This window comes from Caballeronia sp. GAWG1-1, assembly GCF_023631465.1.
GTDB lineage: Bacteria > Pseudomonadota > Gammaproteobacteria > Burkholderiales > Burkholderiaceae > Caballeronia.
In genome coordinates this window covers 1-47,200 of sequence record NZ_JALQDB010000055.1, presented here as the reverse complement: position 1 = coordinate 47,200, position 47,200 = coordinate 1, and the positions used below count along the sequence as shown (strand labels likewise).

38 protein-coding genes, 1 pseudogene and 1 riboswitch are annotated in these 47,200 nt (G+C 62.6%); of the genes and pseudogenes, 25 read left to right on the top strand and 14 right to left on the bottom strand.

Annotated features, from left to right (window positions below; genetic code table 11):
* The 7 genes from NCT03_RS31765 to NCT03_RS31730 all read right to left on the bottom strand — a co-directional run.
* The coding region (locus NCT03_RS31765) for a DUF3304 domain-containing protein (RefSeq protein WP_502800450.1) at positions 1–418 on the bottom strand (418 nt) is incomplete at its 3' end.
* 106 nt (positions 419–524) lie between these two features.
* Positions 525–1,433 (bottom strand): DUF4123 domain-containing protein, encoded by a 909-nt coding sequence (locus NCT03_RS31760; protein WP_250495331.1) that lies wholly within the window; start codon positions 1,431–1,433, stop codon positions 525–527.
* A gap of 41 nt (positions 1,434–1,474) precedes the next feature.
* A complete protein-coding gene (locus NCT03_RS31755) occupies positions 1,475–3,829 on the bottom strand; it encodes a type VI secretion system Vgr family protein (protein WP_250495329.1) in 2,355 nt (784 codons plus the stop codon).
* Between the two features lie 439 nt (positions 3,830–4,268).
* Complete coding sequence (locus NCT03_RS31750) at positions 4,269–5,300, bottom strand: alpha/beta fold hydrolase (protein WP_250468052.1); 1,032 nt, start codon at positions 5,298–5,300, stop codon at positions 4,269–4,271.
* 151 nt (positions 5,301–5,451) lie between these two features.
* Positions 5,452–6,702, bottom strand: coding sequence for an acetamidase/formamidase family protein (locus tag NCT03_RS31745; RefSeq protein ID WP_244831831.1), 1,251 nt, complete (start codon positions 6,700–6,702; stop codon positions 5,452–5,454).
* Between the two features lie 24 nt (positions 6,703–6,726).
* Positions 6,727–8,301 (bottom strand): amino acid ABC transporter permease/ATP-binding protein, encoded by a 1,575-nt coding sequence (locus NCT03_RS33945; RefSeq protein ID WP_284503553.1) that lies wholly within the window; start codon positions 8,299–8,301, stop codon positions 6,727–6,729.
* A 19-nt stretch (positions 8,302–8,320) separates the two neighbouring features.
* Entirely contained in the window at positions 8,321–9,202 is an 882-nt protein-coding gene (locus NCT03_RS31730; protein WP_244831832.1) for an ABC transporter substrate-binding protein, read from the bottom strand.
* Positions 9,203–9,503: 301 nt separating this feature from the next.
* Here NCT03_RS31730 and NCT03_RS31725 point away from each other — a divergent pair, with 301 nt between their 5' ends.
* Positions 9,504–11,864, top strand: coding sequence for an acetamidase/formamidase family protein (locus tag NCT03_RS31725; RefSeq protein ID WP_250495328.1), 2,361 nt, complete (start codon positions 9,504–9,506; stop codon positions 11,862–11,864).
* Positions 11,865–11,887: 23 nt separating this feature from the next.
* On the opposite strand, the gene NCT03_RS31720 is transcribed toward NCT03_RS31725, so the two are convergent.
* Positions 11,888–12,793 carry a LysR family transcriptional regulator gene (locus NCT03_RS31720; RefSeq protein ID WP_244831834.1) on the bottom strand — a complete coding sequence of 302 codons (906 nt, stop codon included), beginning with the start codon at positions 12,791–12,793 and terminating at the stop codon, positions 11,888–11,890.
* 127 nt (positions 12,794–12,920) lie between these two features.
* On the opposite strand from NCT03_RS31720, the gene NCT03_RS31715 reads away from it, so the two are divergent.
* The 6 genes from NCT03_RS31715 (at position 12,921) to NCT03_RS31690 (ending at position 20,173) form a co-directional block, all read left to right on the top strand.
* A complete protein-coding gene (locus NCT03_RS31715) occupies positions 12,921–14,342 on the top strand; it encodes a M20 family metallopeptidase (RefSeq protein WP_250495327.1) in 1,422 nt (473 codons plus the stop codon).
* On the top strand, positions 14,332–15,624 hold the full coding sequence (locus NCT03_RS31710) for an MFS transporter (RefSeq protein WP_244831836.1): 1,293 nt from the start codon (positions 14,332–14,334) through the stop codon (positions 15,622–15,624). The genes NCT03_RS31715 and NCT03_RS31710 overlap by 11 nt, the downstream gene beginning before the upstream one ends.
* Before the next feature lie 23 nt (positions 15,625–15,647).
* Positions 15,648–16,703, top strand: coding sequence for a serine hydrolase domain-containing protein (locus NCT03_RS31705; protein WP_250495326.1), 1,056 nt, complete (start codon positions 15,648–15,650; stop codon positions 16,701–16,703).
* A gap of 438 nt (positions 16,704–17,141) precedes the next feature.
* Complete coding sequence (locus tag NCT03_RS31700) at positions 17,142–17,771, top strand: SCO family protein (protein WP_250495325.1); 630 nt, start codon at positions 17,142–17,144, stop codon at positions 17,769–17,771.
* Positions 17,772–17,801: 30 nt separating this feature from the next.
* Positions 17,802–19,766 carry an RICIN domain-containing protein gene (locus NCT03_RS31695; RefSeq protein ID WP_250495324.1) on the top strand — a complete coding sequence of 655 codons (1,965 nt, stop codon included), beginning with the start codon at positions 17,802–17,804 and terminating at the stop codon, positions 19,764–19,766.
* A 260-nt stretch (positions 19,767–20,026) separates the two neighbouring features.
* A complete protein-coding gene (locus NCT03_RS31690; protein WP_250468060.1) occupies positions 20,027–20,173 on the top strand; it encodes a hypothetical protein in 147 nt (48 codons plus the stop codon).
* 103 nt (positions 20,174–20,276) lie between these two features.
* Here NCT03_RS31690 and NCT03_RS31685 read toward each other — a convergent pair whose 3' ends face one another.
* Positions 20,277–21,194 carry a LysR substrate-binding domain-containing protein gene (locus tag NCT03_RS31685; RefSeq protein ID WP_250495323.1) on the bottom strand — a complete coding sequence of 306 codons (918 nt, stop codon included), beginning with the start codon at positions 21,192–21,194 and terminating at the stop codon, positions 20,277–20,279.
* A gap of 157 nt (positions 21,195–21,351) precedes the next feature.
* Here NCT03_RS31685 and NCT03_RS31680 point away from each other — a divergent pair, with 157 nt between their 5' ends.
* From NCT03_RS31680 to NCT03_RS31635, 10 genes are all read left to right on the top strand, one after another.
* Positions 21,352–22,407, top strand: a complete 1,056-nt coding sequence (locus tag NCT03_RS31680) for an ABC transporter substrate-binding protein (RefSeq protein WP_244831842.1) — start codon at positions 21,352–21,354, stop codon at positions 22,405–22,407.
* Between the two features lie 30 nt (positions 22,408–22,437).
* A complete protein-coding gene (locus NCT03_RS31675; protein WP_244831843.1) occupies positions 22,438–23,517 on the top strand; it encodes an ABC transporter ATP-binding protein in 1,080 nt (359 codons plus the stop codon).
* Positions 23,504–24,376: an ABC transporter permease gene (locus tag NCT03_RS31670; RefSeq protein ID WP_244831844.1), complete on the top strand. Its 873-nt coding sequence runs from the start codon at positions 23,504–23,506 to the stop codon at positions 24,374–24,376. The genes NCT03_RS31675 and NCT03_RS31670 overlap by 14 nt, the downstream gene beginning before the upstream one ends.
* 14 nt (positions 24,377–24,390) lie before the next feature.
* Positions 24,391–25,188 (top strand): ABC transporter permease, encoded by a 798-nt coding sequence (locus NCT03_RS31665; protein ID WP_250468062.1) that lies wholly within the window; start codon positions 24,391–24,393, stop codon positions 25,186–25,188.
* Entirely contained in the window at positions 25,185–26,327 is a 1,143-nt protein-coding gene (locus tag NCT03_RS31660) for an NAD(P)/FAD-dependent oxidoreductase (protein ID WP_250495322.1), read from the top strand. Before NCT03_RS31665 ends, NCT03_RS31660 begins: the two co-directional genes overlap by 4 nt.
* A 7-nt stretch (positions 26,328–26,334) precedes the next feature.
* A complete protein-coding gene (locus NCT03_RS31655; RefSeq protein ID WP_250495321.1) occupies positions 26,335–26,697 on the top strand; it encodes a (2Fe-2S)-binding protein in 363 nt (120 codons plus the stop codon).
* On the top strand, positions 26,687–28,093 hold the full coding sequence (locus tag NCT03_RS31650) for an FAD-dependent oxidoreductase (protein WP_250495320.1): 1,407 nt from the start codon (positions 26,687–26,689) through the stop codon (positions 28,091–28,093). Before NCT03_RS31655 ends, NCT03_RS31650 begins: the two co-directional genes overlap by 11 nt.
* Positions 28,086–29,261 carry an NAD(P)/FAD-dependent oxidoreductase gene (locus tag NCT03_RS31645; protein ID WP_250495319.1) on the top strand — a complete coding sequence of 392 codons (1,176 nt, stop codon included), beginning with the start codon at positions 28,086–28,088 and terminating at the stop codon, positions 29,259–29,261. Before NCT03_RS31650 ends, NCT03_RS31645 begins: the two co-directional genes overlap by 8 nt.
* A gap of 59 nt (positions 29,262–29,320) precedes the next feature.
* Positions 29,321–29,674, top strand: coding sequence for a RidA family protein (locus NCT03_RS31640; RefSeq protein ID WP_250468066.1), 354 nt, complete (start codon positions 29,321–29,323; stop codon positions 29,672–29,674).
* 110 nt (positions 29,675–29,784) lie between these two features.
* Positions 29,785–29,953, top strand: a riboswitch (FMN riboswitch).
* A 100-nt stretch (positions 29,954–30,053) separates the two neighbouring features.
* Positions 30,054–30,557 carry a 6,7-dimethyl-8-ribityllumazine synthase gene (locus NCT03_RS31635; protein WP_250468067.1) on the top strand — a complete coding sequence of 168 codons (504 nt, stop codon included), beginning with the start codon at positions 30,054–30,056 and terminating at the stop codon, positions 30,555–30,557.
* A gap of 232 nt (positions 30,558–30,789) precedes the next feature.
* Here the strand turns inward: NCT03_RS31635 and NCT03_RS31630 are convergent, their stop codons facing one another.
* Complete coding sequence (locus NCT03_RS31630; protein WP_250495318.1) at positions 30,790–30,972, bottom strand: hypothetical protein; 183 nt, start codon at positions 30,970–30,972, stop codon at positions 30,790–30,792.
* A gap of 279 nt (positions 30,973–31,251) precedes the next feature.
* Positions 31,252–31,962 (bottom strand): hypothetical protein, encoded by a 711-nt coding sequence (locus tag NCT03_RS31625; protein ID WP_250495317.1) that lies wholly within the window; start codon positions 31,960–31,962, stop codon positions 31,252–31,254.
* 160 nt (positions 31,963–32,122) lie between these two features.
* Here NCT03_RS31625 and NCT03_RS31620 point away from each other — a divergent pair, with 160 nt between their 5' ends.
* The 5 genes from NCT03_RS31620 to NCT03_RS31600 all read left to right on the top strand — a co-directional run bounded on the left by NCT03_RS31620 (position 32,123) and on the right by NCT03_RS31600 (position 40,191).
* Positions 32,123–32,908, top strand: a complete 786-nt coding sequence (locus NCT03_RS31620; protein ID WP_244831854.1) for a type VI secretion lipoprotein TssJ — start codon at positions 32,123–32,125, stop codon at positions 32,906–32,908.
* 10 nt (positions 32,909–32,918) lie between these two features.
* Entirely contained in the window at positions 32,919–34,304 is a 1,386-nt protein-coding gene (tssK, locus tag NCT03_RS31615; RefSeq protein WP_350029341.1) for a type VI secretion system baseplate subunit TssK, read from the top strand.
* Position 34,305: 1 nt separating this feature from the next.
* Positions 34,306–35,286 (top strand): DotU family type IV/VI secretion system protein, encoded by a 981-nt coding sequence (locus tag NCT03_RS31610; protein WP_250495316.1) that lies wholly within the window; start codon positions 34,306–34,308, stop codon positions 35,284–35,286.
* Positions 35,283–39,350: a type VI secretion protein IcmF/TssM N-terminal domain-containing protein gene (locus NCT03_RS31605; RefSeq protein ID WP_250495315.1), complete on the top strand. Its 4,068-nt coding sequence runs from the start codon at positions 35,283–35,285 to the stop codon at positions 39,348–39,350. The genes NCT03_RS31610 and NCT03_RS31605 overlap by 4 nt, the downstream gene beginning before the upstream one ends.
* A gap of 637 nt (positions 39,351–39,987) precedes the next feature.
* Positions 39,988–40,191 carry a hypothetical protein gene (locus tag NCT03_RS31600; RefSeq protein WP_250495314.1) on the top strand — a complete coding sequence of 68 codons (204 nt, stop codon included), beginning with the start codon at positions 39,988–39,990 and terminating at the stop codon, positions 40,189–40,191.
* A gap of 355 nt (positions 40,192–40,546) precedes the next feature.
* Here NCT03_RS31600 and tssA read toward each other — a convergent pair whose 3' ends face one another.
* From tssA to NCT03_RS31585, 3 genes are read right to left on the bottom strand one after another with little or no spacing between them, the layout of a single operon-like run.
* Entirely contained in the window at positions 40,547–42,124 is a 1,578-nt protein-coding gene (gene tssA / locus NCT03_RS31595; RefSeq protein ID WP_250495313.1) for a type VI secretion system protein TssA, read from the bottom strand.
* A 43-nt stretch (positions 42,125–42,167) separates the two neighbouring features.
* Complete coding sequence (locus NCT03_RS31590) at positions 42,168–42,908, bottom strand: response regulator transcription factor (RefSeq protein ID WP_250495312.1); 741 nt, start codon at positions 42,906–42,908, stop codon at positions 42,168–42,170.
* A gap of 4 nt (positions 42,909–42,912) precedes the next feature.
* A complete protein-coding gene (locus NCT03_RS31585; protein WP_250495311.1) occupies positions 42,913–45,204 on the bottom strand; it encodes an ATP-binding protein in 2,292 nt (763 codons plus the stop codon).
* A gap of 294 nt (positions 45,205–45,498) precedes the next feature.
* Between NCT03_RS31585 and NCT03_RS31580 the strand changes: the two genes are divergently transcribed.
* The 3 genes and pseudogenes from NCT03_RS31580 to NCT03_RS31570 all read left to right on the top strand — a co-directional run.
* Complete coding sequence (locus tag NCT03_RS31580; protein ID WP_244831861.1) at positions 45,499–45,987, top strand: Hcp family type VI secretion system effector; 489 nt, start codon at positions 45,499–45,501, stop codon at positions 45,985–45,987.
* 470 nt (positions 45,988–46,457) lie between these two features.
* Positions 46,458–46,952 (top strand): type VI secretion system contractile sheath small subunit, encoded by a 495-nt coding sequence (tssB, locus tag NCT03_RS31575; protein ID WP_244831862.1) that lies wholly within the window; start codon positions 46,458–46,460, stop codon positions 46,950–46,952.
* A 36-nt stretch (positions 46,953–46,988) separates the two neighbouring features.
* Positions 46,989–47,200 (top strand): annotated as a pseudogene (locus NCT03_RS31570) (type VI secretion system contractile sheath large subunit); the annotation flags it as partial.

Below are 47,200 nucleotides of genomic sequence, written 5' to 3'. Positions count from 1 at the left end.
GGTCGTCTGGATAGAAGTGCACAGCCAAGACGTCGTTGCCGGCTCGGTCAGACCTCTTCACAGGATCAAGATGAACCCTGGTTACTTTTTTGATCTCCTTTATGGGTGCGTACAGGTCCTTTACCGCCTCGTCCGCGTCATAGACTTGCCACTCGACCGTGAACTCCGTTCCCTTTAGCTTGTAGCAGCAGCTTATTCTTCCTTCGCCTGACCCTGGCGGCAGATCCCCGCCTCCACTGGCTCGATTCCCATATTTGTCACGGACCACAAACTCCGTCAGGTTGTACGGCGTGTAATTCATACCCTCCGCGCTCAACCCGCCATACACTGGCTCAGAAGAAAAGAAGTCGCAGCCCGCGAGAAAGACGGTTGCCAGGGCCGAAAAAAGGAAATGCCAGAACAACCTTGATAGGTTCATTCGTTTGTAGCCCATTGGCTTATCTCATCAATTCATTGTGCGTCGCGATGGCAAGCACGTATCAAGAACACTAGTCGAGGAATCCATACGGCAAACCCGTAACCGCTCAACTCTCCGCCACCTGTTTAATCACGTCACGAGTAAGTCCGCTCAAAGCCTCCCGATGCGATATCTCGCCGTTTCGCGCTCGTTGCAGACGCTCCTGAATCACCGGATGCTCGTCGAAACGAGGCGAAAGCACGATGCCCTTCGAGACGTAATTCAGGAAGTCGTCTTTCTCTCTTAGACGATAGCGGCTGGCTCGTTCGAGTTGCTCGGTGACAAGCAGGTACAGCGCGAAATCGCTCTTCTCGTCGAGCCTCACGCCATACATTTCGCGCAATTGCATCGCGAGTTTGTCCGCATGGCCAAGCGCAAATAATCGCGCGTGCTGATCCGACGACAAAAGTAATGGCGCATCCGCTCGCGCTGGCTTCGAAGCCCCATCGCTCCGCCAGACGATCTCGCCTTGATCGCGATCTCGAAACCAGATTTCCCTGCAGGGCGCGATAAAGCAATGTGCCTGCTCGTCGGTCCAGACGCTTCGAGTACGCGCGAGAATGCGGTTGTCGTAAAAGTGCAGAAAGTACTCGCGCTTGTCGGGTATCGCGTAACGCGTGTAATGTTTCAAATGCTCATCCAGCTCTGTCAACGAAAGAGGTGACCAGATCCAGGTGAGCGTGAATCCCGAGGCGCCTTCCATCCAGATGCGTCGAGCAAGTCGGCCCGCCAGCTCTTGCGGCTCGTCAAGCGCCAGGCGTTCGACATGAATCAAATACGGTGCGATATCCGTATAGGAGTCGAGCACGGAACCATGCCAAAGCGAAGTCCAAGCGAGGCCTTTTACTTTCGGCAATAGCTTGTCGATTCCCGGGCTGCCACGAGTATCCACGAGCAGATATAGATTGACGGATTGCTCGTGCATGAACGAATCGAATTGAGCCAGCAGCCGATGTCGCCATTGCTCCCAATCCATATCGGCATCTTGCGCGGAAGGTGTCGCGATCATGTTTTCCATCACGCCACCTCGGTCATTGCTTCGACGCCGCGGTGCGCATCCATCAGACACTGCTTGCACGGGCCAATCGGCATTTCGGGCATGGGGAGCGACAGATTGCCGGGGCCTGACCAGTTGAAGCTGCCGCACTTGAGCAGAATGCTGCCTGGTGCGCCCAGTTCGATGTTGCCGCCTTCAATCTTGATATAAGCTCCGCCGCTCGTGAGCGTGAGCGCGCCTTTCGACTGTGCCGTAACAGCGCCGTCGATGCTGTTGAAGTGCATGTCCTTCGACGCGGACAGCTCCATGCCGCCTGTGCGTGCATGAACCACGATGTCCTGCTTGGCAGCGGTCAGCCGCATGCCCTGAGACTGCGCAAAGAGTGACACCTGGCGACCTGCTGCCACCGTGAAATTGCGCATTACGCCGATATCGGCGTTGCCACCGGCAGTAGCAATCAAGTTTTGGTCTGCATTCAACTGCAGGTGTTCACCCGACGTGATCCCGATGCCCGAAGGGCCGCTCATGAGCACGACGGACTGTTTGAGCCCGTCGAGTGCGTCGCTAAAGAGCGCTTTCTGCTTCTGCAGGTCAGCGACTACGGCTTCGGCCGACTGCACAGCCTGGTTCAGCAACTCGATGCGCTCGATCGCGCGCTCCAACTGCTCTTGCGCCGCAGCCATGTCGAGTTGCGCGCCCGTAGCTTTCCTTCGCACTTCGGCCGTCAGCAGCAGACCCTTTCCGCCTCTCACCGCTATATGCTCATCCGAGCGTAACTCTGCGCCGCGACCGCGCTCCTTGCGCCCTTCGTCGACCATATGCCCGAGATTGAGCTCGCTGGTCTGATACGGCGTGGTCAGGTGGATATGCTCGACCCCCGCCTTGTCCTCCATGCGCAACTCATTCTCCGCAGCCGAGCGGATAATATTTCGCGTGTGATTGAGGTTATTGACGAGGTCCGGATTGAGGCTGTCATGCAACGCGCCTACGATGATTGGTCTGTTTGGATCTTGTGCCGTAAAAACCAGCGCCACCTCGGTTCCGTCGATCAGCGGCATGTGATGACCGTAGTTAGGTCCCGCATACGGCCGTGCCATCCGGATAGGGCGACTGCGTCCACCCGGACTCCACTCGTCCAAATCGAACGGCATCTTCGTGACATACAGGCCCTTCTCCGTGAGATAGCTGTACTTGTACTTGCCTGGAGAATCTATCCGCGCGGGAAGAGTTCCTGCGATCTTCGGTCGCTCAATCTTGTCGATGCTCGTGCGCCATCTCCGATCCGCGGGAATCGCCCGGAAAGCGCACCAATACGACGTACCGCGTCCACCTCCGCAGCGTACCGACGTGACAAAGAGACCATGCGGCGCGTCCTTCGGATTCACGTCCAGACGCATTACCTCACCTGCCTCGAGGGAGAACGGATTGCCTCGACCTGAATAGCTGATCTGCTCCGCCAGATGCGCCTCATGACGAATCAGCGCAATCGTCTTGCCTTCTTCTTGCGTCTTATAGTGTTCGCCCCAATGGTTGTCCACGCCATCAGTGGTTTTATCGGCAGGCGCGGCATTGGACTCGACTAGCAATGAGACATCCGCTTGCCGATGGTTGTAATCGTCGAGCTGAATTGCTTCGGGCACGCGCCGGGTGATCGTTTTGAGCGAACGAAGCGATTCCGCACCCGCGCTTTCCAAACCGGAATGAAGACGATAAGGAACGACGCGCTGTTTGCGCGCGTAGGCATCGAGATCGTCGCCGAAAATCATGGCGGTACCATTGGACTTCTGCTCGAAGCGAAACCACAGCCCTTCCTCTGCGCAAAGTCGCTGAATGAAGGCGAACGTCGTCTCGTGATATTGAGTCACGTACTCGCGGCGCTTGTATTTGCCGCGAAGCTTCATAAAATCGAAATCCACGCCAAAGCGATAGCCGTAGTGGCGCAATGTATCGGTGATGATTTCCACGACGGATTGCATCTGGAACAGCCTGCTTTTGCGGGCGCGGGCGAGATCCGCGATCCTGGGTACGAGCACGACGCGGTAACGCGTCTCGTCGGCGGACATTCCGAGTTGCTCAAAGCGGCAGATCATCCCGTGCGTGACGTACGACTTCGGCATCTTGCTAAAGTCCTTCCAGCGCTCACCGAACATTCTTTGCAGATACCCTTGATCGGGATCAACAGGATCGATGGTAAATGTCGCTGGTCGGCCGACGACTTGGTCCATTGGAATATCGGCGACCGGGCTCGTGAAATCTATCTGATATTCATAGAGCTCACTGACGCTCGCTTTGCCGGAAAATCTAAGCACGGAGACGGGAAAGGACTGCGGCTTGAGTTGTAGCGTATAGGCCTGACTTGGCAATACCATCGACATCTAAATACATCTCCTATGAATCTCTTTTGATGCGCACGACATTTCGATCCAGCGTTTCGGCATCCTGATCGCACTGCGTAGTTCTTTGCCCTGAGATCGACGAATCGCTAGTCGAACTCAATTCAGGCCAGTAAGGAATTGTTGCCGAAAAAATCGCTGCTCGTGCGCAGCCAATCTCTTCGCAATGCGATGCTCGACTATAAGAATTTCTGCAGATTCATCGACTTAACAAGCCATTTGGATATCGATGCAGTATTCTATTTTTAGGAGTTTTCTGATGACCCAAAGGGCTTTCTCGCTGATACATCGGCCACATCTTTACCGAGGCTGCAGTCAGTCACGCGCCCAAAGAAGGCCGCCGTCAGAGCTTCCACCGACGGCGGTCATGTGACTTCCTAACGCGATCCTCGCACGCGCGCCATAACAGGCAACACTCGTCTCACAACTTCGTCACCTGCAACATCGCATCAGCAAACTCCCTCGGCGCTTCCTGCGGAAAGTTGTGTCCGACACCCCCGCCCAGCGTGCGATGCACATACTTGCCCGTAAACTTCTTCGCATACGCAGCAGGTTCGGGATGCGGCGCGCCGTTGGCATCGCCTTCCAGCGTGATGGTGGGCACGGAGATGGTCGGGCCTGCCGCAAGACGCTGTTCGAGCGCGTCGTATTGCGCTTCGCCCTGTACAAGCCCGAGCCGCCAGCGATAGTTATGAATGACCACCGCGACATGGTCCGGGTTCTGGAACGATGCGGCCGAGCGTTCGTACGTGGCATCGTCGAAATTCCACTTCGGTGACGCAAGCTGCCAGATCAGCTTGTTGAAGGCATCGCGATTGGCCGCATAACCCAGCGCGCCACGCTCCGTCGAGAAATAGTACTGATACCACCACTGGAACTCCGCCTTGGGCGGCAGCGGCTTTTTGTTCGCCTCCTGACTGCCGATGAGATACCCGCTCACCGACACCAGCGCCTTCACGCGCTCCGGCCACAATGCAGCGATGCAATCTGCCGTGCGCGCACCCCAGTCGTAACCACCGAAGATGGCCTGCTCGATCTTGAGCGCATCCATGAGCGCGACGATATCCACCGCTGTCACGACCTGTTGACCGTTGCGCACGGTATCGGCGGAAAGGAAGCGCGTGGAGCCATAGCCACGCAGATACGGCACGATCACGCGATAACCGGCCGCGGCCAGAATAGGCGCAACCTCGGCATAGCTGTGGATGTCGTAAGGCCAGCCATGCAGCAGAAACACGACCGTGCCATTGGCGGGCCCGAGTTCCGCATAGCCGACGTTGAGCTTGCCCGCATCGATCTGCCTGATCGGGCCAAACGACGCGCCCGCGCTCGTCGCTCTAACAGTGGACGATTGCGCCTTCGCGAACGTGCTGAAGCCGAAGTCCGCAAGGGCGACGCTTGCAAGCGTCGTCCCAAGCATAAGACGACGCCGTTGATTGACGGGTTCTGACATACCAGACCTCCTTATCGATTGGTTCGGGGATTTTCGTGGGTCCACTTGAAGAGTGGCCTCGACGGTTTTATATCCCAGCCGATCAGGAGCGATGTATCTCAGTGTATCCGTCCATTCAATCTACACATCGCGATTCAAAAGCGCGGAATACTCAGCGCTTTTTGTAGTTTGCAAACACCTCTTTGCGGATGGAGCCATGCACGCCCCAGTTCGCATCGACAACCTGCGTCACGCCGAAATCCGCCGCCACGGACATGAGCGCGATGGCCTCGTCTTCGCTCAGTCCATGAACCGTCATCAGGAAGCGCCGCAGTTTGCGAAAGGCATCGCGCATGGCACGGTCGAGGCTCGCGTGTTGCGCGACTTCGAGTTGCGCGTTGGCGCCGAGTTCGGCGAGATAGTTCGGAAACGTAAAGCCATACACGGACCATTGCTGATCCGTTTCGAGCAGCGGATGCGTCAGTCCTTCGAGCAACGTGCCTTCGAGATCCGCCTGCTTGTGCAGGATGAATTCGAAGTCACCCGTGAGCGACGTTTCAATGGCCGTGCCGCCGAGTTCGCTGTCGCCTTGCGCCGCGTGCGGATCGCCGACTGAAAACAGCGCGCCCGCAACGGCCACCGGGTAATACATCTTCGAACCCTTGCCGATACGCCAGTCGTCGATATTGCCGCCGGTATAGCTCGGAGGAATCGAGCTGACATAGTCCGCTTCGGCGGGCGCCACGCCCATGGTGCCGAAATGCAGCCGCGCCGGCACGCGTATGTCGGGCAGGATGTTCTCGCGCTTCTTCACCAGCCGATGATCCACCTGCACGCCAGGATAATCGATGGTCGCATGCACGATGCCGTCCGGGTCGGTCTGCGGCGTCCACACATAGTTGTAGACGGCGCGCGCATACGGCTCGCCGGAAGTATCGAGTTCGAAGATCGTCACGACTTCGCGCGGCTTCGGCTCCTCGATCAGATCGTGATACTGAAAGCCCCACGACGCCGCCACGTTCGAGCCGAAGCATTTGCCCGCATGACACGCGTTGCAACTCGGGCGCGGCCGTACATCGAGGATGCGCACTTCGAGTACATCGCCGGGTTCGGCGCCTTCTATCTCGACAGGCCCGGTCAGCAGATGCACGCCGACGCCTTCGCCATCGCCCAGTTTGAACGGACCTTCTGTAGGGCCAGCGCCGCGCCGCGATACGCCCTTGTGCTCGCGCGTCCATTCGAACACGCTCTGCGCGCCGGGGTCGCCCGCGACCATGCGCTCGTGGTCGTCGTTGGCATGATGCGTCAGCGTTTCGATGGTGGCGCGGTCGCCCGACTTGAGCGTGAGACGCGGCTCTACCCGTTTGCTGAAGTATCCCCAATGCACGGTGGATGATGAAACGGGCAGCGTGTAATGCTTCATTGAATCGTCCTCGGCTTTAGGGTTTTAATGCACCGTTTCGAGCGTGCTGCCCGCGCCCATCACGTTGAGAAAGCGCGCAGTCAGCGGATGATGCGGATGCGTCAACACCTGATGCGCCGGCCCTTCCTCGACCACCGTTCCGCCGCTCAAGAACACCACGCGGTCGGCCACTTCATCGGCGAAGCGCAACTGATGCGTCGAGATGATCATGGTGAGGCCGTCGTCGAGCGCGAGACGGCGGATCACTTCGAGCACTTCGCCGACCAGTTCGGGATCGAGCGCGGATGTCGGCTCGTCGAGCAGCAGCACGCGCGGGTTCGGCGCAAGCGCACGCGCTATGGCCACACGCTGTTGCTGGCCACCCGACAGATGACGCGGCAAGGCATCCGCGCGATGCACGAGGCCCACGCGTTCGAGCAAGGCATCGGCGCGACGGTTGGCATCGGCGAGCGTTGCGCCGTGCACCCATACGAGCGGCAAGGCAATGTTCTCGCGCGCCGTCAGATGACTGAACAGATTGAATTGCTGAAACACCATGGCGACGCCGAGACTCGCACGTTCTCGCGCCAGCTCGCGCGGATTCATTCGCCGCCCGTCATCGCGAAAGCCGAGACGCCGGCCGCCCACGCGTATCTCGCCTTCGCTCCATTGCTCCAGATGATTGATGCAGCGAAGCAGCGTGCTCTTGCCCGAACCGCTCGGCCCGAGCAACGCGACGACTTCGCCGGAGCGGATGTCGAGGTCGAAGCCATTCAGCACGGCCTGTTCGCCGTAACGCTTGTGAACGCCACTGATCTGCACGGCCACGCCGTTGCGGGCCAGCGTGTCGTAGCGGCGCGCGCGTTCGGCGGCCGTGATCGGCGCGAAGACGGGCGGCAAGTCGCCGGGACTCGCGGGTTTCGGCGCGGGCGCGGGTTTGCGTCGTCCCCAGAAACCGCCACCCGTGCTCGCTCGATCCAGGTCGAGCGCTCGTTCGATCATCAACTGAATCGCTGCAATAGCGCCCGTGAGACACAGATACAAAAGCCCCGACGCGAAGAAGATCGAAAAGAAGTCGAACGTAGACGATGCAAGCTGCGTGCTACGCAAGGTCAGTTCGCCGACCGAGATCACCGACGCCAGCGACGAGTTCTTCAGTGCGCTGACCGTTTCGTTGCCAAGCGCGGGGATCATCGAACGAATCGCCTGTGGCGCGATGATTCTGCGCATCAGCACGCCCGGCGTCATGCCGAGCGCCTGCCCCGCGAGTGTTTGTCCGCGATCCACGCCGAGCACGCCCGAGCGGAATATCTCGGCGATGAACGGCGCTTCGTTCGCGGCGAGCGCGAGGCCCGCCGCGCCGATCGCGCTCAGTTTGATGCCGATATGCGGCAAGGCGTCGTAGGCGAACACCAGTTGCAGAATCAGCGGCGTGCCGCGAAAGATCACCGTGTAGCCGCGCGCGATCGCCGCGAGCGGCCCGATACGGCTCAGTTGCATGGCCGCGAGCACGAGTCCCAGCACGAGGCCGCCCGCGAGTCCCAGCAAGGTCACGGCGATCGTGAAGCGGATGCCGTCCAGAAGATACGGCAGGCCGAGATAGTGAAGGAACAGGTCCATGAGCCGATGCTTCCCGTGCTTACTTCGCGACGATCAATTGCGGCGCGGCTAGGTTCTCCACGCCGAGGCCCCACTTCTTGAGCAAGTCCGACTGTGCGCCGCTCTTCTGAATGGCGACGAGCGCGGCCATCACGGCATCGCGGAAATCAGGCTTGTCTTTCGGCACGCCGATACCCACGAAATACGGCAAGGTCACCGCCGTCGCTTTTTCGAGCTTGTCCGGATACGCCTTGACGGCCTGATCGACCGTGTTCACGTCGTTGATATACGTATCTGCGCGGCCGGCGAGAATGGCCTGGATGCAGTTGGCGTTGTTGTCGTAAAGCTGCACGGTGGCTTCCGGCTTGCCTGCCGCCTTGCATTGCGGCGCGAGCGCCTGAACCAGCGGCACTTCCACGTAGCCGGTGTTTTCAGCGGCGGTCGTGCCGCACATCGACGTGTTGATGCCGGTAATTTTCTTGGGGTTGCCCTTCGCGACGAGCACGCCGTCGAACACCTTCGAATACGTGATGAAATCGGCGGCTTTGGCGCGTTCCTCGGTTGCGTAGATGTCGGAGATGACGATGTCGGCCTGACCGCTCTGCAGCGTCGTGAGCAACGCGGCGAAGGTGACGGGCTTGTACGCCATCGTGAAGCCGAGACACTGCGCGATCATCTCGCCCAAGTCGATATCGAAGCCGACGTACTTGCTCGGATCGTTCGGATCGAGCGCTTCATAGCCCGGCGTGTGCGGATTGATCGCATTGGTGAGCGTCTTGCCCTTGAACTGTGGATACTTCGCCTGCAACGCGCTGCATTCGGCGGGCGATGCGGCGTGTGCTTGCCCCGCGAACGCGAACAGCGACGCGCACAAAGCGCCGAGCCACACGCGAGCTAAACGGCCCATGAGATTCCTTTGCATCGATACGCTCCTGGCGGCTCTTGACCGCTGATGACGATTGACTTGCGATGCCCCGAGCGTAGGCGACCGAAATCCCGCTAACTTGTCTGGCTGCGCACAACTGCTGGTCCTCACGTGCACGCTCGTCCAACAACCGCTTTCGCCGGTACCGCCGTGTCGCGCGCGAGTGCATGCATGCGCCGCGATGGCGCATGCATGCACTGTGGTTCGGCACGCCTTGCATCGCGTCGCCGCATGGCCGCGATGGCGCGGGAGTTGCTTTTCGAAAGCGCGTCTTTGCTGCTATTCGTGGAGTTTTCGCTTGAACCTGTCGCGCTTCACCACCGAGTCGTATCCCGAGTTCGAACGTCGACATGAATGGAAAGCGGCGCTCGCGCGCCTGGGGTGGCACGGCAAGATAGAAGGCGGCGAACGCGGTCTTCAAGGCACGCTGACGTCGCGTGTATCGGCGGGCGGCATCGAGTTCACGACGATCGCCTCGGCCGCGCAGACGCTCGAACTGAGCGCCGATCAAAGCGGCAGTCTCATGCTCGTATTGCTGATCGATGGCGACGCCACGCTCGTCGCCGACGGCCTGCGCGAACGCGTGAGCCCGCATGACATCGTGTATGCGGCATCGGGACAAAGCGCGTCGCTGATCTTCGCGGAGCGCTTTCGCGCCTTTATCGTGCGTTCGCCGAAGAGCGCGATCAACGCGCGCTTGCTCTCGCCGCTTTCGTTGCGCGTGGCGCTGCTGCCGGGCGCAACGGGCATGGGCCATATCTTCTCGGGCTTTTTGCGCTCGGTGGTCGAGAGCCTCGAGACCTTGAGCGCCGATGAATTGCGTCCCACCGAACTCGCGCTCGCGGAAATGCTCGTCGCGTGTCTTGCGGGACAGGAACGCAAGGGCTCGTTCAACGGACTCACGCCGTCGCAGGCGGCGCTATTCTCGCGGCTATGCCGCTTCATCGAAGCGAATCTCGCCGAATCGACGTTGAGCGTCGCCACGCTTGCAAAGGACGAGCGCGTGTCGCCACGCTATGTGCAGAAGCTTTTCGAACTCGCCGGACAGAGCTTTTCGACCTATGTGCGCTCACGCCGTCTTGAACGATGCCGCGCGGAACTGGCCGATCCGCTCTCCGAGAAAGTATCGATATCGGACATCTGCTTTCGCTGGGGCTTCAACGATCCCGCGCATTTCAGCCGCGTGTTTCGCGAACGTTACGGCGCGTCGCCGCGCACCTTCAGGCAAGAGGCGAGCCTTGAAATAGCGCGTCATCTGGTGCGAAGTCTCTCGCGCGGCTTGCCGGTCAATGCGGCGAGCCTGATCGCGCAGGCGCGTCAGGATCATGCGGGCGATACGCTCGTCGCCGTGCGTGAAGAACTCGATGCCGTGCATATCGAACTTCGGCTCGGACGCGACAAGCCGCGCCATCATCTGCTGCGCGCAACGGCAAATACCGTGCATTGGGGTTATTTCAGCCACGATCTGAAGCCCGTGCTCGAAGTACAAAGTGGCGACACCGTGACCGTGGAAGCGCTCACGCAACATGCCGCGGATGATTGGGATCGTATGATCGCGGGCGATCCCGGCGCCGAGAGCGTGTTCCACTGGACCGCCGAGCGCAAGAACGTGGACCGGCGCGGCGCGGGACCGATGAACGCATCGATCTACGGACGCGGCGCGGGCGAAGGGTTCGGCGTGCATATCTGCACGGGACCGATTGCCGTCACGGGCGCGGAGGCGGGGGACGTGCTCGAAGTGCGGATCGTCGATATTCATCCGCGCCGCTGCGCGAACCCGAAATATCATGGCCGCGCATTTGGCAGCAACGCCGCCGCGTGGTGGGGCTTTCACTATCGCGAGCTCTTGACCGAACCCAAGCCTCGCGAAGTCGTGACGATCTACGAGCTTCATACGGATACCGAACGCGTCGACACAAGCGCCTATGCGCGCGCCGTCTACAACTATCGCTGGACGCCGCAACGCGATCCGTTCGGCGTGATGCATCCGATCATCGATTATCCCGGCGTGCCTGTCGATCATTCGACCGTCGTCGAAAATCACAACGTGCTGAAGAACGTCACCATTCCGGTGCGGCCGCATTTCGGCGTGATCGGCGTCGCGCCTCGCCAGAACGGTCTGATCGATTCGATCCCGCCTTCGGCCTTCGGCGGCAATCTCGACAACTGGCGCGTGGGACCGGGTGCAAGCGTGTTTCTGCCAGTGGGCGTGGCGGGCGCGCTGCTTTCCATCGGCGACCCGCATGCGTCGCAAGGAGACTCCGAGTTGTGCGGCACGGCTATCGAATGCTCGCTTACGGGCGACTTCGAACTGATCCTGCACAAGAAGCACACGCTCGCCTCACAGCCCTTTGCGGACCTCACGTATCCGCTCGTCGAAACCGCCGACGAATGGGTGTTGCACGGCTTCAGCCACGCCGACTATCTCGCGGAATTCGGCACCAGCGCGCAGAGCGAGGTCTATCAGAAGTCCACGCTCGATCAGGCCATGCGCGACGCCTTCATCAAGACGCGCCGCTTTCTCATGTCGACCAAGGGACTGAGCGAAGACGAAGCGATCTCGTTGATGTCGGTGGCCGTGGACTTCGGCGTGACGCAAGTGGTCGATGGCAACTGGGGCGTGCACGCGATCATCCGCAAGGCGCTTTTCACGGATTAGCGCTTATATATGGAGCGCCATCGTTACTGAACCGCCTCGGGCTCCTCGATCGCCCGCGTCAACAATTCGACGAACGCCACCACCGCTTGCGGCAAGGTGCGTCCCGCCATCGTCTGAATCTGCAAGGTGCGCTGATGCAGTTCGGGATTGCTGATGGGCACGGCCGCCATATCGTCACGCTGCAAACGGCTGCGCACGGTGAGGTAGCCGGTCAGCGTGATGGCGTCGGTGCGTTGCACGAAACTCTGCAAGGCCATGTGATAGTTCGCGATGAACACCGGCTCGAAGACGAGCCCTTCGAGACTGCACGAGATATCGAATAACTGACGCAGCGTCACGCCCTGATTGTGCATGGCCATCGGCCATTCGTGGAGATCGGCGAGCGAAACCGACTCGCGTTTCGCCAGCGGATGACCGCCGCGCATCAATGCGAACACCGGCGCGCGCTGCGCATAATGCACGTGCACGTCCTTTTCGGGCGCGACGCTGAAGCACACCGCGACATCGTGCGTGCCTTCGCGCACGCGCTGTGTGGCGACCGATGGCGGCGAGACATCGAGTTGAAACTGCGCACGCGGATGCGTCTCCAGAAACCGCGCAAAGGCTTGCGGCAAGAAATCCGGCGCCACGCCTTCGGACGCGGCGACGCGTATCGTCACGCGGCCGCCCGCGCTCAAATCGCGTATTTCATCGATCACGCGCTCGTTTTCCAGATGACTGCGGCGCGCATGATTGGCGAGCAAGCGCCCGGCATCGGTCAAGACCATGCCGCGCGGACGCCGTTCGAATAGTGGTGTGCCCATCTGCTCTTCGAGCTTCGCCATCTGCCTGCTCAATGCCGACACCGCCACGAACAGCCGCTCCGATGCCTTGCTAAGCGAGCCGCTTCGCGCGATTTCGAGGAAGTAACGCAACGCCGTCTCGTCCATTTTGCCTTCTCGTTCCGCTCCGGGATAACCCTCGATTTGCCTTTTAGGCAAGGGTTCTTGAGAAATATTGTAATTGTCCAGAAATATCGGCGGCGGCAGCATGGGTCACGATTAAAGGGAGAACGACGTGACCCGCGATACCGCCATCCAGCTTGCCACTCAGTGTTATGAGTCCGGCGCGTTCCTCGAAGACCTGCAGCGACGCGTCGGTCTGCGCACCGATAGTCAGGAAGCCGACAGTGGCGCGCGCCTCTTCGCTTACCTCGAAGAAGAACTCACGCCCACGCTCGAGGAATGGGGCTTCGCGTGCCGCATCGTCGAGAATCCGGTGGCGGGCGCGGGGCCATTCCTCATCGCGCATCGCCATGAAGCCGCGGACTTGCCGACGGTGCTTGGCTACGGTCACGGCGATGTCGTACGCGGCTACGACGCGCAATGGTCCGAAGGCCGGTCGCCGTGGCGCGTGACGGTGGAAGGCGAACGCTGGTACGGCCGCGGCACCGCCGACAACAAGGGCCAGCACAGCATCAATCTCGCGGCGCTGAAGACCGTGCTCGACGCGCGCGAGGGCAAGCTCGGCTTCAATCTGAAGCTGCTGTTCGAGACCGGCGAGGAAGTCGGTTCACCCGGCCTGCATGCCGTGTGTCTCAAGTTGCGCGATGAACTGGCGGCGGACGTGTTGATTGCATCCGACGGACCGCGCCTCGCCGCCAACCGCCCGACGCTCTTTCTCGGATCGCGCGGCGTCATCAATTTCCGTCTCGATGTGAAGCTGCGCGATGGCGCGCATCATTCGGGCAACTGGGGCGGCCTCTTGCGCAATCCGGCCGTGGTGCTGGCAAACGCCATTGCATCCATGGTCGATGAGAACGGCAAGATCGTCATCGAAGGATTGCGGCCGCCGCCGGTGCCGGAATCGGTGCGGCGCGCGCTGGAGGGGATCGTCGTGGGCGGCAATCCCGGCGAACCGGAAGTCGATGCCGACTATGGCGAGCCGGGTCTCACGCCCGCCGAACGCGTGTTCGGCTGGAACAATATCGAAGTGCTGGCGTTTCGCGCGGGCAATCCCGAGAAGCCGGTCAACGCCATTCCGCCGCATGCGTTCGCGCACATGCAGATTCGCTTCGTCGTCGGCACGAACTGGCGCGAGCTTGCCAGGATCGTGCGTGACCATCTCGATGCGCACGATTTCACCATGGTCGATATCGAAGTGGAACGCGGCATGCCCGCCACGCGCGTCGATCCTGACAACGCGTGGGTGCAGTGGTCGATCCGTTCGCTGACGCAGACGACTGGCAGCGCGCCCGTGCTCTTGCCGAACCTCGGCGGCACGCTCCCCAACGACGTATTCGCCGATGTGCTCGGCATGCCGACCATCTGGGTGCCGCATTCGTATCCCGGATGCTCGCAGCATGCGCCGGACGAACACATGCTCGCGCCGGTGGTGCGCGAAGGCTTGCGCATCATGGCGGGTCTTTACTGGGACCTCGGCGCGCGCGATGGCAACGTAGCGCCTCGGTCGAACGGAGAAGCACGCCATGAGCACTGATTCCGTCACGATATCCCCCGCGCGCGATGAGCCGGCGAAGCATCGCAACGTGGCGCGTCTGATCGTCGCCACGTCTATAGGCAATGCGCTCGAGTTCTACGATCTCGTCGTCTATGGCTACTTCGCAGGCGTATTGTCGAAGCTGTTTTTTCCCACGCAGGATCACACCGTCTCGCTGCTGCTCACCCTCGGCACCTTCGCGCTGTCGTATCTCGCGCGGCCCGTCGGTGCGCTCGTGCTCGGCTCGTATAGCGACCGGCATGGCCGCAAGGCGTCGCTTACGCTGTCCATCGCGATGATGACCGTCGGCACGGCCATGGTCGCGCTCATGCCTTCGTATGCAAGCATCGGCATTGCGGCGCCCATTCTGATCTTCTTGTCGCGTTTGTTGCAGGGCTTTTCGGCGGGCGGCGAGTTCGGCAGTTCGACGGCATTTCTCGTCGAACATGCGCCCGAGCGCAGCGGCTTCATGTCGAGCTGGCAGTTTTCGAGTCAAGGCGCGAGCACGCTGCTCGCGTCGCTCTTTGGTGCCGTGCTGACGAGCACGCTCACGCCTGCGCAGCTCGAAGGCTGGGGATGGCGCATTCCGTTTCTCTTCGGCGTGTTGATCGGACCGATCGGGCTGTATATTCGCCGACGCATGGACGAAACGCCGGAGTTCGAGCAGGCCGAGAAAGTGGCGTCGCCCGTGCGCGAGTTGCTCAAGACGCAGAAGGAACGCTTGCTCATCTCCATCGGCTCGCTCGTGCTCACGACCACGGCCAACTACATGCTGCTTTATATGCCGACGTACGCGACGCGGCAGTTGGGCTTGTCGCCGTCGTCGGGCTTCATCGCCACGTTGACGGCGGGCTTCATCATGATGGTGCTCGTGCCGGTGGTGGGACACCTGTCGGACAAATTCGGGCGCATTCGCATCATGCAGGTGACGGGCGTCGTGTTCTTTCTGACCGTTTATCCGGCGTTCATGCTCATGAATGCGCATCCTTCGTTGCCGACCTTGCTCGCCGCGGTGATCTGGGTCGCGTTACTCAAGGCCACCTACTTCGCGCCGATTCCGGCATTGATGGCCGAACTCTTTCCGACCGCCACGCGCACCACGGGCATGGCCTTCGGCTACAACATCGGCACGACCATTTTCGGCGGCTTCACGCCGCTCGCGGTGGCTTCGTTGATCGCGGTCACGGGCAACAACCTTGCGCCGGGACTGTATCTGATGATCGCTGCGGTCGTGAGCCTCTTTACGCTCGTGTGGGCGCGCATGCGGATCAAGTTGCGCTAAAGCCTTTGCCAGGAACTTTGAAAATGAACGAGACATTGAAGCGTGCGATTCAGTTTTCCATCGATCATGAATCGAAGTGGGACCGGAACGTCGATGGCAACTGGGGCGTGCATATCAACGATCCCGCGCCGTGGAACAAGCTGCTTGGACCGGTACATGATCGTGGTCCGGTGTCGGGCGCGATTGCGCTCGATGGCCACGTGATCACCACGTGGGGCGAGCCGGATCGCGCGGACCTTACCTTCAGCATTGCGAAGACGTACCTCGCCTTGCTTGCGGGCGTGGCGCACGACCGCGGCTTGCTGCCCGATGTCGATGAACCCGTGCGCGAGCGCGTGCCCGGTATCGGCTTCGACGACGCGCATAACGCCCCGGTTACGTGGGCGCAATTGCTGCAGCAGACGAGCGAATGGCAAGGCGAGTTCTTCGGGCTTTCGGATCAGGCGGATCATTATCGCGCGGTGACATTTGGCGAGCCGCCCGCAGGCAAGAAAGGCGACTTGCGGCCGTTGCAGATGCCTGGCACCTTTTGGGAATACAACGACGTGCGGATCAACCAGTTATCGCTTGCGTTGATGCATCTGTTTCGTCGGCCGCTGCCCGAAGTGTTTCGTGAAGCGATTGCCGAGCCTTGCGGCATGAGCGATGGCTGGCAATGGGTGGGTTACGACCATGCGTGGACCGAGATCGATGGACGGCGCATGCAGTCCGTTCCCGGTGGGACGCATTGGGGCGGCGGCATGTCGGTCAGTGCCAACGACCAGTTGAAGATCGCGCGGATGTTGCTGGACGAAGGTCTGGTTTCCGGGCGGCGGGTGCTGTCCCGCGAGTGGATCGAGAAAATGCGCACGCCTTGTGATATCGCGCCGTTTTATGGGTTTCTTGTCTGGCTCAATACGGGGCGGAAGATGTTTCCCTCGGTGCCGGAGTCGAGCTATTTTGGCGTGGGCGCGGGAAGTTCGTTCATGTGGATCGAACCTTCCACGCGGCTGGCGGTTATCGTGAGGTGGCTGGATTCGGCGTTTGCCGGGGAGTTTTTTGGGTTGGTGTTCGATGGCGTCAAGAGGATGACGCGTTGAAAGCTTGAGCTTCTTTCCGGCCGACACGACAAGTTGGCCGTCCTCTCATTTCGGGCTTTCGATAAATCTCCCAAGCGCGTACCTAGCGTGCACTAAAAAGGCCCCTGAATCGCCTCTGCTAAATGCCCCACATCGCAACATCAGCAATTCCGACCGAGTAGAACTTCCCGCAATTTCGACCCTTTATTTAAGCGCTCAAACGCAATGTGTCCGAGTACACATACGCGAGTATTTCCATTCGTGCGATGAACGTTCGACGCTGATTTGACCTGCTAAGCTTTGTTTCAATGGCATGACCAATACGCGAACGCGAAGCGGCTCGATCACGCTTCCCGGCACGTACGTCATTGGCCATTCGAACGGCGGGTCAGAGCCATAGAGCTCGATACGGGGATCATCAAAGTGTGGACAAGGTCAAGTTCGGCAGGTCACAAAACGATGCCCGATCGTGTGCGTTCCGGCATTCGTGCATGCACCCCGTCGTTGACTCGTCGCGCCCTGCTCGGTGACATCGCGGCGCTTGCTCTCGGTGCAGCGTCCCCCTTCGCCTTCGCTCAACATGATGCGGTGGGACTCGTCACGCCGCCGCTTCGCCTTGACGATATCGTGCTCGTCGATCAGACCGGCAAGACGCGTCGCTTGAACGAAGTGTTGCGTCACGGCGTGACTGCGTTGCAGACGGTCTACACCGGTTGCGGCACGGTATGTCCTTTGCAGGGCGCGCTATTCAGCGCGGTACAGAAACGCATGACGAGCATCCGTACTCGTCATGCGGTGCAGTTGCTATCGATTGGAATCAATCCGCTTTCCGATTCACCTCAGGCATTGCACGCATGGCTCGCCCAGTTCGAGGCGGGTCCTTCGTGGATCGCAGCGACTCCGACGCTTGCGGATGTCGACAAGATGCGCGTGGCGCTGTCGGGCAGCAAGGCATCGGCAAGTGAAATCGCAGACCATTCGACGCAGGTCTATTGCTTCGATGCCAATGCGATGTTGCGCTGGAGAAGCGCCGATCTTCCACGCGTGAACGATGTCTGCGATGTGCTCGGCGCGCTTGCACTGACATAGCTATTCGACTTATCCACGGGGAGCAGGACCATGCCACGAATCCTTTCGGCCGGGAGCGTGTTGCTTGACGTCGCCCGCCATGCGCGCGTCGTCTTGCTGCTGGCGTTGGCGCTAACGTTAGCGAGTGTTTCGCACCAAGTCCGCGCGCAGACATCGGCGCCCATCACGCTAAGCGGCACCAGCATGTGCGCCGACGTGAGCGGCGAATCCAAAACACCGAACGCGCCAGTCATTACATGGCCCTGCACCGGCGGCGCGAATCAGCAATGGAAGCCGGTTGCTACAGGTACGCGCTACAACCTCATCAATCTCAATAGCGGTCTATGCATGGACGTGTCGGGTCAAAGTCCCGATCCCGGCGGTCCTATCATTCAATGGACCTGTAGTGGCGGCACGAATCAGGCGTTTTCGTTGATCCCGCAAGGCGGAGGTTACGCGATCGTCGCGGGACACAGCGGCTTGTGCGTGACCGCGTCGAGTACGACTTCGCAAGGCGTGCAACTGACGCAGCAGGTGTGTAACGCAAGCGCCACGCAAACATGGAAAGTCAGCGGCTTGCCCGCGCCGCAAGCTGCGTTGCCTTCGAAATGGACGGCGCCCATCACGTTGCCGCTCGTGCCGCTCCAAGCCGCGAATCTTCCCGATGGAACCGTGCTGGTCTGGTCGGCCGACAGCGCCCTCAACTTCACCTCTGGCGAAGTCACGCCCGGCAAGACGTACACGGCGATCTTCAATCCATCGACCGGCACGAGCAAACAAATGATCGTGACCAACACCGGGCACGACATGTTCTGTCCGGGTATCGCCAATCTTCCCGATGGCCGCATCTTCGTGACGGGCGGATCGAGCACGAAAAAGACCAGCATCTATTCGCCTACGACCGGCACATGGACGTCGAGCAATCAGATGAACATTTCGCGCGGCTATCAGGGCAGCGTGACCTTGAGCAACGGTAACGTGTTTCTAGTGGGCGGCTCGTGGAATGGCGGGCTCGGTGGAAAGACGGGCGAAACGTGGACCTCGGGCTCGGGCTGGCAAGTCAACGGCGCCATTCTCGACGACTACATCCTGACGAACGACGCTGCGGGCGTGTTCCGCGCCGACAACCACGCGTGGCTCTTCGCGGTCGCCAACGGACGCGTGTTTCATGCGGGCCCGAGCCGCGCCATGCACTGGTTCGAGACGGCGGGCAACGGCAGCGTCACCGCAGCCGGCAACCGGGGCAGCGACAATGACGCGATGAACGGCAACGCGGTCATGTACGACGTCGGCAAGATACTTGCCGTGGGTGGCGCGCCGAGCTACGACCAATCGACGGCCACCTCCAATGCGACGCTGATCGACATCAGCAGCGGAACGGCGATCACGCGCACCATCGCACCGATGAGCTATCAGCGCGCGTTCAACAACAGCGTCGTGTTGCCGAATGGGCAGGTCGTCGTGATCGGCGGTCAGACCTTTGCCGTGCCGTTTTCGGACGACAACGCGATCCTCACGCCCGAGTTGTGGGACCCGACCACGAATGCGTTTTCGCGGCTCGCGCCACAGGCTGTACCGCGCACTTATCACAGCATGGCGCTGCTGCTGAACGATGGACGCGTGCTCAGCGGCGGCGGCGGATTGTGCGGCTCGTGCGCCACGAATCACACGAATGTCGAGATATTGACGCCACCTTATCTTCTCAACGCGGACGGGTCCGCCGCAACCAGACCGACCATGAGTTCCGCGCCGACCGATGCGTTGCTCGGCACGACCATCGTCGTATCGGCGACCAAGGGCATGACAGCATTTGCGCTGATGCGCTCATCATCGGCCACGCATTCGGTGAACAACGAACAGCGACGCGTGCCGCTGACGTTCACGGTGGGCACCGCTGGCGAGTACAAGTTGAAGATTCCGTCCGATCCGGGCATCGTCGTGCCCGGCTATTACATGCTTTTCGCGCTGAACGCGAAGGGCGTGCCGAGCCTCTCGCGTACCATGCGCGTGCATTGATGGCGCATCGCTTGGTCGGCCTCGCGCTCGTTGCGATGGTAACGGTTGCCCATGCCGCATGTGAACCGCGCGACCTGGGCTGCGCGATTTTCGACGGAGAGCATCCGCTGTCGGCGCATTTGCGTGATGACGATCGCACGTTGCCTGCGTGGACGACTCGTTGCGTCAATTGCCATGTGGGCACATCGAAAGCGGCGGCCTTTGCACCGCCGCTGACTCGCGAGTCCTTGCTTGGCGAAACGCGTCGTCGCGGAGGGCCGATGAGCCATTACGATCCCATCGCTTTTTGCCGCGCGATCAAGGATGGCGTCGATCCAGCGGACATCGTGCTTCGTCGGGCGATGCCGCGTTACAAGATTGCTGACGCACAGTGCGCCGCGCTCTGGCAATTCGTCATGAGCCGATGAGCGCGCGCATTCGTCGATGCTTTTCAAACGACCCAGCCGCTTCGCGCGGTCACGAGCACGGCACGGCGGCATGAGTGAATCGGTTGATCGTTGCTTGAAAGACTCAAGCCACCTTCGTCCCCTTCACCACCTCCCCCAGCAACTCCGCATGCAGCCCCTTCAGCACCTTCACGAACTCCGATGCCAATCTCTCCCTCGGCCGATGCGGCGGAAACAGCAAATAAGTCGGAAACAACGTAGCCGGCAAAAATGGCTTGATGACAATTCCAGGACCCGCGAAATCCCGCGCGACGATCGGATGCGCGAGCGTCACGCCCATCCCATGACGCACCATCTCGCAGCACATTGCCGTGTACTGCGCCTCGATCGCAAGCACGCGCTCCACGCCCGCACGCTGAAACACCTCGTCCATCAGCGTGCGCGTGCCGTCGCCGTGACACAGCGAGATGAACGACTCGCCTTCGAGATCCTGCGGCTTGATACTGCGTTTCGACGCCAGCCGATGCCCCTCCGGCATAACACACACCGCCGCCACGTTCGACAACTGCTCGACCTCGCAATCCGACGCCTCGCTCACATACACGGCCACGCCGAGATCGCAGAACTGCGACGCCGTCCAGTGATTGACCGTACCCGATGTGTTCACGTGCAACGACACGGTCACCGTCGGATATAACTCGACGAAGCGCTTGATCGCATGCGGCACGAGAGTCATGCCCGCCGATGGCATCGCCGCTATGCGCAAACGTCCGCTGCCGAGATTGCGTATCTGCGCCGCCGCGTTCGCCAGGCCCTGCAAGCCGACGAACGCACGTTCGACCTCGCGGAAGAACGCGGTGCCCTCGCTCGTGGGTATCAACCGCACGCCGCTGCGCTGAAAAAGCTGCAAGCCGGTTTCGCGTTCGAGTTGCGAAATCAGCCGGCTCACGTTCGGCTGCGAGGTAAAGAGCGCCTTGGCCGCCGCGGTCATCAACCCCGACACCATGACCGCCCGAAAGGCCTCGATGTGCTTCAGATTCATGCGTGATCTCCCTCTCCGGGTGAACCCCGATCCATATCATCCATGCATAGGTAGGTATTTTATTCGTATTGGACGATATGGTCCGGCGGCGCGAAACTGCATCTCAACGACGGGTCATGAAGCCCGCCCCCACACCCCGGATCTGGAGATCGTCGTCATGAAAAGAGCGTTGCATCGCCGTCTGTCCGTCCCCGCTTGTACCGCCTTCGCGGCTCTTTCTTTCGCCGCTCCGCTTCTCGCTCACGCCGAAACCACGCTCTATGTCGCCAATGTGGGCGGCTCGAACGAGCAGTTGTATCGCCAGAAAATCATCCCGCCGTTCGAAAAGGCGCATGACGTCAAGATCGTCTACGTCGCGGGCAATTCCAGCGATACCCTCGCCAAGTTGCAAGCGCAAAAAGGCCATCAGCAGATCAACGTCGCCGTGATGGACGACGGGCCCATGTATCAGGCGATGCAGCTCAATCTCTGCGCCAAGCTCGACGAAGCGCCCGTGATGAAGGACGTCTATCCGCTCGCGCGTCTCGGTGCCACGTCGATCGGCGTCGGCATGGTGGCGACAGGCATCGGCTACAACGAGGAAGCGTTCAAGAAGGCCGGTCTGCCGCCGCCCGATTCGTGGAAGGTGCTCACCGACAAACGCATCAAGGGCAAGCTCGGCGTGCCACCGATCACCAACACGTATGGCCTGCATACGCTCGTCATGCTCGCGCGTCTGAACGGCGGCGGCGAGAAGAATATCGAGCCGGGCTTCGCGGCGATGACCAAGGATGTCGCGCCGAACGTGCTGTCCTGGGCGCCCACGCCCGGCGAAATGGACGGTCAGATGCAATCCGGCGACGTGGTGCTTGCGCCCTACGGCAGCGGTCGCGCGGTTGCGCTGCAGAACACGGGCTTTCCGCTCAAGTTCGTCTACCCGAAGGAAGGCGCGGTCGCGTTGCAGGTGGCGGCATGCGCCATCGCCGAGAACGCACAGCCGCAGTTGTCGCAGCAGTTCGTCCAGTATCTGCTGAGCCCGGAAGTGCAGGCGTTGCAGGCGCAAGGCATCGGTCTCGGTCCGGTCAACAAGACGGTCAAGCTGACGCCGGAAATCGCCGCGCGCGTGCCTTACGGTCCCGACCAGATCGCGAAACTGACCGCGATGGACTGGACCACGATCAACCAGCATCGCACCGAGTGGACGGAGCGCTGGAACCGTTCGGTCGAGCGTTGAACCCCACACCGGCATGAAGGAGCGAGGCGCATGGCCTTCCTGACTCTGCAAGGTATCTCGAAACGCTACGGCGATTTCACGGCGATCGAACAACTCGATCTCGATGTCGAACGCGGCGAACTTCTCGCGCTGCTCGGACCTTCGGGTTGCGGCAAGACGACCACGCTGCAAATGGTGGCGGGGTTCGTCACGCCGACCACGGGCCGCATTCTGCTCGATGGCCGCGACATCACGCACGAACGTCCGGAGAAACGCGGCATCGGCGTGGTGTTTCAAAGCTATGCGCTCTTTCCGCACATGACGGTGGCGGGCAACGTCGGCTTCGGTCTGGAAATGCGCAAGGTCAAGCGCCGCGAACGCGAAGAGCGCGTGGAAGAAGCACTCGCGCTCGTGCGTCTAAAGGGACTCGGGCATCGCTATCCGAAGGAATTGTCGGGCGGCCAGCGGCAGCGCGTGGCCATTGCACGCGCCATCGCCATGCAGCCCGAACTGCTCTTGCTCGACGAACCGATGTCCAATCTCGACGCCAAGTTGCGCGAGGAAATGCATATCGAATTGCGGGCGATTCAAAAGCGCCTCGGCATCACGACGATCCTCGTCACGCACGATCAGGTCGAAGCCATGACCATGAGCGATCGCATTGCGGTGATGCATCGCGGAACCATCGCTCAATTGAGCACGCCATACGACGCTTACGAGCGTCCCGCCACGCCGTTCGCATCGACCTTTCTCGGGCGCACCAATACGTTTTCCGGCGAAGTCCTGCGGCGCAATCCGCGTTGCGCCGAAGTCGATGTACTCGGCACCACGCTGCACGTGCCGCACGAAGGCCGTCATGTGAACGGCGCGGTCAACGTTTATATCCGCCCGGAGAAGGTGCATATCGCCAATGGCGCAGCGCGCGTGCGCGGACGTATTGCAACGCGCGTGTTCGTCGGCAATCAGTGGCTGCTCGAAGTGGAAACGGAACTCGGCAAGCTGCGTGTCGCGCAGCCGAATCACGGTGCGCCGCCGCCCGAGGAAGGTCACGAAGTCGGCCTCGCCTGGACCGACGACGATCTGCGCGTGCTCACGCAAGATGCTCCGGAAGGTGCTCATGGCCACGCTTGACGACGACCGTCCCGGCGCCGCGCCGTGGCTCCTGTCCGGCCCCGCGCTGCTGCTTTTTGTCGGCTTGCTGCTGGCGCCGCTCGCGCTCACGCTCGTGCTGTCGTTTCGCGTCTTCAGCGACACGGCCGGCGTCACCGCCGCCTACACGCTCACGAACTATTGGGAAGTAGTGAGCGACCCGTACTACCACACCATCTTTCTGCGCACTGCCGGCCTCGCCTTCGCGGTCACGCTGCTCTCCATCGTGCTTGGCGTGCCGGAGACCATCGTGCTCGCGCGCATGAAGAAGCCGTGGCAGTCGCTGTGTCTTCTCGTCGTGCTCGGCCCGCTCCTAATCTCGGTCGTGGTGCGCACGCTTGGCTGGCAGATTCTGCTCGGCAACAACGGCGTACTCAACAACGTGCTGCAAGCGCTGAAAATCACCGATGAACCCATCCGCCTCGTCTTCACGATGACCGGCATGATCATCGCGCTCACGCACGTTCTGGTGCCCTTCATGGTGATGTCCGTGTGGGCCACCATGCAAAAGCTCGACCCGCAAGTGGAATGGGCCGGACGCTCGCTCGGCGGCTCGTCGTTCGCGGTGTTCCGCCGCGTGGTGCTGCCGCAGATCATGCCGGGCGTGCTGTCGGGATCGATCATCGTGTTCGCGCTGTCGGCATCCGCGTTCGCCACGCCCGCGCTGATCGGCGGACGGCGTCTGAAGGTCGTCGCCACCGCTGCCTACGACGAGTTTCTCGGCACGCTCAACTGGCCGCTCGGCGCGAGTATCGCCGTGTTGTTGCTGATCGCGAACGTGGCAATCGTCATGGGTTGCAGCCGCCTCGCCGAACGCCGGTTCCGGCATATCTTCGACTAACGCGGACGACGATCATGAAACAGAACGGCATTCTCGGGCTCGTCTACAACGCGTTCTTCCTGACCTTCATCATGGCGCCGCTCGTGGTCGTGATGCTCGTCGCCTTCACCGACAAAGGCTTCATCTCAATGCCTTTCGATGGCGCGTCGCTGCGCTGGTTCCGCGCGATCGTCGAGAACGGCGACATCGTTTCGGCGTTCTGGCTGTCGATCCGCCTCGCGTTCGCGGCGGCGACCATCGGCGTGCTGCTCGCGGTGCCCGCGGCGCTGGCCATCGCGCGTTATCGCTTTCCCGGCCGCGCCGCGCTCACGAGCTTTTTCCTCTCGCCGATGATGATCCCCGCCGTCGTGCTCGGCATCGCGTTCCTGCGCTTTCTGTCGCTGCTGCATCTGTCGGGATCGTTCTGGTCGCTGGTATGCGCGCACGTCATCATCGTCTTGCCGTATGCGTTGCGGCTTGCGCTTTCGTCCGCCGTCGGCCTGGATCGCGATGCCGAACGCGCCGCGCTTTCATGTGGCGCGAGCCGCTTCACCGCATTTCGCCGCGTGGTCCTGCCGATGATCCGCACCGGCGTGGCAGGCGGCTGGGTGCTCTCGTTCATCCAGAGTTTCGACGAACTCACGATGACCATTTTCGTCGCGACGCCCGGCACGACCACGCTGCCCGTCGCCATGTACAACCAGATCGCGCAGACGATCGATCCGCTGGTCGCCTCGGTCTCGGCGGTGCTGATCGTCGGCACGGTGTTGCTGATGATCCTGCTCGACCGCATGGTCGGACTGGACCGCATCCTGATCGGAGAAGCGCGATGACACTTTCAACCTCCGCCAGCCCCGACGTGCTCGTGCTCGGCGGCGGCCTGGTCGGTTCCGCCGTGGCTTACGGTCTTGCCCGCGAAGGCGCGCGCGTGACCGTGCTCGACGAAGACGACGGCGGCTTTCGCGCCTCGCGCGGCAACTTCGGCCTCGTATGGATTCAAGGCAAGGGCTACGGCCTCTCGCCTTACGCACGCTGGTCGCGCAGTTCGGCCACGCGCTGGCCGGGACTCGCCGAGAGCCTCTTGAACGAAACGGGCATCGACGTGGCGTTGCGCCAGCCAGGCGGCTTCCACTTTTGCTTCAACGACGACGAACTCGCCGACCGCGAGAAGCGTCTCTCGACGCTCAAGGCCGAGATCGGCGACTACCCGTATCAGATGCTCGATGCCGCCGAGATTCGCGAGCGCATTCCGCAGATCGGCCCGCAAGTGATCGGCGCGAGCTACACGCCGATGGACGGCCATGTGAACCCGCTCAAGCTCTTGCGCGCGCTTCATTCGGCGATGCAGGCGCGCGGCGTGAAGCTCGTCTCGGGCGAACGCGCGGAACGCATCGAACCGGACGCGAACGGCCAAGGCTTCGTCGTGCATGGCAAGCGCGGAACGTATCGCGCGGGGCGTGTCGTGCTTGCGGCTGGCCTCGGAAACCGCATGCTCGCGCCGTTTGTCGGATTGAACGCGCCGGTCGCGCCGAATCGCGGGCAGGTGCTGGTGAGCGAACGCGTCGCGCCGTTTCTCGACTATCCGACGCTCAACGTGCGCCAGACCGACGAAGGCAGCGTGCAGTTCGGCGATTCGATGGAAGAAGTCGGCTTCAACGATTTCACGACCACGCATGTGCTCGCCGATATCGCGCGGCGCGGCGTGCGCGCGTTCCCGATGTTGCAGCACGTGCGGCTCGTGCGGATGTGGGCCGCGCTGCGCGTCTACAGCGCGGACGGCTTTCCGATCTACGACCGGTCGGAAGCGCATCCTGGCGCGTTCGTCGTCACTTGCCATAGCGGCGTGACGCTCGCCGCCGCACATGCCATGCGCGTGGCGCCGTGGATCACCGGTGCACCCGTGCCCGAGGAATTGCCGACCTTCTCCGCACGCCGCTTCGAGAACGCTCAAGAACCGACTCCCGCACACTGAATTCGACATGACTTCCCAATCGACTCACACGCTGTTCAAGCCGCTGCCGGGGGAAACCGCCGCGGCCATCGAGATCTTCTTCAACGACCAGCCTTTGTCCGTGCCGGGCGGCCGTTCCGTCGCGGCCGCGCTGCTCGCGGCGGGCGTCTCGCGCTTTCGTGCGACGCCGGTGTCGGGTGCGCCGCGCGCGCCGTATTGCATGATGGGCGCGTGCTTCGAATGCCTCGTCGAAATCGACGGCATTCCGAGCCGTCAGAGTTGCATGGTCGAAGTGCAGGCGGGCATGCGTATCCGCTCGCAGGAAGGCGCGCGCGATCTGCCGCCCATGACACTCGCCGATACCCCGCTGGAGAACGCGCATGGCCGCTGATTTCGCCTCCGAAGCCGTCGATGTGGTCGTGATCGGCGCTGGACCGGCCGGCATGAGCGCGGCCACGCGCGCCGCCCGCGCGGGCCTCAAAACCGTCTTGATCGATGAACAGAACGCCGTGGGCGGCCAGATTTATCGTGGCATCGCTCACGCCGATGCGCGTCGCAAGGAAATACTTGGCCCCGACTACGCGGCGGGCGCGGAGATCGCCCGTGCGTTCGCGGCATCGGGCGCGCGTCACGTGACCAATGCGAGCGTCTGGCAAGTCACGCGCGAGCGCGGCATCAACTATCTGAAGGACGGCAAGATCGGCAGCTTCGACGCGCAACGCGTGATTCTCGCAAGCGGCGCGCTGGAGCGGCCCTTTCCGATTCCCGGCTGGACGCTGCCCGGCGTGCTGACGGCGGGTGCCGCGCAGATTCTCCTGAAGAGCGCGGGCGAAGTGCCTGCCGCGCCACCGGTTCTCGCGGGCTGCGGGCCGTTGCTGTATCTGCTCGGCTGGCAATATGTGCGCGCCGGCGTGCCGATTCGCGCGCTCGTCGATACCACGCGTCACGAAGACCGCTGGCGCGCGAAGCGTCACATGCTGTCCGCGTTGCGCGCGTGGCCGTTCCTGAGCAAGGGCCTGCAACTGATCCGCACCTTGCGCGACGCCGGCGTGCCGATCTTCGAAGCGGCCGACGATCTGCGCGTGGAAGGGCGCATCGGCGCGGATAACGTCGAGCATGCGGCCGCGCTTCACTTCACGACGCAAGGCGCGGCGCACCGCCTTGAAGCGGACGTGATCCTGCTGCATCAGGGCGTCGTGCCGAATACGCAGTTCACGCAGGCTTTGCGGGCGTCGCATCGCTGGGACGACGCGCAGCTTTGCTTCACGCCCAAAGTCGATGCGTGGGGCGAGCTGGATGTGCCCGGCATCTTCGTCGCGGGCGACGGCGCGGGTATCGGCGGCGCGCAGGCGGCGGCCTTGCAGGGCTCGCTCGCGGGCCTCGCGGTCGCGGCGCAACTCGGCGCGCTGAACGCCGCCACGCGCGACGCCGAAGCGGCCGGGCAGCGCCGCGCGCTGGCGGGCGTGCTGCGCATCCGGCCATTTCTCGACAGCCTTTATCGTCCGCGCGATATCAACCGCATTCCGCGCAACGAGACTATCGTGTGCCGCTGCGAGGAAGTCACGGCGGGCGAATTGCGCAAATTCGTCGAGATGGGTTGCGTCGGACCGAATCAGGCGAAGTCGTTCGGACGTTGCGGCATGGGTCCGTGTCAGGGCCGCATGTGCGGTCTCACGGTGACCGAAGTCATCGCGGATGCGCGGCGTGTCTCGCCCGCCGAAGTCGGCTACTACCGCATTCGTCCGCCGATCAAGCCGCTCACGCTCGGAGAACTCGCCGGTGAATGACGCAACCGACGTTCAGGAAGCCGATGTGCTCGTGGTTGGCGGCGGACTGCACGGCACGAGCAGCGCGTTCCACATGACGCGGCGCGGCGCGAAGGTGATCGTGCTCGAAGCCGATTACGTCGCGCGTCATTCGTCCGGCGTGAATGCTGGCGGCGTACGCACGCTCGGACGCGCGCTGCCCGAGATTCCGCTCGCGCTGATGTCGCGTGAAATCTGGCACGGCATGCGCGATCTGATTGGCGAGGATGGCGGCTTCGTGCCATCGGGCCAGCTCAAGATAGCCGAGACGGACGATGAACTCGAAGCATGCCGCGAGCGCGTCGCCCTGCTCGAATCGCACGGCTTCACGCACGAGAAAGTGATCGACCGAGAGGCCGTGCTCGAACTCGAACCCGCTCTGGCTCGGCATGTCACGGGCGGCATCTGGGTCGAGCGCGATGGCTTCGCGCTGCCGTATCGCACGACCACGGCCTTCCGGCTCGCCGCGCAAAAACTCGGCGCGCGCTTTCTGGAAGGCACGCCGGTGCGTCGTATCGAGCAACGCGGCGCGCGCTGGTTCGCCTACACGCCGCACGGCACGTTCAGTGCGGAAAAGCTGCTCGTCACGGCGGGCGCGTGGTCCGGCGAACTCGCGAAACAGGTGGGCGAGCCGGTGCCGGTGCATCCCGAAGGTCTGATGCTGATGGTCACGCATCGCGTCGCGCCCTTCTGTCGCGCGACACTCGGCGCAACGGGACGGCCGCTGTCCTTCAAGCAGTTCGATAACGGCACGGTGGTGATCGGCGGCAAGCTGATCGGCATTGCGGACCTGCTTGCGCGTCATGGCGAAGTGGATTTCGTGCGCCTCGTGCGCAGCGCGAAAACCGTCACCGATCTGTTCCCGCATCTGCGCCACCTGGGCGTCAATCGCGCGTGGGCCGGTGTCGAGGCATTCACCGAGGATGAGCTTCCAGTGATCTCGGCAAGCCGCAAGGCATCGAATCTCTATTACTCGTTCGGCTATTGCGGCAGTGGTTTTCAGCTCGGGCCGGGCTGCGGCAAGCTCGTCTCCGAACTCATGCTCGATGGCGCGCCGTCCATTTCACTCGATGCATTCGCCATCGATCGCTTCGGGCGCGCGGCCGCTTCTTCTTCGGATGCGAATACCGCGCGTCTCGTCGCGCATTGAATGCCGCGCGTTTTCGCGCGGCGACTTCGTTTCAATCTCAACGTTCAAGGAAAAAAATCATGGGCGATATCGTTCGCATCGACACCAATCAGCGGATGAGCCGCGTCGTCAAGGCAGCGGGTCTCGTGTTTATCGGCGGCCAGACTTCCGCCGATCATTCGCCGGATATCAAACTGCAAACCGCCAAGGTGCTCGAAAAGATCGACGGCTTTCTGGAGAAAGCGGGCATCGACAAGACGCGTCTCGTGTCGGCACAAGTGTGGCTTGCGGATATCTCCCGCGATTTCAGCGGCATGAACGAAGTGTGGGATGCGTGGGTGCCGCAAGGGCATGCGCCGACCCGCGCGACGGTGCAAGCGCAATTGGCAACGCCCGAGTTGCTGGTGGAGATCGCGGTGGTGGCGTTGGCGTGAACGGGCTGCTGCCGCTTATCGCTTTTCGTGATTTGAATGTGCGAAACGCACCGCACAAAAAGCCACGTTTCATGGTAACTTCCAGCCTGTTCATCGCACGGTTGCGATGAGCGAGTTCTCGGGGCGGGGTGAGATTCCCCACCGGCGGTAATCGTTTCCCGATGTTTTCACGAAAGGGACGTAGCCCGCGAGCGCTCTCCGGCTTTCACGGTCGGAGAGGTCAGCAGACCCGGTTTGATTCCGGGGCCGACGGTATAGTCCGGATGAAAGAGAACAGGACAGTCAGTGTGCTTCGTCACGCTTCGTTCGCGCTTATTTTGTCGCGTGCGAAGGCCATTGGCCGTCCTTCGCCCTGTTCACACCAAACAGGCTGATGTCCATGAACTTTTCCAATTCGAACGAAACCCAGGCAGTATCGGCTGCAGGCTCCACTCGTGCGCGCGTCGCTTTCGTGCAGGCTTGCTGGCATCGCGATATCGTCGATCAATGCAAGACCTCGTTCATCGAAGCCATGCAGAAGCGCGGTTACACAGCGGACGATATCGATCTCTACGAAGTCGCTGGCGCATTCGAGATTCCGCTGCACGCCAAACGTCTTGCACTAAGCGGCCAATACGCGGGCATTGTCGCGGCGGGACTGGTGGTCGATGGCGGAATTTATCGGCACGAGTTCGTCGCGACGGCTGTCATCAACGGCTTGATGCAGGTGCAACTCGAAACCGGCACGCCGGTGTTTTCGGCCGTGCTTACGCCGCATCATTTTCATCATGGCGAAGAGCATATCGGCTTCTTCAAGGAGCACTTTCTCGTGAAGGGTGCGGAAGCGGCGCATGCTTGCGCGGATACGATCGCCAAGTTGAGTGCGTTGCCGGTGGCGGGTTGAGCATTCGAAGCAGATGAGCGGGCTTTTTGACGAAGGCCCGCTTTAATCGCAAAGCGACGTTCTTCAATCGCCGACCGCGAACAGCCGCCGATCCCACACCACGATATCGGTTCCGGAACCACGATCCGCGCGGCATCGGGATGAGCGGATTTCACTACGGCGTTGAGCTCAGCGCACGCAATCACGGCCGGAACCCGCAACACGGCGGACTTTGCGTTACGCCGCGATCCACTCAACTTGCCGAATCCCCTGGTTTCACCGCGCGCATGGAATCCAGCGCCTGCAACACCTCTCCATCCGACGACACCACGCAGAGCCCCGCCGACTGTAAATCGTCATTGCCGACCGTCGCGAAGCCCGCTATTAGCAACGCCGCCAGCACCACACCCGCCACCCATCCCAGACGCTTTTTCATGATGTTCCCCGCTCATGCTTCTCGAATGACTCCATGAAGCGCACTTTGCGCCAGCAGAGTTACACGAGCGTTAGCAAAAGGAAGCACGGGGGTTTCATCTGAAACATAGCTCCGTTACACGCCCATCAAGGCTGCAACGCCGCAACGTCACGCCGATTTCCGCCAAAAATCAAGCGAAACGCGTGTTACACTCGGTTCGCTTTTTTAAGACAATTCCTCTTGCCCGATCCGCCAAATCGTCTTTAGGGAGTACTGGCATCCGGTCACGGAATCAGGGAATCAAGGAATCGGCAAGTTGCGCACGACCGGCTGGCCATCGGGATACACCGCGAGCGTGTTGCCCGGGTCGTATGGCAGATCGGCGGACATCGGCTTGCCGTCGAGCATGAAATCAACCTTGTAGAGATCGCCGCCGCGAAAGCGGGCGTGCTGGACATCGCCGCATTGGTCGTTCGTCACGAAGTGCTCCACCGGCACGTCGACGGGCGAATCGGGCGTGGCCGGCTTCGGCGGGGGAATCAGGAAATGCCAGAGCGCCATGCCGATCAGGCCGCCCGCCACGCCGCCGGCGACCGTCACCGATATCTTGTGCGTCAGCGCGTGCCCAAGCACGCCGCCGCCCGCACCCAGCAGGATGCCGAACGGTCCGACCACCCAGCCCACGGCGCCGCCCGCGAGCGCGGCCGGCAAAATCCAAATGCGCTCCGCCAGAAAATGCGCCGCGAGCCACGCCGCGCCCGCCGCCCCGAGCGGAGCGCCAGTCAGACCTTCGATATGCCGCACGAACCACGGGCGCGCATTCGCCTTCGCCACCTCGAACTCGCGCACGGTGGTGAGCGTCGGGCGGCACTCGTGCTGACTGGCGAGCGTGGTCGTGGTGAGCGTGCTGACGGAAACGACCGGCACGGTGACGGGCAGGCCCGTGTGCGCAACTTCGGTCGATTGCACCTCAGGTTGAGCGGTGTCGCTGCCGTTAACCGTGTTAGCCATATCGGCGGCCCTGCATCCGGGCGCGGTGGCCGAAAGCATCGCGAAAGTCATCAAGCATGCGCCCGCGACGGCAAGACGGCGCAAGCCCGGCTTCGGCGGCAAGGATCGCTTGGCCAGACCATGACTACGACTACGATTACGACGGGAAAGATCGAGGGACATGAGTAGACCGACTCTCAGGCAAGCCGAATTTGCCGCAAGCGTAGCAGAGCAGACGATCCGCGTCGCCCCCACGTTGCGACGCGCGGCGCAACGCGTACTCACCGTCTGCGCGCTCGCCTTCGGCTTGGTACTCGCGGGCTGCTCCATGTTCAGCGGCACGAGCGCGAAGCAGGCCGTCGCGGCCGTCGACTGGAGCGCGGCGGGCGACGCCATCCTCGTGCAGCTCGACGCCGACGATCTACTCAACGAATACAACAACGAGCCGCATACGCTCCTGCTCGGCGTGGTGCAGACCGCCGACGCCGATTCGTTTCGCAAACTGTCGGCCGATGCCGGCACGCTCGCCTCGACGCTCGGCGAAGCGGCGCCGAATCCCGCGATCCTCCAGCTCACGCGCTACGTCGTGCAGCCGGGCGGTCACACGATCCTCTCGATCGACCGCGCCGCGAAAGCGAAGATGGTCGGGCTGATCGCGGGCTTCTACACGATGGACCCGGCGTCCAGCGCGCGTCTCTTCGAGATTCCGCTCGCCATATCGAATCAGGCGTTCGTCGGCCACGATTATGCGGCGCAACCGCAAACGCTTGCGTTGCGGCTGTCGCTCGGACGCGATGCGATCAGCGACGCCGCGCGTCTGAATCCGGAACCGCCGCAGATCGTCGCCGCGCAAAAACGCGCACAGGCGAAGCAGCAGATCGTGCCGCTCGACGGCGGCGGCAAGGAAGTGCCGCTCACGCCATCGAACGGCGCAGCCGATACCGCCACCATCAAACTCCCCAACTGACGAGCCCGACGTGGAACACAAGCAAGCCGTCTACTGGCATCAGGGAATGTTTCTGCAGCCGCAGCATTTTCAGCTCGCGGATCAGCACAGCCGTTTCACGCAGACGCCGCTTTACGAAGCCGGCGTGCCGCATTTCTGGGGCGTCGGCGCGCTCGAACTGTCGAGAAGCGCCATCGCGAATCGCACCATCGACGTGCAGCGCGCGCGTCTTCTGTTCCGCGATCATCACTATGCCGAGTATCCCGAGAACGCGGTGATCGCGCCGCGCACCTTCGAGGCAAGCTGGGTGCAGGGCGACCGTCCGCTCAACGTCTATCTCGGCGTGCGCCGCGCGAGCGAGCAGGAAAAGAACGTCACCGAAGTCGGCACGCTCGCCGACGCCGCGAACGTCGCCACACGCTTCGCCACGGTGATGTCCGTTCCCGAGACGCCCGATCTCTATTCCGAAGGCCCCGACGCGCCGCTGCAAACGCTGCGCTATGTGCTGAAGGTGTTCTTCGAATCGGAGCTGGATCATCTGGATCAGTACGAGCTGATTCCCATCGCGCGGCTGGTGCGCGATGGCGACACCGTCGTGCTCGCCGACCGCTTCATCCCGCCGAGTTACGCGCTCGCCGGTTCCGATGCGCTGCGCACGATGCTACGCGAGATCCGCGACGAGCTTGCAGGACGCGCCCGCCAGTTGCAGGAGTACAAGAATCCGCGCGAGATGCAGAAGGCCGAGTTCGACGCGTCGTACATGCTGTTCCTGCTCGCGTTGCGATCGCTCAATCGCTTTTCGCCGAGCCTGTTCCATCTGATCGAGAGCGAACAGGTGCATCCGTGGCTCGCATATGGCGTGTTGCGGCAACTCGTCGGCGAACTGAGCTCGTTCTCGGAGCGCTTCACCATGCTCGGCGAGATGGACGGCGGCGCCGGTCTGCCCGCTTACGATCACCTCGACCTCGACGGCTGCTTCGGGCGCGCGCGCGTGACCATCGGGCATCTGCTCAACGAGATCACGGTCGGGCCGGAGTTTCTGGTCGTGCTGGAGCCACGCGACGGCGTCTATCACGGACAAGTGCCGCGCAGCGTGTTCGGCAACCGCAACCGCTTTTATCTCGTCGTGCGGACGCAGGAAGATCCGCAATGGGTGGTGGATGGCATCGTCAACGGCGCGCGTTTGTCCGCGCTCGGCGAGATTCCGACGCTCGTGCGCCATGCCCTGCCCGGCCTCGAACTGATTCATATGCCGCACGCGCCGCAGGGTTTGCCGCGTCGCGCGCATTCGTTCTACTTCCGTATCGAACAGGTGAGCGAGCAGTGGGAACTCGTCGAGCGCGAAGGCGATATCGCTCTTCACTGGCTCGATGCCCCCGCCGATCTGCGCGCCGAGATCGTGATCCTGCGGAGATGACGTGCATCTGACCGACACTTTGATCCCCGTCATCGCGCTGGTGCGGCAGACGATCGATACGGCCGCCGCCCCGGCCTTCTTGCGGCCGTCGACGGCGGCGCCTGCCGTTCCAAGGCCCTTGCCCGCCGCGCCGCGTCCGGTTGCATCGCAGCCTGCTTCCGCTGGCGGTTCGCCGTTTGCGCCGCAGCCTATCGGCGAGATGGCCGCCAATGGCAATGCAAGCGCAAACGCTAACGCCAACGCCGTCGCCAACGCCATCGCCATCGCCGATGCCCCGCCGGCGCCCGCGCCGCTTCCTTCGCTCGCGCCACGGGCGAGTGTATCGAACGCATCGAGCGGCACGCCCGCCGAGGACGCCGCGCGCGCACGCGCACTCGCCGAAGCGATCGACGAAGCGATCGACCAGGCACGGCACGAAGCGCGCATCCACAATTTCGTGCCATCGGATTTCGACAACGCGCTTTTCGCCGTGCTCGCCTGGGCCGACGAAGTGCTGATCTCGTCCGAATGGGCTGGCGCGCCGCACTGGCAGCGCCATCTGATGCAGCGCCGCCACTTCAACACGACGACCGCCGGCGTCTCGTTCTACGCGCGTCTCGACGACCTGCGCGACGATCAGGCCGATGTGCGCGAAGTCTTTGCGCTGTGTCTCGCGCTCGGCTTCAAGGGTCGCTATGCGCAAGAGCGCAGCTCGCGTCAGCTCGACGAACGCCGCCGCGTCACGCTTCAGAAAGTGCTCGACGAAGGCGGCGTTCCGGCCGCCACCGGCGCGGTGCTTTTTCCGCAAGCGTATGTCAGCGAGGAATCGGCGCGCGCGGCGCAAACCGGCGTCGAACCGGCGGCGCGCCGGGTGCGCTGGCGGCTTCGCCGGCAGACGCTCATCGGCTTCGGCTTGCCCGTGGTCGTGCTCGCCGTGCTCTACGGCACCTATCACCTGATCATCGTGCAGATGGTGAACGCTCTTCTTCCGCTCATCCAATGAAAGTCCTGCGCACCGTTCTGCTGTGGCTCCTTGCGCTCGTCGTGCTGGCGCTCGTCAGCTGGGGGCTGACGCTGTATCTCGAATGGCCGTTGTGGGCGTCCGCCGCGATTTTCTTCGGCGCGCTCGGCATGTTCTTCATGTTGATCTTCCTGCGGCGCCTGACGCTTGCGTATCGTTCCCGCAGCATCATCGCGCGGCAGCGGCGTGCCGAACAGGAAGCCGCGCAGCGCGGGTCGCGCACGGGCGCCTTGCGCCGCAAGTTCCGCGATGCCGCGGCGCTTCTGCGCGGTTCGAGCCTGAAGCGTCTCGGCAATCCGCTCTACGTGCTGCCCTGGTACATGGTGATCGGCAGACCGGGCGCGGGCAAGACCACGGCGCTTGCGCGCTCGCGGCTGTCCACTTCGCTGCAGGATCACACGCAACAAGGCGCGCCGGTCCCGCAAACCGAGAATTGCGACTGGTGGTACTTCGACCGCTCCATCGTGCTCGACTGCGCGGGCCGTTATGTCGATGCCGACAACGAAGACGCCGACCGCCGCGAGTGGAATCTGGTGCTGGACCTGCTGTCGCGCTATCGCGGACGCGAAGGCATCAACGGACTCGTGCTCGCCATCTCCGCCGACCGGCTCGTCACGCCGGACCGCGAGGCGATCGATCAGGAAGCGCGCGTGATCCGTGCGCGCATAGAACAGTTGATCCGCCTTTTCGGGCGGCGCTTTCCGGTGTACGTGCTCGTCACCAAGTGCGATCAGCTCTATGGCTTCGAAAGCTGGAGCACGCTCTTGCCCGAGACCGCGTTGAATCAGGCGATGGGTCATCTCGCGCCCGCCACCGCCGACGATCCGCCGACCGAGCGCTTCCTCTCACTGGCCTTCGATGCCATCGTCGAACGACTACGCGCGATGCGGGTTGCGCTGGTTGCGCGGCATCCGCAATCGGCGGTGGAACTGCTGCTGTTTCCGAACGAACTCGACCGCCTGCGCGCGGGCACCGAACTCTTCGTGAAGGCGTGCCTTGGTAACAGCCCGTATCTGGAATCGCCGTTCTTGCGCGGACTGTTCTTTTCGAGCGGCCTGCAGGCCGGCGGCGCGCGCTCTGCGGTGCTGCCGGAGACGCTGCGCCCGATGCCGCCGCACGAACCCTCGACGACCGGCGTGTTCCTGCACGATCTCTTCGGCCGCATCCTGCCGCAAGACCGCAACGTCGGCAAACCTGCCGCGCTCGTCAATCGCTGGTTCGCCGCGACCCAGCATCTAGGCATGCTCGCGTGGGTGATGTTGGCCGTTGCGTTCGGCTTGCTGATCACGATGTCGTTTATCCGCAACGTCAACACGCTGACGCAGATCGAGCGCAGCTATCCATTTCATCAGCGCTTCGACGGCTTGCTCGTCGATGACGCCGCTACCCTCACGCGCAGCAACACCGCGCTGCGCGAGATCGATCGCCGCAACCGCAACTGGCGTTCGCGCTGGATGATCTCCGGCCATATCGACCGCTTGCAGGAACGGCTGCGCGAGCAATACACGCAGCAATATCTGCAGTACATCCGACCAGCCGTCGAACGCGATTTCGATCTGGATTTGCGGCGCGATCTCGTCAACGATACCGACGGCACGCTGCCGCTCAGCATCCTCAACGAAGTGCGCGTGACGAATCTGCTGCGCGCGAAAGTGGCGGGCGCGGATCGTCCGGAACTTGCCGCGATGCCTCAGCCGCTTTATAGCGACATGGCGCCGTGGTCGTCGCAACTCTTCGACCAGATCAACGACTTGCGCATTTCCTATATCGCGTGGTCGGCGACGAATGCGCGCGACATCGTGACGCGCGTGGCGCAACAGCAGGCGACGCTTGCCCAGGCGCTGTACCAGAACCGCATGCACTGGCTCACGCAGCTTGCGCCGATCGACCCGCATCTGCACGATGTCTCGCTCGCCGACTTCTGGCTCGACGCGAACTCGGCGCGCGCGCAATCCCTGCGTCTGGCAAACGTGGATGCTCCGGTTGCGGGCAATGTCGCGGGCGGGCGCATCACGGCGGCGTCGAGCCGTGCAACGGCGCCCGATTCGAAGGCCGTGGAAGCCGCGCGCACCGACGCGCAACTCGCCGAAGCGAACCGGCTCGCGGAGATCAAGGTGCCGGCCGCGTACACGCGCGCGGGACGGGTGGATATCGACGGCTATCTGAAGGAGATTCACCAGGCGGTCGTCGACGATGCGCAACTCATGCAGCAACAGGCGTTCTTCGACCACGACTATCAGATCGAGCGCTTTCAGGCGTGGCAGAGCTTCGTGCAAACCGTGCCGCAGGGCGAACGCATGCTACCGGGCCGCGATGCCTGGCGCGGACGGCTCGCGACCATCACGCAGAACGCGAGCCCTTATCTGCGCGCGCTCGATCGCGTCAACGACGAGTTCGAAGGCGTGGCCGACGCCCAGTTGCCCGACTGGCTGCAGACCGCTCGACGCATGGGCCGCCTGCGGCGCGATGCCACCGGCGCGCTGATCGCGAGCCGTGCGGGTGGCATCGTGCAAAGCATCAACTCGTTCGGCGGCCAGGCGATCCGCGACAGCATCGCGAGCAGTCCGCTGGCGGGCGCGGCGGCGGTGCGCGTCAATGCGCGCGCGGCATCCGCGATGCGCGACTATTTTCAGGACATCGATCAGATCGCGGCCACCGTCACCGATGGCACCGCGAAGGCATATGGCGTATCGGCTGCGTTTCATGGCTTTGGCGTCGATCCGGCGGTGAAGACATCGCCTGTACACGATGCCGCGCGCGCCCTTCTGCGCCTGCGTGACGAAGTCGATTCCAACGGCGCGGCTGATCAGGCCATCTGGCATCTGATCGGCGGGCCGCTGCATTTCGTGCTGGCTTATACGGAAGAAGAGACTTCGTGCGCATTGCAATCGGATTGGGACAGCAAGGTGTATTGGCCATTGCAGGCGGCGACCAGCATGACGCAGGTCGTCGATCAGTTGTACGGTCCGCAGGGTTCGGTGTGGAGTTTTGTCGATGGGCCGGCCAAGCCGTTCCTGACGCATTCGGCGAGCGCGATTTCGGAAGTGCAGACGGCCGATTACAGCGTGCCCTTCACCGCCGCGTTCCTGCCGACGCTCAATTCGGCGGTCGGCAAGCGCACCGCGCAGCTGATGGAAGCACAGCGCGCCAAGTCCCGCGCTGAAGCCGACGCAGCGCAGGCGCAGGCGGCGCAAGAGCAGGCGAAGCAGCAGCAGGCCAATGCGGAGCAGGCCATTGCGAGTGTGAAGCAGCAGATTGCGGCGGCGCAGGCGAAGGCGTATCCGTTGACGATCACGGCGCAGCCTATCGACGTGAATCCTTCAGCGCGCATGCGGCCATTCGCGACTGTGCTGACGGTGCAGTGTGCGGCGGGCGCGCGCACGTTGACCAACTTCAACTTCCCGGTGAGCGACACTTTCAACTGGACACTCGGCCAGTGTGGCGAGGTGAGTTTGCTGATTCGTTTCGATGGCCTGACGCTCTCCAAGCGTTATCGCGGCGATGCGGGCGTGGTCAGTTTCCTGCGCGACTTCCGCGATGGGCACCGATTGTTCACGCCGCAGGATTTTCCGTCGTCGGCGGCGGCGCTCGCGCAGCGCGGCATCGACCAGATCACGGTGCGTTACGAGTTCCGTGGCGAGGACGCGATCATCGATGGCGCGACGCAGCTGGCGCAATTGCAGGACGCGCAGCAGAAAGAGACGCAGCTGCGCCAGCAAGCGATCGATACGCTTGCGGCGCAGACGCAGCAGTTGTTGCTGATCAAGCTGGCGGGTAATGGTGGCGGGACGACGCCGCAGCCGCTACGCGTGTCGTTGCCACAGCAGATCGGGATGTGCTGGAATGCGCCGGCTTCTCCGGCTGGAACGCAGACGCTGCAAGCGCGTTTCGATAGTCTGCTGGAAGCGCGCGGCCCGCTGGTGACGGCGGCGGCGCCTTCGTTTGCACCGATTCAGTCAGGACCGATGACGGCGCCAGACGTGCCGCCGTTGCCGATCTTGCCGGTTTTGCCGACAGTGCCGGGGTTGTCGGGGGCGGGGTCTTGAGTTCGGTGTTTGGTATCTGGGCGGGGCTTGGGACGCGGCAACGGGCCGGCTCTTCTTTATTGCTGAATACACTATGACACCGGCAACGACGCTGGTTCTTCGTTCTTCCCTTTCTTAGTCGCGCATCATCTCGCGCTCTCGCCATTCAAGCGGCACGGAGTAAACTTCCGTGCCGCCTTATCTAGATATTTCCGCTCTGCTACATCTTCTCAAGGATACTGCCGCCAATGCGCGGGCTTATCCTGATCCTGCAAATGCCGCTCTCGTGCAACGTGTACTGAGTAGTTCATTGACAGTGCCCAATCCGCTGCCTCTTTCTGCGTTTTACTTTCCTTTACCTCTTTTCGGTCAACGATTACGACGTGATGCGTCGTGCCCTTACCCTTTTCATTTGATAACGGCCTATGCGCAACATAAGCGTGCTTTTTCACAATAAATTCCTCGACTAAATTAACGGAAACTAAGTTCTTACTGCCGCATAGACATCAGGCTGTCCGCTGATTTTTTCAATGCCAGTATTTTCTGAATATTTTTAATGCGCGTCCTTGTCCGCTTCGGCATTCTTCGTCGCTAAGAGCGAAGCGGCGGTATCGCCATGAAGTGCCATGCTTCGCTATCGGGCTCGGCGTTAATTTAGATGCGCGAATTTCTGATGAAGGGGAGCGCGGCCCCGATGATGTCGCGTTGTCAGTTCGAAACCATTGCGCGCATGCCCGAGCAGGATCAGCAACTCGTGCGCGGCGTGCTCGATGCGTTGATCTTCAAGAATCAGGCGGGCGCAATGACGCGCGTGGCCGAGAGTGAAAAGCAGCTCGCGCGTAAAGACAGTAAAAAGGGGTAGGGACCACAGCGGTAAATGGAGCGCGGCTGGGAGTTGACACTCGCGGCCCGCTGACCAGTTCACTTGAAGGCCTGAATATGGCTAACGCCGATCCTAAAGCACGTTCGCCTGTCGCGGAACGGGTGCTGACAGTGCAGCAGCTCTCCTGCGAGCACAACCAACTGGCACAAGCAGTATCACAGCAGCTTCGAACGGCGGCCTGCGCCCAAGTTTCCAACCTATGTTCTCTGGATTTGCCTCACTAGACGATGGCTTGAATAGGCGGGCTACTGGAACCGTGGGTGGCGCGCGTTGAGCAAGCGAACGAGGCGTTGTCAGGCGGCCGTCGTCACGCGTCGCGCGCGACCGCCTTCCCCTACACGCCCCCCAACGCCAACTTCACCGCCGCAGCCGCATCGATCTTCGCAATGCGCGCCACCAGTGCAATCGCTTCGGCATGCGCATCGTTTTGCTGATACAGCGCGTGCGCCGCGCTCAACGCCTCCAGCGCGAGTTGCGGCGTCCAGCGGTCGAGCTCATGCCGATCCACTTCGCCGACGATCATCTGCGCGAACGGCCGCAGCGGCGCGTTCGGCCGATGCGCCAGCATCAATTCGCTCAAGTGGATGGTCGCGCGCAGGCGTTGTTCCGGATTCGTGCCCAACGTCGCGCCCTGGAGCGCCACTGCCGCCGCTTCGAGGTCGCCCGCCGCGGCGAGCGAGCGCGCCGTGCCGAGCGCCACCGCGAGCGCATCCGGCGCCGCGCCGCCGCCCGAACCCGTCGCCGCATTGCGTTGCAGGCTCGTGATCCATTCGAGCGTCGCGCCATCCGCGAAAGGCTTGCCATCCGCGAAAGTCAGATTCGGCAACTCCGGGGCGCGGCGCAACAGTTGCAGCGTCGCCGCGTTCACTTCGGCGAGCGCGTCCGCGAACGGCTCGCCAAGATTCGCAAGCGCCTGCGCGCTCGCGCGATTCAAATCCATCCAGAACGGAAACGCCGGCAAGTTCGCCTCTGCGAACGTGAGCGTGTCCTCGGGCGCATCGCCGGATTGCAGGCGGTCCAAGGCAATCGCCAGTTCCGCGATCGGCCCCGGAATGCGCGTCTGGCCACGCTCGGCAAGCGGCGCGGTTTCGATCGCGCCCCACGCCGCAAGCCGATTCAGCCGATACGCCTGCGCATCGCTCGCCCGATTGCCACGCCGGAAGCCCGCCAGCGTCACCAGCCGCTCGGCGATCTGCTCGAAGGCGCGGTCGGCATCGGCATCGGACACAATGGCCGCGCTCGAAAGCGGCGCGACGGCAAGCGATGCGGCAGCGGCCGGCGCAGAAGGACGCGAGATTTGTGCTGGTCGTGTCTCCGCCGACGCGACAGGCGCGTCTACAGCAGGCACGGGCTCGGGCACAGCTTCCCGAACCGGCAACGTGCGAATCTGATTGAGCAACGGCCGCACGCTCGGCGCGTCCGGGTCTTTCTCGGCAAGACGCGTATCGATGGCTTCGAGGCGCGTCTGCAACGCATCGATCAATGCGCGCTCCTGCTGCGTATCGCGGTCCACCTTGTCCACGACGAACTGAACCGCCCGCTCGAAAATCCACGACAACGCGTTACGCCGCGCCCGCAAGCGCGAGAGGCCCGGATGCAGCGTTTCCCAGTAATTCGCGAGCAGATCGTCGATGACCCTCAAGCCGCTCGCAAGGCCTTCGAGGCTGGAACGGCGCATGAGCGCGCCCGCGAGATAACACGCGACGAGCAAGTCCTTGCCGCGTTCGGCGAGCAGCACGGTGGCAGCGCGCTGCACCACGTCCCAGTCCGTGCCGGCCGCCGCGCTCGGGCTGTTGAGTTTGTCGATCTCAGTCTGCAGGCGATCGAAGTCGGGATCGTCGCGGACATCGTCGCCAGCGGGGTTGTCCGGCGTAATGGGCGCGGAACCGAGCGTATCGAAAGGAGGACTCATGGCTCATTCGTCGAAGAAAAATCGGGAAACACGCAAAGGTCGATCACCACACTTCCTCGATTTCCGCATTCAGGTAGTAGCCCGCGCCGCGTTCCGTGCACAGCAGCTTGGGCGCGCGCGCATCTTCCTCGATCTTGCGACGCAGCCGCAAAATCTGGACGTCGATGGCGCGGTCATAGACATCGTCGAACGCGCGCGTGCGCTCGATCATGTGTTCGCGCGACACCACGCGATTAGGCGCGCCGAGCAGCACGACCAGCAAATTGAACTCGGCGTTGGTGAGGGTAACGGTCTCGTCGTCCTGCGACTTGAGGCGGCGCGTGTTCAGATTTAGCGTCCAGCCGCCGAAGCGATACGCGCGCGGCAGCTTTCCGCGCGTGATCGGCGCGCCCTGCGCCGTGCCCGCGCCCGTGCGCCGCAGCACGGCGCGCACGCGGGCGAGCACTTCGCGCGGCGAAAACGGCTTGGTGACGTAATCGTCCGCGCCGAGTTCGAGGCCCATCACGCGGTCGGCTTCCTCGGTACGGCCCGTGAGGCAGATGATCGGCATGGCGCCGCCCTCGCCGCCCGCGCGCCATTCGCGCGCGAGTTCGAGGCCGTCGCCGTCGGGCAGGCCGAGGTCGAGCAACACGAGATCGAAGGTATCGGCGGCGAGGCATTCGCGCGCTTCGGCGGCGGATGCCGCGCCTTCGGTCGTCATGCCGTGTCCGGCTAGATATTCGACGAGCAGAACACGCAAGGAATGGTCATCGTCGACGATCAATATGCGGGGTGAACTCGGCATGGCGTTAGCGCGTGGCTTCGTGTGAGTGATAAAGCGCCTGCACCGCGCGCGAAAAATCGGCGCGGCCAAACGGTTTGGCGAGGAACGGCACGCTCACGCCCGCGGCGATATGCGCGCCCTGCCGCGCCCCGCTGATCAAGAGCGCGGGCAGCGCGGGACTGCGTTCGCGCGCGGCGACGATGAGTTCGTCGCCGCGCAGGTCATCCATTTCGATGTCGCTGACGAGGAACGCGAAGCCGTGCGGATCGGCTTGCAATGCGTCGAGCGCGGTGGCGGGCGACGCGTAGCTCGCAGGCTCGAAGCCGGATTCGGCGAGCCAGTCTTCGAGGAGCGCGCGGAGGGTGTCGTCGTCTTCGACAAGGAGGACGGGCTCGCCTTGGCCGATGGGAGCGTTGGGCTCGGTGCAGGGCGTGCCCGGCGCGTGAGCCGCATCGATCGCTCGCGACATGGACGCAATGCTCGGCGCTGTTACCAAATGATCCGCGTTAGCCTCTTTTGCATCCGACGGCGACGCATCGGTTCCGATAGTCGACCGCGGCGGCGTCACATAAACCGCATCCGCATCACTAGCCTCACGCATTCCCCCGTCGCCCAGGCCACCGCGCGGCCCCGTCGCCACACCCTTCACGCGCTTCGCCGGCAACAACACCCGAAACATCGCCCCACCCAGCGGCCCGTTTCCGACCGTAATCCCGCCGTCGTGATCCGCGACGATTCCCGCCGCGATCGACAACCCCAACCCATGCCCGCTCTGCTTGCGCTTGGTCGAAAAGAACGGGTCGAAAATCCGCGACGCGATATCCGGCGCAATTCCGGGCCCATCGTCGTGCACTTCCAGAATCACCGCGGTGCGCTCCGGCACGCGCCCGACATCCGCGATTTCCTCGCGCGGCACGCCCGCCGACACGCGCAAGATCACCCAGCTGCGCGCCGCCTGCGCCGCGTTGCGCAGCAGGTTCAAAAGCACCCGCACGAGCTGCGCATGATCGCCCGCGACAGGCCACGCATCGATACCGCTGGCGCCCAGGCGAACGCCGTCGTATTCCACGGCAATCGTCACCGGCCCGCGATGATCCGCCGTCGCCAAACCCACCGCCTCGTCGATGACCACGCGCATCGACACCGGTTCGCTACGTCGCGGACTGCCGCGCCCGACCGCGAGCAGCATCTGCTCGGTCATCGCGGTGCCGCTTCTGACTGCCGCCAGCACGTGTTGCAGCGGACGGCGCGCATCGGCATCGGCGGGAAGAAGTTCATCGGCGTATTCGGCGTGGCCGCGCACGGCGCCCAGCACATTGTTGAAATCGTGTGCAATGCCGCTCACCAAAAGGCCGAGCGATTCGAGCTTCTGCACGCGTTGCAGACGCGCCTCGTAACCACGCCGTTCGAGCAGCGCGACCGCCACGTAAAACACCAGCGTGCACAGCACGGCGAGGTCGATCTGCAACTGCCGCACGCCGACGATGCCGTTTTGATGGTACGAACCATTGCCCGTCACCGTGAGCGCCACGCCCGTCGTCACGATGACGAAAGCCGCGAGCGTCGCCGCGCGGATCGACCCGGCGACCGCCGCCCAGACGAGCAGCAGAATCAGCAGCAAATGCTCGGTCTCGTCAGGAAGCTGGATGCGGAACGCCTCGATCATCAGCGCCGCGCCGCACAGCGCCGGCACGACGACGACCCACGCGCGCACCGGCCGCGCATCCGGATCGGGCGGCGTAGTCCACGCGAGCAGACCGGGCACGAGGACGAGCATCGCCAGACCGTTGCTGCCCATGATGGTGCGCCAGACATCGATGAGATCGCGACCGCCGATCGCATGCGATAGCGCGCTACCCGCGAGCGCCATCGCGAAAACGGTGCCAAACGGCAGCAATAGCAAGAAGCGTGTGAAGCGCGCGGTGGTATCGAGACGCGCGCGGCGGCTCACGAAGCGCCAAGCAAGCCCGACGCCCACGCCCACGCCGAGCACGTTGACGAGCGCGAAGGACGCATCGACCCAAAGCGGGAACACGTCGAACTGACCGACGATGACCATCGCGATGAAGATCGCGACGAGCGCGGCCGGCCATTCGCCGAGCGGCCGACGCCAGAGATAGGCCACCGCCATCGCCGGGGCGGGCCACACCACCGCCGCCAACGCCGAACCGGTGCCGAGCGTGTCGAGCGGTGTCGAAAGGACGCCGTAAACCACGCCCAAAAACAGGGCGCGCCGCAAGCCCGCCACATAGTGACGCGCGCCGGTAGCGGGCAGACCGTGCGGCGCGGCGGCGGCCGCACGAACGTCATTGGTCACAGTGGCCCCCGGTTGAGCGAGCGCATCGGCGATAAGCATTCCGATACGACCTGAGATTTATCTTAGAAATGGTCGCAAGTGTAATGCGGGCTAAAGCAACGCACAACGCAGCGCACAAATCGCGCAACAGGCGACCGAACGTTCGCGAACCCAGGCAGTTGCGCGTTCGTTACGGATGAAACATGCGGCGCCCTTGGCGCAACACGGCTGCAACGGCGCCCGCCGACACTACAAACATGCGCCGGACCTGAAGAGAACGGCGCTCCAACCCGAACAACCTAGAAGAGGTGAATCATGCCGATGCCGTGCTATCTGACCGTCGAAGGTCAAAACCAGGGAAAAATCGAAGGCGCCACGAAGGTGCAAGGTCACGAAGGCAAGATCCTCGTGCAAGCCGTGGATCACACCATCGAAATTCCGAAAAGCCCGCAGACCGGACTGCCCACCGGCAAGCGCGTGCATGGCGCGATGACGGTGAGCAAGGAGATCGACAAGTCGAGCCCGAAGCTTTATCAGGCGTTGACGTCCGGCGAACAGTTGAAGACCGTCACGCTCGAGTTCTATCGCATCTCGCCGAAAGGCACGGAGGAAAAGTACTACACCGCCAAGCTCGAGAACGCGATCCTGACCAACATGAAGTCATGGACACCGAACTGCCTCGATCCGAACAACCGGCAGATCGGACACATGGAGGACCTCGCGTTCACCTACGAAAAGATTACCTGGACCTACGAGCCGGACGGTATCGAAGCCGAGGATTCATGGCTCGCGCCGAAGGCCTGAGCCACATGGACAGCCGCTGGACATACGCTCGAAAGCCTTGTCGCACAAGGGTTTTCGAGCGCTGAAGCCGCGTCTTCGGAGGCCGCCGTATACGGCTTGTCGAGGACGATCTTTAGAGCATATGAACTGATAAAAATGCGTTGGGTTTTTGAGATACGTCTGTTTATAATGGCTCGCACTCAATTCCGGGACAGGCACTCACGCCTCAAGGACCGTTTCCCATCCGGACTCGCCGATCCTTTCGCTCAATCGCGGGCAGAGCATCCGACAGTCTGAAGCGGCTCACATCCGCCCCGCGCCGCACCCCGCATTCCGTATCACGCAATTTCGTTAGTTATCCCGTGCTCAGGCGATGGCTGCCCGCCCGAGCGTATGCAGTGGCGGCGGCCCGCGTCAGTCGCACGGTGCGCGAGACGCGTTTTCATCGATGTCCGCACTGCCAGCGCGGCGCCGTGAATCTGGAGATGGAAATGGCAAATGATGGTTCGGTTGCTCCGAAGGAACGCGTCAATATCGTCTATCGCCCGGCCACGGGAGACGCGCAGGCAGAAGTGGAACTGCCGCTCAAGTTGCTCGTGCTCGGCGACTTCACGTTGCGTCAGGACGACGTACCGATCGAAGACATGAAGCCGATCAACGTCGACAAGGACAACTTCAACGAAGTGCTGAAAGGCCAAAAGCTCGGCCTGCAACTCTCGGTGCCGAACAAGCTCGACGAGAAAGCCGGTCCCGACGACGTGCTCTCGCTCGACCTGAAGTTCGACTCGATCAACGACTTCACGCCCGATGCGCTCGCGGAACGCATTCCCGAGCTGCGTCAGATGCTCGAACTGCGCGACGCCCTGAAGGCGCTGAAAAGCCCGATCGGCAATCTGCCCGACTTCCGCAAGCGTCTGCAAGAGCTGATCCAGGACGAAGGCGTGCGCGCGCGGCTGCTCGGCGAACTCGGCGCACAAGACAAGTAACGCGGAACCAGCACTTCGTAGATGAAGGAGATTGAATTGAGCGACGAACAACAGCAATCCGGCGCAGCGGCGCCGGCAGAGGCCGCGGCGGGCGAAGTCTCGCTGCTCGATCAACTGGTGGAGTCGGCCCGCATCAAGCCGGGCGACGAAGCGTACTCGATCACGCGCCAAGGTATTCAGGCGTTCGTCGCGCAACTGCTCGAACCGCAGCGTTCGGTGGAGCGTGTCACCGCCGCGACCGTCGACGA

Excerpts from the sequence above, each read along its gene's own strand:
- NCT03_RS31700 (WP_250495325.1), top strand. The coding sequence starts at position 17,142 with ATGCCCGATCGTGTGCGTTCCGGCATTCGTGCATGCACCCCGTCGTTG.
- NCT03_RS31720 (WP_244831834.1), bottom strand. The coding sequence starts at position 12,793 with ATGGACGAGACGGCGTTGCGTTACTTCCTCGAAATCGCGCGAAGCGGC.
- NCT03_RS31680 (WP_244831842.1), top strand. The coding sequence starts at position 21,352 with ATGAAAAGAGCGTTGCATCGCCGTCTGTCCGTCCCCGCTTGTACCGCC.
- NCT03_RS31670 (WP_244831844.1), top strand. The coding sequence starts at position 23,504 with ATGGCCACGCTTGACGACGACCGTCCCGGCGCCGCGCCGTGGCTCCTG.
- NCT03_RS31710 (WP_244831836.1), top strand. The coding sequence starts at position 14,332 with ATGAGCACTGATTCCGTCACGATATCCCCCGCGCGCGATGAGCCGGCG.
- NCT03_RS31695 (WP_250495324.1), top strand. The coding sequence starts at position 17,802 with ATGCCACGAATCCTTTCGGCCGGGAGCGTGTTGCTTGACGTCGCCCGC.
- NCT03_RS31730 (WP_244831832.1), bottom strand. The coding sequence starts at position 9,202 with ATGCAAAGGAATCTCATGGGCCGTTTAGCTCGCGTGTGGCTCGGCGCT.
- tssB (WP_244831862.1), top strand. The coding sequence starts at position 46,458 with ATGGCAAATGATGGTTCGGTTGCTCCGAAGGAACGCGTCAATATCGTC.
- NCT03_RS31600 (WP_250495314.1), top strand. The coding sequence starts at position 39,988 with ATGCGCGAATTTCTGATGAAGGGGAGCGCGGCCCCGATGATGTCGCGT.
- NCT03_RS31655 (WP_250495321.1), top strand. The coding sequence starts at position 26,335 with ATGACTTCCCAATCGACTCACACGCTGTTCAAGCCGCTGCCGGGGGAA.
- NCT03_RS31605 (WP_250495315.1), top strand. The coding sequence starts at position 35,283 with ATGAAAGTCCTGCGCACCGTTCTGCTGTGGCTCCTTGCGCTCGTCGTG.
- NCT03_RS33945 (WP_284503553.1), bottom strand. The coding sequence starts at position 8,301 with ATGGACCTGTTCCTTCACTATCTCGGCCTGCCGTATCTTCTGGACGGC.
- NCT03_RS31750 (WP_250468052.1), bottom strand. The coding sequence starts at position 5,300 with ATGTCAGAACCCGTCAATCAACGGCGTCGTCTTATGCTTGGGACGACG.
- NCT03_RS31625 (WP_250495317.1), bottom strand. The coding sequence starts at position 31,962 with ATGGCTAACACGGTTAACGGCAGCGACACCGCTCAACCTGAGGTGCAA.
- NCT03_RS31660 (WP_250495322.1), top strand. The coding sequence starts at position 25,185 with ATGACACTTTCAACCTCCGCCAGCCCCGACGTGCTCGTGCTCGGCGGC.
- NCT03_RS31620 (WP_244831854.1), top strand. The coding sequence starts at position 32,123 with ATGAGTAGACCGACTCTCAGGCAAGCCGAATTTGCCGCAAGCGTAGCA.
- NCT03_RS31745 (WP_244831831.1), bottom strand. The coding sequence starts at position 6,702 with ATGAAGCATTACACGCTGCCCGTTTCATCATCCACCGTGCATTGGGGA.
- NCT03_RS31630 (WP_250495318.1), bottom strand. The coding sequence starts at position 30,972 with ATGAAAAAGCGTCTGGGATGGGTGGCGGGTGTGGTGCTGGCGGCGTTG.
- NCT03_RS31665 (WP_250468062.1), top strand. The coding sequence starts at position 24,391 with ATGAAACAGAACGGCATTCTCGGGCTCGTCTACAACGCGTTCTTCCTG.
- NCT03_RS31650 (WP_250495320.1), top strand. The coding sequence starts at position 26,687 with ATGGCCGCTGATTTCGCCTCCGAAGCCGTCGATGTGGTCGTGATCGGC.
- NCT03_RS31685 (WP_250495323.1), bottom strand. The coding sequence starts at position 21,194 with ATGAATCTGAAGCACATCGAGGCCTTTCGGGCGGTCATGGTGTCGGGG.
- NCT03_RS31760 (WP_250495331.1), bottom strand. The coding sequence starts at position 1,433 with ATGGATTGGGAGCAATGGCGACATCGGCTGCTGGCTCAATTCGATTCG.
- NCT03_RS31590 (WP_250495312.1), bottom strand. The coding sequence starts at position 42,908 with ATGCCGAGTTCACCCCGCATATTGATCGTCGACGATGACCATTCCTTG.
- NCT03_RS31705 (WP_250495326.1), top strand. The coding sequence starts at position 15,648 with ATGAACGAGACATTGAAGCGTGCGATTCAGTTTTCCATCGATCATGAA.
- NCT03_RS31635 (WP_250468067.1), top strand. The coding sequence starts at position 30,054 with ATGAACTTTTCCAATTCGAACGAAACCCAGGCAGTATCGGCTGCAGGC.
- NCT03_RS31580 (WP_244831861.1), top strand. The coding sequence starts at position 45,499 with ATGCCGATGCCGTGCTATCTGACCGTCGAAGGTCAAAACCAGGGAAAA.
- NCT03_RS31690 (WP_250468060.1), top strand. The coding sequence starts at position 20,027 with ATGAGCCATTACGATCCCATCGCTTTTTGCCGCGCGATCAAGGATGGC.
- NCT03_RS31755 (WP_250495329.1), bottom strand. The coding sequence starts at position 3,829 with ATGTCGATGGTATTGCCAAGTCAGGCCTATACGCTACAACTCAAGCCG.
- NCT03_RS31675 (WP_244831843.1), top strand. The coding sequence starts at position 22,438 with ATGGCCTTCCTGACTCTGCAAGGTATCTCGAAACGCTACGGCGATTTC.
- tssA (WP_250495313.1), bottom strand. The coding sequence starts at position 42,124 with ATGAGTCCTCCTTTCGATACGCTCGGTTCCGCGCCCATTACGCCGGAC.
- NCT03_RS31640 (WP_250468066.1), top strand. The coding sequence starts at position 29,321 with ATGGGCGATATCGTTCGCATCGACACCAATCAGCGGATGAGCCGCGTC.